Source organism: Paraburkholderia sp. J12, assembly GCF_905220215.1.
Taxonomy (GTDB): Bacteria; Pseudomonadota; Gammaproteobacteria; order Burkholderiales; family Burkholderiaceae; genus Paraburkholderia.
The window spans coordinates 1-56,953 of record NZ_CAJMZC010000023.1 but is presented as its reverse complement, the minus strand read 5'-3'; the positions used below and the strand labels follow the sequence as shown (position 1 = coordinate 56,953).

50 protein-coding genes (1 of these 50 cut by a window edge) are annotated in these 56,953 nt (G+C 66.4%); 21 read left to right on the top strand and 29 right to left on the bottom strand.

Annotation, left to right across the window (positions count from 1 at the left end):
• Positions 1–171, top strand: the end of a protein-coding gene (gene xseA, locus U5760_RS29890) for an exodeoxyribonuclease VII large subunit (protein ID WP_322015921.1). 1,227 nt of this gene lie to the left of the window's left edge; the window shows 171 of its 1,398 coding nt (coding positions 1,228–1,398); its start codon lies off the left edge, out of view; the stop codon is at positions 169–171.
• 353 nt (positions 172–524) lie between these two features.
• Positions 525–1,103 carry a superoxide dismutase [Fe] gene (gene sodB, locus U5760_RS29885; RefSeq protein WP_028225925.1) on the top strand — a complete coding sequence of 193 codons (579 nt, stop codon included), beginning with the start codon at positions 525–527 and terminating at the stop codon, positions 1,101–1,103.
• Positions 1,104–1,199: 96 nt separating this feature from the next.
• Here the strand turns inward: sodB and U5760_RS29880 are convergent, their stop codons facing one another.
• Entirely contained in the window at positions 1,200–1,775 is a 576-nt protein-coding gene (locus U5760_RS29880) for an isochorismatase family protein (protein ID WP_322015920.1), read from the bottom strand.
• A gap of 64 nt (positions 1,776–1,839) precedes the next feature.
• On the opposite strand from U5760_RS29880, the gene U5760_RS29875 reads away from it, so the two are divergent.
• On the top strand, positions 1,840–2,469 hold the full coding sequence (locus U5760_RS29875; RefSeq protein ID WP_322015919.1) for a TetR/AcrR family transcriptional regulator: 630 nt from the start codon (positions 1,840–1,842) through the stop codon (positions 2,467–2,469).
• Positions 2,470–2,518: 49 nt separating this feature from the next.
• Here the strand turns inward: U5760_RS29875 and clpP are convergent, their stop codons facing one another.
• The gene (gene clpP / locus U5760_RS29870) at positions 2,519–3,169 is read right to left on the bottom strand and encodes an ATP-dependent Clp endopeptidase proteolytic subunit ClpP (RefSeq protein ID WP_322015918.1); all 651 of its coding nucleotides are present in this window, start codon (positions 3,167–3,169) and stop codon (positions 2,519–2,521) included.
• A gap of 239 nt (positions 3,170–3,408) precedes the next feature.
• Here clpP and U5760_RS29865 point away from each other — a divergent pair, with 239 nt between their 5' ends.
• On the top strand, positions 3,409–4,407 hold the full coding sequence (locus tag U5760_RS29865) for a sigma-70 family RNA polymerase sigma factor (RefSeq protein ID WP_322015917.1): 999 nt from the start codon (positions 3,409–3,411) through the stop codon (positions 4,405–4,407).
• On the opposite strand, the gene U5760_RS29860 is transcribed toward U5760_RS29865, so the two are convergent.
• The 3 genes from U5760_RS29860 to U5760_RS29850 all read right to left on the bottom strand — a co-directional run bounded on the left by U5760_RS29860 (position 4,404) and on the right by U5760_RS29850 (position 8,926).
• Complete coding sequence (locus U5760_RS29860) at positions 4,404–5,678, bottom strand: EAL domain-containing protein (RefSeq protein WP_322015916.1); 1,275 nt, start codon at positions 5,676–5,678, stop codon at positions 4,404–4,406. The genes U5760_RS29865 and U5760_RS29860 overlap by 4 nt on opposite strands.
• A gap of 238 nt (positions 5,679–5,916) precedes the next feature.
• Entirely contained in the window at positions 5,917–7,365 is a 1,449-nt protein-coding gene (gene mdtD, locus U5760_RS29855; protein WP_322015915.1) for a multidrug transporter subunit MdtD, read from the bottom strand.
• 130 nt (positions 7,366–7,495) lie between these two features.
• Positions 7,496–8,926 (bottom strand): PLP-dependent aminotransferase family protein, encoded by a 1,431-nt coding sequence (locus U5760_RS29850; protein WP_322015914.1) that lies wholly within the window; start codon positions 8,924–8,926, stop codon positions 7,496–7,498.
• Between the two features lie 160 nt (positions 8,927–9,086).
• On the opposite strand from U5760_RS29850, the gene U5760_RS29845 reads away from it, so the two are divergent.
• Entirely contained in the window at positions 9,087–9,440 is a 354-nt protein-coding gene (locus U5760_RS29845; protein ID WP_322015913.1) for a DUF2917 domain-containing protein, read from the top strand.
• 40 nt (positions 9,441–9,480) lie between these two features.
• Here the strand turns inward: U5760_RS29845 and U5760_RS29840 are convergent, their stop codons facing one another.
• Entirely contained in the window at positions 9,481–10,707 is a 1,227-nt protein-coding gene (locus U5760_RS29840) for a citrate synthase family protein (RefSeq protein ID WP_322015912.1), read from the bottom strand.
• A gap of 124 nt (positions 10,708–10,831) precedes the next feature.
• Between U5760_RS29840 and U5760_RS29835 the strand changes: the two genes are divergently transcribed.
• Entirely contained in the window at positions 10,832–12,265 is a 1,434-nt protein-coding gene (locus U5760_RS29835; protein WP_322015911.1) for a CoA transferase, read from the top strand.
• Between the two features lie 20 nt (positions 12,266–12,285).
• Here the strand turns inward: U5760_RS29835 and U5760_RS29830 are convergent, their stop codons facing one another.
• On the bottom strand, positions 12,286–13,032 hold the full coding sequence (locus U5760_RS29830; protein ID WP_322015910.1) for a GntR family transcriptional regulator: 747 nt from the start codon (positions 13,030–13,032) through the stop codon (positions 12,286–12,288).
• 195 nt (positions 13,033–13,227) lie between these two features.
• Here U5760_RS29830 and U5760_RS29825 point away from each other — a divergent pair, with 195 nt between their 5' ends.
• Positions 13,228–14,073: an aldo/keto reductase gene (locus U5760_RS29825; protein WP_322015909.1), complete on the top strand. Its 846-nt coding sequence runs from the start codon at positions 13,228–13,230 to the stop codon at positions 14,071–14,073.
• Between the two features lie 245 nt (positions 14,074–14,318).
• Here the strand turns inward: U5760_RS29825 and U5760_RS29820 are convergent, their stop codons facing one another.
• The 10 genes from U5760_RS29820 to U5760_RS29775 form a co-directional block, all read right to left on the bottom strand.
• Positions 14,319–15,155, bottom strand: a complete 837-nt coding sequence (locus U5760_RS29820; RefSeq protein ID WP_322015908.1) for a hypothetical protein — start codon at positions 15,153–15,155, stop codon at positions 14,319–14,321.
• A 513-nt stretch (positions 15,156–15,668) separates the two neighbouring features.
• Entirely contained in the window at positions 15,669–17,717 is a 2,049-nt protein-coding gene (locus tag U5760_RS29815) for an ABC transporter ATP-binding protein (RefSeq protein WP_322015907.1), read from the bottom strand.
• The gene (locus tag U5760_RS29810; protein WP_322015926.1) at positions 17,714–18,568 is read right to left on the bottom strand and encodes an ABC transporter permease; all 855 of its coding nucleotides are present in this window, start codon (positions 18,566–18,568) and stop codon (positions 17,714–17,716) included. Before U5760_RS29810 ends, U5760_RS29815 begins: the two co-directional genes overlap by 4 nt.
• A 50-nt stretch (positions 18,569–18,618) precedes the next feature.
• The gene (locus U5760_RS29805) at positions 18,619–19,650 is read right to left on the bottom strand and encodes an ABC transporter permease (RefSeq protein WP_322015906.1); all 1,032 of its coding nucleotides are present in this window, start codon (positions 19,648–19,650) and stop codon (positions 18,619–18,621) included.
• Between the two features lie 69 nt (positions 19,651–19,719).
• Positions 19,720–21,405: an ABC transporter substrate-binding protein gene (locus U5760_RS29800; RefSeq protein ID WP_322015905.1), complete on the bottom strand. Its 1,686-nt coding sequence runs from the start codon at positions 21,403–21,405 to the stop codon at positions 19,720–19,722.
• A gap of 270 nt (positions 21,406–21,675) precedes the next feature.
• Positions 21,676–22,203: a cupin domain-containing protein gene (locus U5760_RS29795; RefSeq protein ID WP_322015904.1), complete on the bottom strand. Its 528-nt coding sequence runs from the start codon at positions 22,201–22,203 to the stop codon at positions 21,676–21,678.
• 115 nt (positions 22,204–22,318) lie between these two features.
• Positions 22,319–24,427, bottom strand: coding sequence for an elongation factor G (fusA, locus tag U5760_RS29790; protein ID WP_322015903.1), 2,109 nt, complete (start codon positions 24,425–24,427; stop codon positions 22,319–22,321).
• A 269-nt stretch (positions 24,428–24,696) separates the two neighbouring features.
• Positions 24,697–25,242, bottom strand: a complete 546-nt coding sequence (locus tag U5760_RS29785) for a DUF192 domain-containing protein (RefSeq protein ID WP_322015902.1) — start codon at positions 25,240–25,242, stop codon at positions 24,697–24,699.
• A 237-nt stretch (positions 25,243–25,479) separates the two neighbouring features.
• Positions 25,480–25,677: a hypothetical protein gene (locus U5760_RS29780; protein WP_322015901.1), complete on the bottom strand. Its 198-nt coding sequence runs from the start codon at positions 25,675–25,677 to the stop codon at positions 25,480–25,482.
• A gap of 345 nt (positions 25,678–26,022) precedes the next feature.
• A complete protein-coding gene (locus U5760_RS29775; RefSeq protein ID WP_322015900.1) occupies positions 26,023–26,610 on the bottom strand; it encodes a pseudouridine synthase in 588 nt (195 codons plus the stop codon).
• Positions 26,611–26,869: 259 nt separating this feature from the next.
• Between U5760_RS29775 and icd the strand changes: the two genes are divergently transcribed.
• Positions 26,870–28,126, top strand: a complete 1,257-nt coding sequence (gene icd, locus U5760_RS29770; RefSeq protein WP_322015899.1) for an NADP-dependent isocitrate dehydrogenase — start codon at positions 26,870–26,872, stop codon at positions 28,124–28,126.
• A gap of 165 nt (positions 28,127–28,291) precedes the next feature.
• Here icd and U5760_RS29765 read toward each other — a convergent pair whose 3' ends face one another.
• Positions 28,292–28,564: a hypothetical protein gene (locus tag U5760_RS29765; RefSeq protein WP_322015898.1), complete on the bottom strand. Its 273-nt coding sequence runs from the start codon at positions 28,562–28,564 to the stop codon at positions 28,292–28,294.
• A gap of 321 nt (positions 28,565–28,885) precedes the next feature.
• On the opposite strand from U5760_RS29765, the gene U5760_RS29760 reads away from it, so the two are divergent.
• Positions 28,886–30,553 carry a multicopper oxidase family protein gene (locus tag U5760_RS29760; protein WP_322015897.1) on the top strand — a complete coding sequence of 556 codons (1,668 nt, stop codon included), beginning with the start codon at positions 28,886–28,888 and terminating at the stop codon, positions 30,551–30,553.
• Between the two features lie 83 nt (positions 30,554–30,636).
• Here the strand turns inward: U5760_RS29760 and cspD are convergent, their stop codons facing one another.
• Positions 30,637–30,843 (bottom strand): cold shock domain-containing protein CspD, encoded by a 207-nt coding sequence (gene cspD / locus U5760_RS29755; RefSeq protein ID WP_017776809.1) that lies wholly within the window; start codon positions 30,841–30,843, stop codon positions 30,637–30,639.
• Positions 30,844–31,522: 679 nt separating this feature from the next.
• Between cspD and clpS the strand changes: the two genes are divergently transcribed.
• The 3 genes from clpS (at position 31,523) to U5760_RS29740 (ending at position 35,664) form a co-directional block, all read left to right on the top strand.
• Complete coding sequence (gene clpS, locus U5760_RS29750) at positions 31,523–31,837, top strand: ATP-dependent Clp protease adapter ClpS (RefSeq protein WP_028225950.1); 315 nt, start codon at positions 31,523–31,525, stop codon at positions 31,835–31,837.
• The gene (gene clpA / locus U5760_RS29745) at positions 31,834–34,131 is read left to right on the top strand and encodes an ATP-dependent Clp protease ATP-binding subunit ClpA (protein ID WP_322015896.1); all 2,298 of its coding nucleotides are present in this window, start codon (positions 31,834–31,836) and stop codon (positions 34,129–34,131) included. Before clpS ends, clpA begins: the two co-directional genes overlap by 4 nt.
• Before the next feature lie 123 nt (positions 34,132–34,254).
• Positions 34,255–35,664, top strand: coding sequence for an amino acid permease (locus tag U5760_RS29740; RefSeq protein ID WP_322015895.1), 1,410 nt, complete (start codon positions 34,255–34,257; stop codon positions 35,662–35,664).
• Positions 35,665–35,738: 74 nt separating this feature from the next.
• Here the strand turns inward: U5760_RS29740 and dut are convergent, their stop codons facing one another.
• The 6 genes from dut to U5760_RS29710 all read right to left on the bottom strand — a co-directional run bounded on the left by dut (position 35,739) and on the right by U5760_RS29710 (position 43,135).
• On the bottom strand, positions 35,739–36,185 hold the full coding sequence (gene dut, locus U5760_RS29735) for a dUTP diphosphatase (RefSeq protein ID WP_322015894.1): 447 nt from the start codon (positions 36,183–36,185) through the stop codon (positions 35,739–35,741).
• Between the two features lie 10 nt (positions 36,186–36,195).
• Positions 36,196–37,203, bottom strand: coding sequence for an LLM class flavin-dependent oxidoreductase (locus U5760_RS29730; protein WP_322015893.1), 1,008 nt, complete (start codon positions 37,201–37,203; stop codon positions 36,196–36,198).
• 100 nt (positions 37,204–37,303) lie between these two features.
• Complete coding sequence (coaBC, locus tag U5760_RS29725) at positions 37,304–38,551, bottom strand: bifunctional phosphopantothenoylcysteine decarboxylase/phosphopantothenate--cysteine ligase CoaBC (protein WP_415914203.1); 1,248 nt, start codon at positions 38,549–38,551, stop codon at positions 37,304–37,306.
• A gap of 63 nt (positions 38,552–38,614) precedes the next feature.
• The gene (gene lspA / locus U5760_RS29720) at positions 38,615–39,130 is read right to left on the bottom strand and encodes a signal peptidase II (protein ID WP_322015891.1); all 516 of its coding nucleotides are present in this window, start codon (positions 39,128–39,130) and stop codon (positions 38,615–38,617) included.
• Positions 39,130–41,982: an isoleucine--tRNA ligase gene (ileS, locus tag U5760_RS29715; protein WP_322015890.1), complete on the bottom strand. Its 2,853-nt coding sequence runs from the start codon at positions 41,980–41,982 to the stop codon at positions 39,130–39,132. Before ileS ends, lspA begins: the two co-directional genes overlap by 1 nt.
• A gap of 157 nt (positions 41,983–42,139) precedes the next feature.
• A complete protein-coding gene (locus tag U5760_RS29710; protein ID WP_322015889.1) occupies positions 42,140–43,135 on the bottom strand; it encodes a bifunctional riboflavin kinase/FAD synthetase in 996 nt (331 codons plus the stop codon).
• A 208-nt stretch (positions 43,136–43,343) separates the two neighbouring features.
• Here U5760_RS29710 and purN point away from each other — a divergent pair, with 208 nt between their 5' ends.
• The 6 genes from purN to nadC all read left to right on the top strand — a co-directional run bounded on the left by purN (position 43,344) and on the right by nadC (position 50,519).
• A complete protein-coding gene (purN, locus tag U5760_RS29705) occupies positions 43,344–44,021 on the top strand; it encodes a phosphoribosylglycinamide formyltransferase (RefSeq protein WP_322015888.1) in 678 nt (225 codons plus the stop codon).
• Positions 44,018–45,406: an RsmB/NOP family class I SAM-dependent RNA methyltransferase gene (locus U5760_RS29700; RefSeq protein WP_322015887.1), complete on the top strand. Its 1,389-nt coding sequence runs from the start codon at positions 44,018–44,020 to the stop codon at positions 45,404–45,406. Before purN ends, U5760_RS29700 begins: the two co-directional genes overlap by 4 nt.
• Positions 45,407–45,521: 115 nt before the next feature.
• The gene (locus tag U5760_RS29695) at positions 45,522–46,889 is read left to right on the top strand and encodes a mechanosensitive ion channel family protein (RefSeq protein WP_322015886.1); all 1,368 of its coding nucleotides are present in this window, start codon (positions 45,522–45,524) and stop codon (positions 46,887–46,889) included.
• A 233-nt stretch (positions 46,890–47,122) separates the two neighbouring features.
• Positions 47,123–48,319 (top strand): acyl-CoA desaturase, encoded by a 1,197-nt coding sequence (locus U5760_RS29690; protein WP_322015885.1) that lies wholly within the window; start codon positions 47,123–47,125, stop codon positions 48,317–48,319.
• A 169-nt stretch (positions 48,320–48,488) separates the two neighbouring features.
• Positions 48,489–49,619, top strand: coding sequence for a quinolinate synthase NadA (gene nadA, locus U5760_RS29685; protein ID WP_322015884.1), 1,131 nt, complete (start codon positions 48,489–48,491; stop codon positions 49,617–49,619).
• Positions 49,620–50,519 (top strand): carboxylating nicotinate-nucleotide diphosphorylase, encoded by a 900-nt coding sequence (nadC, locus tag U5760_RS29680; protein ID WP_322015883.1) that lies wholly within the window; start codon positions 49,620–49,622, stop codon positions 50,517–50,519. It abuts the gene before it with no gap.
• A 115-nt stretch (positions 50,520–50,634) separates the two neighbouring features.
• Here the strand turns inward: nadC and nadB are convergent, their stop codons facing one another.
• The 4 genes from nadB to radC form a co-directional block, all read right to left on the bottom strand.
• The gene (gene nadB, locus U5760_RS29675) at positions 50,635–52,236 is read right to left on the bottom strand and encodes an L-aspartate oxidase (RefSeq protein ID WP_322015882.1); all 1,602 of its coding nucleotides are present in this window, start codon (positions 52,234–52,236) and stop codon (positions 50,635–50,637) included.
• A 236-nt stretch (positions 52,237–52,472) separates the two neighbouring features.
• Entirely contained in the window at positions 52,473–52,640 is a 168-nt protein-coding gene (gene rpmG / locus U5760_RS29670) for a 50S ribosomal protein L33 (protein WP_027794136.1), read from the bottom strand.
• Between the two features lie 10 nt (positions 52,641–52,650).
• Positions 52,651–52,884, bottom strand: coding sequence for a 50S ribosomal protein L28 (rpmB, locus tag U5760_RS29665; RefSeq protein ID WP_027817503.1), 234 nt, complete (start codon positions 52,882–52,884; stop codon positions 52,651–52,653).
• A gap of 340 nt (positions 52,885–53,224) precedes the next feature.
• A complete protein-coding gene (gene radC / locus U5760_RS29660) occupies positions 53,225–54,031 on the bottom strand; it encodes a RadC family protein (protein ID WP_322015881.1) in 807 nt (268 codons plus the stop codon).
• A gap of 192 nt (positions 54,032–54,223) precedes the next feature.
• On the opposite strand from radC, the gene U5760_RS29655 reads away from it, so the two are divergent.
• From U5760_RS29655 to U5760_RS29645, 3 genes are all read left to right on the top strand, one after another.
• Entirely contained in the window at positions 54,224–54,679 is a 456-nt protein-coding gene (locus U5760_RS29655) for a peptidylprolyl isomerase (protein ID WP_322015880.1), read from the top strand.
• A gap of 4 nt (positions 54,680–54,683) precedes the next feature.
• Positions 54,684–55,646 (top strand): 4-hydroxy-3-methylbut-2-enyl diphosphate reductase, encoded by a 963-nt coding sequence (ispH, locus tag U5760_RS29650; RefSeq protein ID WP_322015879.1) that lies wholly within the window; start codon positions 54,684–54,686, stop codon positions 55,644–55,646.
• A gap of 1,158 nt (positions 55,647–56,804) precedes the next feature.
• Positions 56,805–56,953, top strand: a 149-nt coding sequence (locus tag U5760_RS29645) for an ABC transporter permease subunit (protein WP_415914204.1), incomplete at its 3' end; no start/stop codon positions are given.

Below are 56,953 nucleotides of genomic sequence, written 5' to 3'. Positions count from 1 at the left end.
CAGCGCACGTTCGAGCGCGGCTATGCGGCGCTCATCGACGCACAAAACGGTGCGGCCATCCGTTCGCCTGCGGCGCTCAAGCCCGGCAAGCGGCTTACCGTGCATCTCGCAGAAGGCGGCGCCGATGTCGCGTTGGCCGACGTGCAGCCGAGACTTGCCGACGGGTTCTGAGCCGTTTCGCTTCATGGCGCGACGTGCCGATGCGTCCGGCAGCACCGGGGCAAGCACCGGGGCACGCCCCATGCGCACCTCAACCGGCATGCGTCGCCATGCTGGCGTTCAGGCTGCTGAAACAGCGTTGCGCGAGTGTCGAACGGCGTATCCGCCCATGCAACATTCACCTCCTCGCGCCGGTGTCGAAGCGGTGCCGCCGCGAGGCCTGAAAGGCATGCGCAAACCCCTGTGCGAAGCATATCCGGCATAAAGTCCGCGCGTTTGCGGGGTTATTCCAACTCGCCTACAATCGAGTGCTCCATGCCGGTTATCACGCAGAACTCCCCATAACACGACGAAGGAACCGCATCATGTCATTTACGCTCCCGCCGCTGCCGTTCGCGAAGAACGCCCTCGTTCCGAACATGTCGGAAGAGACGCTCGATTACCACTACGGCAAGCACCATCAAGCCTACGTCACGAACCTGAACAACCTGATCCCGGGCACCGAGTTCGAAAAGCTCTCGCTCGAAGAGATCATCAAGAAGTCGTCGGGTGGCGTGTTCAACAACGCGGCCCAGGTCTGGAATCACACGTTCTTCTGGAACAGCCTCTCGCCGCAGGGCGGCGGTGCGCCCACGGGTGCGCTGGCCGACGCGATCAACGCGAAGTGGGGTTCGTTCGACGCGTTCAAGGAAGCCTTCTCGAAGGCGGCAGTCGGCAACTTCGGTTCGGGCTGGACGTGGCTCGTGAAGAAGGCAGACGGCTCGCTCGACATCGTTTCGACCAGCAACGCCGCCACGCCGATCACGACCGACGCAAAGCCGCTCGTCACGATCGACGTGTGGGAACACGCTTACTACATCGACTACCGCAATGCGCGTCCGAAGTTCGTCGAAGCGTACTGGAACATCGTGAACTGGGACTTCGCAGCGAAGAACTTCGCCTAAGGCGTCTTTCGCACGATCGTGCCGCTTTCGCGCGGCACCTGAAAAAAAGCCCTCGATTTCATGGTCGAGGGCTTTTTCATTTTCACTGCCGCCGTGTCACGCCAGCGCTTCGATCACCTGCTGCGTCGAGCGCACGTGACCCATGTGCGCGAACAGCTTTTCGAACGTGAACTGATGCATGTCGGCCGCGAGGCTCGACGTGGCATCTTCGACGAACACGAGGCGAAAGTTCCGGTCGTAAGCCGCGCGCGCCGTCGATTCGACGCCGAAGTTCGTGGCGATGCCGCCCAGCACGATCGTGTCGATGCCGCGGCGGTGCAGTTGCAGTTCGAGATCGGTGCCGTAGAAGGCGCCCCACTGACGCTTCGACACGACGATGTCGCCCGGCTGCACGCCGGCTTCGGGCGCGAGTTCCGACGCGATGGCCGGTGCGGGCGGCGCGTCCGGCGCGCGCGTGGGCGCGTCCGCCGACGGGAAATTCAGTTCGTTGAGCAGCACGCGCACCCAGATGATGGCGGCGCCTTTGGCGCGCATCGCGTCGGCGAGCTGCTTTGCGCGCGCCACGACTTCCGGGCCGCCGTAGGGCCCGAGCGAGCGGCCGACAATGCCGTGCTGGAGGTCGATCATCACGAGCGCCGTGCGGCGCGCTTCGATGGAAAGAGCTTGCGTCATGGGTCACCTATATGTGAGGATGGACTCAGATAATGATACACCAGATGTGAGGGAGGCTTCAGATATGGCGGCAGGCCCGGTGGACGATCCCACCGCTTCGCGGCGCGTGCCGCGCCAGGAGCGCGCCGCGCGCACGGTCGAGGCGCTGCTCGACGCGGCCGGCGACGCGTTTGCCGAACGCGGATTCGAAAGCGCGACCATGACCCAGATCGCACAGCAGGCGGGAGTGTCGATCGGCGCGGCGTATCAGTACTTTCCGAACAAGGAAGCGCTGGCGTTCGCGCTGCGCAAACGCTACGGCGACGAAATCGATGCGCGCTGGAGCGCGCTGATCGAGTCCGGCGAGGATAGCGATGAGCAACTGCCGCTCGCCGGGCTGGTCGAGCGGCTTTTCGACATGATGGTCGAGCTGATGGCCGACTATCCCGCGTACCTGCCGCTGCTTTCGGTGCCGCTCGGATTCCGGCGCGACGCCGCGGCGCGCAACCGCCTGCGCGAGCGCTTCTCGGCGCTTTTCCAGCGCTATAACAGTGCGCTCGCGCCCGACGAGGCCTACCGCATCGCCGAGGTCATGCTGGGGATCGTCAAGAGCCTCAATCCGCTGTATGCGGCGGCGAAGCCGAAAGAGCGCCGCCTGCTCGTGGCCGAGTACAAGGGCGTGCTTTCGACGTGGCTTGCGGCGCGGCTCGGCTGAGCAACCCTCCATTGAAGAACGGCGCCCGCCGGCGGGCACCTCGCGTGCGCTAGCGCGGCAACTGCTCGTCGCGCGAACCGATCACGCGATCGATCAGCCCATATTGCGCGGCCGCATCGGCCGACATGTAGTGGTCGCGGTCGGTGTCCTTCGCGATCTGCTCCACGCTTTTGCCCGTGCGTTCTGCCATGACGGCGTTCAGGCGCTCGCGCTGGTACAGCACTTCGCGCGCCTGGATCTCGATGTCGGCGGCCGTGCCCTGGCCGCCGCCCGAAGGCTGATGAATCATGATGCGCGCGTTCGGCAGCGCATAGCGCTTGCCTCGCGCCCCGGCCGTGAGCAGGAAGGTGCCCATGCTCGCCGCGAAGCCCGTGCACAGCGTCGAGACTTCGGGCTTGATGAACTGCATCGTGTCGTAGATGGCGAGGCCGTCGTACACCGATCCGCCCGGCGAATTGATATAGAGACTGATGTCCTTTTCCGGATTCTCGGATTCGAGGAAGAGCAGTTGCGCGACCACGAGGCTTGCCGTCTGCTCGTTGACCGGCCCGACGAGGAACACGATCCGCTCGCGCAAAAGACGCGAATAGATGTCGTAGGCGCGCTCGCCGCGCCCCGAGGTTTCGATGACGGTGGGCACGAGATTGAGCGCGCTCGGGCGCGTTGAAGCATGATGCTGATGCGTGTCGTAAGGGTGCATGGTGGTCCTCGCGGTGGAAGGGCGTGGCGCGCGAATGGGCGGCGTCCCGGTCAAGACGTCTGCGCGCCGCGCTTCGTGACGACGATATTTTTGCGAGCGGGTGTCACATCGGCACGATGCCGTTCGTCTCACGCGTGCGGGCGACCGGCAAGGCGGCCAGCAAGGCACCCAGCAGGCGAAAGGCGCTCCCGCATTTCCGCGCAAGACGAATCACGCATCGAGGCGAAGGAGCAAAGCGAATGACGCAAAGTGCAGACGAATCCCGCGAAGACGGCGCCGGTCGCGCCGCCGTCTTCGACGCGTTGCGCGCGAGGCTGCTCGCGCTGGCCGCGCGGGTGCTGGGCAGCCGCGCCGAAGCCGAGGACGTGGTGCAGGACGCGTGGCTGCGCTGGCGCGAGGCCGATACCTCGAGCGTGAACGTGCCGCAGGCGTGGCTCGCGACAGTGACGGTGCGTCTTGCGATCGACCGGCTGCGACGCCAGCGCCGCGAGCGCGAAGGCGATGCACTTGCGCGCCTGACACAGCCCTGGCTCGACGACGTGGCGCCCTCGGCCGAGGAGGCCGGCTTGCGCGCCGCGCGCCTCGCCGACGCCTGGCTCGTCGTGCTCGCGCGGCTTGGCCCTGTCGAGCAGGCCGTGTTCGTGCTGCGCGAGGCGTTCGAGTGCGATTACGCGGAGATTGCCGCGCTGGTGGGCTGCACGCCGGCCCATTGCCGGCAGATCGTGCACCGGGCGAAGGCGCGGCTCGCGCGCGAACAGGCGGCGCAGAAAGGGGCGCAGAAAGGGGAGCGAGTGCGGGAAGCGCCTGCGGATCCGGCACGGCATGCGCGTGCGGTCGAGCGGCTGCGCGAGGTACTGGAGGCGCAGGACCGGGCCGGGCTGATGGATTTACTCGGACTGGCGGTGCCGGAGGCGGGGACGCAGCGGGCAGACGAACTGGCCACGCTCGACGAGCCGATGGCGGCCGTGGAGCGGGGCGCGTTGCACGCCGAAGCCCTGACGCTCGACGGCGAGTCGGGTGTCGTGCTCGTTGCCGAAGACGGCGAGCTGGCGATGTGGCTCCAGGTGCGTTTCGCGGCCGATGGCGAGGGCGACGGCGATGGAGCGACCGCGATCCGCATCGAAATGCGCTCGGACACGCCCGCGCTGCGGGCGGCCAACCATGTCTTTGGCGGTACAGCGGTGCGCCGGTTGCTCACGAGCGTGGCCTCGTGTGCGGCCCTGCTGGCGGCGCACTAATCCCGCTGCGCGGTCACTTCCCAGTTGATGTCCACGCACAGCACCTGCATCCCTTGCGGGGTTTGCGCCGCGATCGAGGCGGTCACGCACAGGTGCGCTTCGTTGATCGACAGATAGGGCGGCGTGAGATGCACGCGGCCCGGCGTGCGGATTGCGCCGATGAAATAGGGCCGCCGCTCCCAGCTTGCCCCTTCCGAATGCAACAGCGGGCGAAAGCGCTTGGCGCGCTGCGACGTGCGGCCGTCGGGCACCACGTTGTCGCCGATCTGCCGTCCCGAGGCGTCCAGCAGGAAGCAGCGCGCCGTTTCGTCGAGGCCGAGCAGCGGCAGCGTCGCATCGCTCATCGTCGCACCGGCGGCGAGTTGCGCAGCCGCGGTCTCCATCGCGCTTGCATAGGGCGCGAGCCGCGCCGCCTGGGTCTGCTCGCGCCCGGACACGCGCTCGCGCAGCCGCGCCGAGAGCTCGTCCATCAGCCGCGCCGCCGTGGCGGGGGGCACCGGCTCGACCTCGGGCCGCGCGAAGTACGCGCCCTGCACGAAGTCGGCGTTGCTTTCCAGCGCGATCAGCGCGTCGCGCTCGGTCGAGAGTCCGCCCACCAGCACGAGCTGGCCGGACTCGTGCAGCATCGAAACGAGCCCCGGCAGCACACGTTCGATATGCGCATGGCGGCTCGCCTGGGTCAGCAGGCTGCGGTCGAGCGTGACGATGTCGGGACGCAGCTGCCACACGCGGTCGATGTTCGAATGCTTCGCGCCGAAGCCGTCCAGCGCGATCACGAAGCCGCTCTTGCGCAGACCGTCGATGATCTCGGCGAAGCGCGAATTCTCGCCGCCCGCCTGTTCCGACACTTCGAGCACCACGCGCTGCGGCTGCAGCCCGAGCGCCTTGATGCCGGCGAGCAGGGCGTCGCCGTAGCTCGTGTCCATGAGCGCGGCCGGGTGCAGGCTCAGGAAGAGCCATTCGTCATGCGAATCGAACGCGTTGAAGTTGCCGAGGTGCAGCGATTCGGCGAGGCGGCCGAGCTCGAGCAGATCGCCGCGGCGCGCGGCCTGCGTGAAGACCTCCTGCGACGGCACCTGCTGGCCGTGCTCGTCGTGCGCGCGCAGCGTGGCGTGATAGCCGATCGCGCGGCGGTGAGCCACCGAGAACACCGGCTGAAACACGCTGAAAACGGTGTAGCCGCCGTACAGCACAGTGCGGCGGGCGCCTTCGACGCCTGCGACGGGGCGCGACTGGAAGCCGGGAGGATCGAGGTCGATCATGCTGGTCATATCGATGAGGCGCGCACGTGGAGGGAGGGCGACGCCGAAGCGTCAAGTTTACAGTACAGGATAGGTCAGCAAAAAGTATGCGCGTTCGCCGACATGGGGCGCCGGTGCGGCGGGGCCGTGAGCGGACCGCATTGCGCGGCTGCGCGGTGCGCGCGGCGGCGAGGCGCGCACCGCGCGGTCGCTGTCTGCACCGCCGCGGTGCGTGTTCGCGCGTGCGGCGAATCTCGCCGGGCCCCCGCTACGTCCGCTCGGACGGATCGGTCTTTTTCGCGGTGCGTTTCAGATCGGAGGCGAGCTGCGCGAAGATCCAAGACGAGCCGGCCGTGATGATACCCACGCAGATGAAGGTCGCGTGGAAGGCCGGAATCACGTTCGAGGCCGTGAGATGGCGGCCGATGATCCCGGTGAAGGTGGTGAGGAGCGCTCCGGCCACGGTCACGCCGAGACTCATCGAAAGCATCTGCACGAGCGAGAAGAGGCTGTTGCCGCTGCTCGCGCCGCCGGTGCCGAGATCCTTGAGCGTGAGCGTGTTCATCGCCGTGAACTGCATGGAATTCACGCCGCCGAAAATCGCCAGCTGCACGATGCGCAGCCACAGCGGCTCGGCGGGCGTGGACAGCGCGAAGCTCGCCATCGCCGCGCCCACCAGCACGGTGTTCGTCACCAGCACGCGGCGGTAGCCGTAGCGCATGATGAGATGCGTGACGAGGCGCTTGGAGAACATGCCCGCGGCGGCGGTGGGCAGCATCATGAGGCCTGCTTCGAACGGCGTATAGCCGAGCGCGACCTGCAGGAGCAGCGGAATCAGATACGGCATCGCGCCGCTGCCGATGCGCGCGAACAGGTTGCCGAGCAGCCCCACGCTGAACGTGTGGATCTTGAAGAGATCGAGCGAGAAGATCGGGTGCGGCGCGCGCACGGCGTGCAGCCCGTAGGCGACGAACGCCGCGAGCGAGAGGATCAGCAGCACGAGCACGGTGGCCTGCTGGATGCCGAGTTCGGTGCGGCCGTCGAGCGCGAACGAGATCGTCACCATGCCGGTGACGAGCAGCAGGTAGCCGGGCAGGTCGAAGGGCGCGGTGTCGGGGTTGCGGCTGTCGGGCATGAAGATGAAGGTGGCAATGCAGCCCACCACGCCCACCGGCACGTTGATGAGAAAGATCCAGTGCCACGAGGCGATCTGCACGAGCCAGCCGCCCAGCGTCGGGCCGATCAGCGGGCCGATGAGACCGGGAATCGCGACGAACGAGAGCGCGGGCAGATAGCGTTCGGCGGGAAAGGTGCGCAGCACGGCGAGCCGCCCGACCGGCAGCAGCATCGCGCCGCCCACGCCCTGCACGATGCGCGCGAGCACGAGCTGCGTGAGCGTCGGCGCGCTCGCGCACAGCACCGAGCCGATCGTGAAAACCAGGATCGCGCCGAGAAACACGCGGCGCGTGCCGAGCTTGTCGGCAAGCCAGCCGGAGACCGGGATCATCACGGCCATCGTCAGCGAATACGCGATCACCACCGACTGCATGCTGAGCGGGCGCTCGCCGAGACTCGTCGCCATGGCGGGCAGCGCCGTGTTGACGATGGTGGAGTCGAGCGTCTGCATGAAGAAGCCGGTGGCGACGAGCCACAGCATCACGGACAGCGAGCGGGGAGACGGGGTGGTGGGAGTGGGCTGGCTGGCGGGGGCGGACATGGGGCGGCAGGGCGGTGGCTCGGCGCTCAAGCGGTGGGCTGGCAGCCGCCATTGTAGGGAAAACGACGGCGGGACGCAGTTGCGGCGGGCCGGGCGCCGCGCCGGTGCGCTAACGTCGCCGTGCGATGGATCAACCCTCGAGTCGGGCCGCTTCCGCGAAAAACGCCTGGGCGCGCGGATCGAGCGTGAGCGCCGCGTTGATGCGAATCCAGGGGCACGTCTCGCCATGCGGCCGGAAGTGGCTGCCCGGCGACACCGTGACGCCGAGGCGCTCGGCGCAGGCCGCGAGCCGCGCCGAATCTTCGACCTGCGGCACGCGCGCCCACACGAACTTGCCGCCGAACCGGCCGCCCGCTTCGCCGCCGGGCGCCCGCGCGAACACCTCCCAGCCGTGTTCCTCCAGGGTGCGCGTGGCGCCGCCGAGCGCCTCGGTCATGCGCCGCCGCAGCCGTTCGAGGTACTTGCGATAGGCGCCGCGTTCGAGCAGCGTCGCGGCCACGGCCTGAGTGAAGCGCGAACCGCTGATCGAGGTGAGGGCCTTGATGGCGGCGAGGTCGCGGATGACGGCGGCGCTGGCCGACACGTAGCCCACGCGCAGCGACGAGGAGAGCGTTTTCGAGAGCCCCGCCACGTACATCACGTGCTCGAACTGGTCGAGCGCGGCGAGGCGGTCGGACGGGTCGGTCTGGAAGTCGGCGTAGATGTCGTCCTCGACGATGGTGAAGCGGTGCTCGCGCGCGAGCTGCAAGAGCCGGAAGGCGACGGGCGGCGCGATCGTCGTGCCGGTGGGGTTGTGGAACACCGTGTTGACGAAGAACACGCGCGGCCGGTGTTCGGCGAGCATCGCGTGCAGATGGTCGAGGTCCGGGCCGTTCACGGTGCGCGGGATGCCGACGAGCTTCACGCCGTGCAGCTTCAGGAGGCCGTAGAGGTTGTAGTAGCCGGGATCTTCGACGAACACGGTATCGCCGGACTTGAGCAGGTAGCGCATGAGAAGGTCGAAGCCCTCGCTCGCGCCTTCGGTGATGAGGATCTGCTGCGCGTCGGCGACGATGCCGAGCGGCGCGAGCCGGTTGCGCAGATGCTCGCGCAGGGTTGCGTCGCCGAGCGGCGAGCCGTAATCGACGAGACTCGTCGGGTCGGTGCGCGAGACGTGGCGAATCGCCTGGCCGAGCGCGTCGAGATCGCGCCAGGCCTGCGGGATCGATCCGCTGTCGAGCTGCAGCGCCTCGCCGGGGCGGTTGAGCGCCGAGAGCAGGTGGCCGGATTCGTCGGCGGCGTTCGAGAGGTCGCAACTGCCCATGCCGGACATGCCCGCGCTCGCGTGCTCGCTCACGTAGAAGCCCGAGCCCTGGCGCGAGTCGAGATAGCCGAGCGAGACGAGGCGGTCGTAGGCCTCGATCACGGGAAAGCGGCTGATGCGGTAGTCGGCGGCGAACTGGCGGATCGAGGGCAGGCGCGCGCCCGGGTGCGCCGCGCGCGAGCGGATCCACGTCTGCACGCCGGAGACGATCTGGTCGGTGAGCGGAACGCTGCTCGCGCGGTCGAGTTCGAATTTCATGCCTGCCTCGCGGCCTGGGACGGTCGGCCCCGGCAAGGGGCTAACTGTCCGGTTTTTCGACTGCACAGTTCCGCACAAACTGTTCGGAACTGTGCATGGGTTTGCGTGACGCTGCCCGCAATAATGCGCTGACTGGCAAAGGCGTTCAAGGAGCACTGCGATGCGTGAAATCCGCATATTCGAACTGGAGCATCAGGAACCCGTGCAGACCTGGCGGCTCGCTCAGCCGCTGCAACTGCACGTGAGCGAGGGCGAGCTCTGGCTCACGATGGAGGGCGATTCCGGCGACTACTGGTTGCGCAAGGGCGAGTCGTTCGAGCTCGCGGGCGGCACGGCCGTCCATCTGAGCGCGGGGCAGGCGGGCGCGCGCTTCGTGCTGGCGCTCGGCGGGGTCACGGCGGCGGCGCGCCCGGTCGAGGCGCAGGGGTTCGCGGCGGCGCTCGCCGGCGTGGTGCGCGAGTGGGCAGGGCGCGCGGGCTGGCGCACGCGGGCGGCCGCCCAGATCCGCGCCTGAGCGGCGCGTTTCACCGCACTGCGCCGCACTTCGCCGCAGTTCACCCGGCGATCCCCAGTTCTCCCACATAGCGCGCGCGAGGCCGGATCAGACGCCCGTCGGCGGTCTGCTCCAGCGCGTGCGCGATCCAGCCTGTCACCCGTCCCACCGCAAACAGCGTGAACGCCGCGCCGCGCGGCAGATCGAGCACGCGCTCGATCGCCGTCAAGGCGAAGTCCACCGTGGGCCGCGCGCCCGTGGTTTCGGCCACGGCCTGGGCGAGTGCATCGATATCGTCCATCGGCGAGCGCGTGCCCGCGCGCTGCGCAAGCTGGTCGAGCAGCAGCCGGGCGCGCGGATCGCCCTCCGGATAAAGCGGATGCCCGAAGCCCGACAGCCTTGCGGCCACGCCGCGCTCGTCGGGCGCGAGGCGTTCGGCCAGATAGCGATGCAGGTCGCCCGCGCGCGCCGCCTCGTCGAAGAGGGCGGCCACGCGCACGATCTCGCCGCCGTGGCGCGGTCCCGCGAGCGCGGCGAGTCCGCCGGTCGCCGCGCCGAACAGATGCGTGCCGGTCGACGTGATGCAGCGCACCGTGAAGGTCGATGCGTTCAATTCGTGATCGGCGCAGAGCACGAGCGCCGCGCGCAGCAGTTCGGCCTGCGCGCGCGATTTCACCCCCCAGGCCTGGGCCAGCTGGCGGTGCAGCGGCTCGTTCGAAGGCGCCGCGGAAATCATGGCGGCGGCGAGGAGCCGCATGAGCAGCGCGCCCGTGTCGATCTGGGCATCGCGGCCTTGCGCCCAGACGCGCGGCATCTGTGCGGCCGCGGATGGCAGCAGCACGAGCGCGCGTTCGAGCGGCGTATGCGCGCTCCACAGCTTGAGCCAGGCCGCCCATTGCGCCGTCGCGATGGGCGCAGCAGGCGCTTGCGCGATACGCCGCGGCGCGCATTCCCATAGCAGCGCGGCCACGTCTTCCAGGGTGGCGTGGCGGGCGAGTTCGACCGCATCTTGGCCGCGATAGTGCAGCTTGCCCCCGGCAATCAGCGTGATCGACGATTCGAGCACCGGCACGCCCCAGTCCAGCACCTTCTGCGCGACCTTGCCTGCGCGCTTGCCGTCGGCCTTGCGGCGCGCGAGGCGGCGCACCTCGGCGGCGGAGTAGCGGTTTTGCCGCCCCTCGGCCGCGGGCACCGAAGAGAGGAGCCCGCGGCTCACGTAGGCATAGAGCGTGGCGCGGCTGATGCCGAGGGCGTCGGCGGCTTCGGCCGCGGTCATATAGCTGGACATGGTGGCTCGCGTCGGGAAAGCGGAGAAATCAATCTATATTGATTATTTTAATCAAGATTGATTGGCGGCGGGCAGCGAATCTAGACTCGATAGCGTTTTCCCTGACAGAAAAGGACTGGCCGCCATGACGCCACGCGATGCGCTCGAACACCTCTGGATGCTGGCCGACTGCGATCCGGCCGCCCTCGACCTGTTGCAGGTCGAGGGCGACGACCCGGCCTTGCCGTCGATCTTTCGCGTGGGCGCGCTGGCCGCGGCCACGACCGGCGCGGCCGGGCTCGCCGCGGCACAGCTTCATCGCCTGCGCACCGGGTGCGCGCAACGCGTGACAGTCGACGTGCGCCGCGCGCTCGCCGCGTTTCGCAGCGAGCGCTATCTGGAGGTGGAGGGCGGCCCGCCCATCGAGCTGCGTCATCCGGTGACGGGCTACTTCAGGACGCGCGACGGCCGCTGGATCCAGCTGCATGCGAACTTCGCGCACCACCTCGAAGGCATCCTGCGCGTGCTCGGCTGTTCGGGCGAACGCGAAGCCGTTGCCCGCGCCATACTCGGATGGGATGGCGCCGAGCTGGACAGCGCGCTGGCGCAGGCGGGGCTGTGCGCCGCGCTCATCCGCTCGCCGCGCGAGTGGTCGGCGCTCGAACAGGCGAAAGCCATCGCGAGCCTGCCGCTCTTCGAAATCGAGCGCATCGGCGACGCGCCGCCCGAGCAACCGGGCACGCGCGCGGGCAGGCTCGACGCCGCGCGTCCCTCAGTGCGTCCCCTCGAAGGCGTGCGCGTGCTCGACCTCACACGCATCATCGCGGGGCCCGTAGCGGGCCGCACGCTGGCCTCGCACGGCGCCGACGTGCTGCTCGTGAACGGTCCGCATCTGCCCAATATCGCGCCGCTCGTGATCGACAACGGGCGCGGCAAGCGCTCCACCACGCTCGACCTGCGCGAGCGCGATGCCCGCGAAACGCTGCGCGGACTCGCGCGCGGCGCCGATGTGTTTCTGCAGTCGTACCGCCCCGGCGCGCTCGCTGCGCGCGGCTTTGCGCCCGAAGAACTGGCGCGTCTTGCGCCTGGCATCGTGTGCGTTTCGGTCAGCGCATATGGCCATCAAGGGCCGTGGCGGGAGCGTCGCGGCTTCGACAGTCTCGTGCAGTCGGCGAGCGGCATCGTCTGGGCCGAGAGTGTCGAGGCCTCGCGCGGCCGCGGCGTCGAGCCGTTCGCGCAGCCACAGCCGCTGCCTTGCCAGGCGCTCGATCATGCGACGGGTTATCTCGCCGCGTTCGGTGCGATGGTGGCGCTCGCGCGCCGCGCGACCGAGGGCGGCAGCTGGCACGTACGGGTGTCGCTCGCGCAGACGGGCCGCTGGCTGCAGACGATGGGGCAGGTGGAGAACGGGCAGCGCGTGGCCGACCCGCAGGCGGCCGACGTGGCCGACTGCCTCGAATCGATGGACTCGCCCTTCGGGCGGCTGCGCGTGGCGGCGAGCGCCGAGGCGCTGGAACTCACGCCGCCGTATTTCGCGCGCCCGCCCGTGCCGGTCGGCACCGATGCGCCCGCATGGTGATCGTGCAGTGAGCGCGCCGCCTACTTGCGCAGTTCCGCGACGAAATCGTAGTAGTCGTTGCGGCAGTAGGTGTCGGTGAGTTCGATGGCGCGCTGGTCGGCGGTATAGCCCACGCGCGTGATGAGCAGGAGCGCCTCGTTGGGCGCGATGCTCATTTGCCGGGCGATTTCCTCGCTCGCGTTGACCGCGCGAAAGTGCTGCAGCGCGCGCACGATCGCCAGACCGCGCTGTTCGAGAAAGCTGTAGAGCGAGTCGCCGATCGCGCCGGGATCGGGAATCAACGCCGCCGGGAAGGTGGAGTTTTCGACCGCCATCACGATGCCGTCCGCGAGGCGCAGACGTTTCAGCCGTGTCACGGCGGCCGCGGGCGAGAGGCCCAGCTGGATCACCTCGTCGCGGCTCGCGGGCTGGATTTCGCGCGAGAGCCAGCGCGAGCTGGGCGTGAAGCCGCGCTGGCGCAGCATCTCGCTGAAACTCGTGAGGCGCGAGAGCGGATCTTCGTAGCGCGGCGTGATGAAGCTGCCGGCGCCCTGCGTGCGGCGGATGAGCCCTTGCTCGACGAGCAGCGCGATCGCCTTGCGCGCCGTGATGCGCGAGACGCCCAGCGCGTCGGCCAGCACGCGCTCGGAGGGCAGCGCCTCGCCGGCGTTCCAGCGGTTTTCGTGAATGGCGCCGCTCAGCTTGCGGGCGAGCTGGAGATAGAGCGGCGTATCGTTGTCCGGGTCCGGGCGCAGGTCGCGCCAGCGGTCTTCCGTGGGAGCGTTCATGGGAAGCGGGCAGGGGAGGCGAACGGCAATTTTATGACATAGGCGCGCCAGCGCGCTAATGGGCGAGTTACGGATGGGCGCATGATGTTACGCGATGCGAGGCGATACACTGATCCTCCCGCGTTTTTTTGCGACGACTGTTGCCGCTGCCGGGCGCGTTTTGCGCGCGGGGCGCGGTGCAAGGAGCCTGCCATCATGACGATCGAACTTCCCCATGTCGCGCTGCCCGACGGCGAGCGCATTCCGAAGCTGGGCCAGGGCACCTGGGAGATGGGGGAGCGCAGCGCACGCCGGGCCGAAGAGATCGCCGCGCTGCGCGAGGGCATCGCGCTCGGCATGACGCTGGTCGATACCGCCGAAATGTACGGCGACGGCGCGACCGAACGGCTGGTCGGCGAGGCCTTGCAGGGCTTGCGCGACGACGTATTTCTCGTGAGCAAGGTGTATCCGCACAATGCGAGCCGTCGCGGCGTGCAGACGGCCTGCGAGGCGAGCCTCAAGCGTCTCGGCACGGACCGGCTCGATCTCTATCTGCTGCACTGGCGCGGCGGCGTGCCGCTCGAAGAGACCGTCGAAGGGTTCGAGGCGCTCGTGCGTGCGGGCAAGATCCGCCACTGGGGCGTGAGCAACTTCGATACCGACGACATGGAAGAACTCTTCGCCGTGCCGGACGGCGATGGATGCGCCACCAACCAGATTCTCTACAACGTCGCCCGCCGTGGCCCGGAGTTCGATCTGCTGCCCTGGAGCGCGGAACATCGCATGCCGGTGATGGCTTATAGCCCCGTCGATCATGCGCGGCTTCCGAAGCGCTCGCCGCTCGACGACATCGCGCAGGCGCGCGGCGTCTCGGTGTATCAGGTGGCGATGGCGTGGGTGCTGCGCCAGCCGGGCGTGTGCGCGATCCCGAAGGCGGCGCGCATCGAGCATGTGCGCGACAACCGCGCCGCGCTCGATCTCGTGCTGGGCGAGGCAGAACTCGCGGCGCTCGACGCGTACTTCAAACCGCCGCGCGGCAAGCGTCCGCTTGAAATGCTGTGAGAGGGGAAGGCGGTGGCGCATGGGGATCGGCTGGCGCCGGATGCGGGTCTGCGGGGGAGCTCGGGGGAGCGTTTCACAGACGATAGCGCGTGGCGAGCAGGCACGCGGGGAACCCGGTGTCCGGCCCACGGCGGCGGCAGCCGGCCGGGGGACCGGGATGCCGCCGCCGCTGCCTTGACTGGCGCGACCGGTTATCGCGCCAATTCGGAGTGACCGAGGCTGCGCGCGCGCACCGCCGTGCGAGGTCAGTGACCCTTGCCGCCGCCATTGCCGCCACCGTGACCGCCGCTGCCGAACCCGCCGCCCGGGCCGCCAGAGGGACCACCTTTGCCGAATCCGCCTCCAAAGCCTCCGCCGAACCCGCCGCCGAAGCCTCCACCGAATCCACCGCCCGAAGGGCCGCCGGGGCCGCCGGCTCCGGCACCGCCGCAGCCGCAGCCGCCGCTGGAGCCGCCGCCGCCACTAGAGCCCCCGCCGCCGTTCGAACCGCCACCTCCGTTAGAGCCACCGCCGCCGTTGGAACCGCCGCCGCCGCTGGAACCGCCACCGCCATTAGAGCCGCCGCCGTTAGAACCACCACCGCCCGAGCTGCCACTACCGCCATTCGACCCGCCGGGGCCGGAGCCACCTGCGCCAGAGCTGCTGCCGCCCGCCGCCCCGCGGCCCGTACCGGAAGTGCCGGCCGTGCCGCTCGTGCCCACGCCGCCGCCGTTGTTGGCGCTGGCTGTGCTCATGCCGCCACCGCCGGGGCGGCCGGCGCAACCGCCGTTGCGTCCGCTGCAGTCGTTGTTGAACTGGAATACGGTGGCGACATCGTCGGCGAGACTGGGCGAGCCCGAAGCCTGGCCGGAAGCCGAGCCGGCACCCGTGGAGTCTGCCTGCGCGACCTGTGCTGTGGGAGGGGTTCCCGCTGCACTGCTGGCGGGCAGGGCAGCCGTGGCATCGATGACCCCTGCCGCGATGGCGTCGCTGTCGCCGGCGTGGGCTGCGAGCGCCGGCAGCAGAATGCCCGCGCCGATCGCACTCACCGCGAGTCCCCGGGCAATCCAATAGCAGTACTGATGAATCGTCGTATTTTTCATAGCCTTCTCCCGGGAGGCAGCGACGTGATGCCGCCGTTGCCTCTCGTGCGCCTTATGTCTGGCAGCGTGCGGTAGCGCACACACGCCAACCCCCCTACAGGTCCCCGCCGCGTAAGGCCGGCGTGCGCATGCGTGTCGGCCTGGGCGGTATGCAGGACATCCGGCCGACGAATCGGCGAGCGAGCCGGAATAGGCAGGACTACTTGCTGGTTGTCGTAGCCCGCGGGGGCGGGACGGCAGAAAACAAGCGCATCATGCGACCGGGCTCCCGCTGGCTGGGCGTGACGACCCGCGATATCACGCCGGCGCAGCGGCCGGATGCCTGAGTCTGATAGAGCGAGTTCCATGCCATCGCCCGCCAGGCCCCGTCAGCGCGGCGCTCGACAATGTTTGTAGCGGTTGCGTGGGGGGAAAACGGCTGAAAACGTTTCGGCAATGAAACGCCTGTGTACCAGGGACGCGTTTTCGTTGCACAAGCGGTTGCACAAGCGCACGCAGACGCGCGTTCTGCCGTCACTCGTGGGCGGCGTTCGCGGTTTCCTGCAGCACGCGCAGTTCGGCAACGGGGATGTGGCAGCGGATGCGGTGGCCGTCGCCGGCCTGCGCGAACGGCGGGGCTTCGGTGTCGCAGATCGCGCCGATATGGCGAGGACATTGTCCGCTGAACACGCAGCCCGAAGCGCGTGCGCGCGCACCGTTCTCCGCACGTTCGGGCAAGGCCTGCGCAGCGAGCAGGGTTTCTGTATACGGATGGCTCGGCCGCTCGAACAGCGCGTGCGTGGGGCCGGCTTCGACCACCTGGCCCGCGTAGAGCACCATCACGCGATCGGCGAGATAGCGCACTACGTCGAGGTCGTGCGAGATGAAGAGGTAGCTCACGCGGCGCTCGCGTTGCAGTCCCGCGAGCAGGTTCAGGATCGCGGCCTGCACCGAGACGTCGAGCGCGGAAGTCGGTTCGTCGCAGATCACCACGCGCGGCTCGCCCGCAAACGCCTGGGCGATCGCCACGCGCTGCTTGAGGCCACCCGAAAGCTGGCGCGCGCGCGCCGCAAGATAGCGTGCGGGCACGCGCACGGCGTCGAGCAGCGTGGCGAGCCTCGCTTCATCGCGGGCCGCCGCCCGGGTGGTGCGTGCGAGCGCGCGGCCGATGAGGCGTTTGACCGGCAGCGCCCGGTTGAGCGACGCGTCGGGATGCTGGAAGACGAGCCGCAATGCTTCGAGCTGCCTGGCGCTGCGTCGCCCGACGCGATCGGGGAGCGCTTCGCCGTCGAGTTCGATGCGGCCGCCCGAGTCGGGTGGGTAGAGGCCTAGCAGCAGCTTCGCGAGCGTGGTCTTGCCGCTGCCCGATTCGCCGACGAGGCCGAGCGTTTCCCCGGCGCGCAGTTCGATCGAAACGCCGTCGAGGGCGCGCACGGCCTGCGCGCCGTGCCCGAACGTGCGCGAGACGTCGATCGCGCGCAGCACCACCTCGGGCTCCACGGGGGCAGCGCTTGCGTGCGTCGCGGTCGTTTCGGCGGCCGGCAGATCGATGGCGCGCTCGTGATAGTGACAGCGCGACATCTGCTCGCCGTGCGGCGCTTCCAGGCGATGCGGCGGCGGTGTCTGCTCGACGCAGCGCGCGTCGGCGAGGCGGCAGCGCGGCGCGTACACGCAGCCGCGCCCGAGCGTGCCGGGCGCGGGCAGTTCGCCGGGAATCGTGTCGAGCGGTCCTTCGTCCTTGTTGCGTCCGCGCGTGGGCAGGCAGCGCAGCAGCCCCACCGTGTAGGGGTGGCGTGCGTGCGCGAACACGTCTTCGGTCGCGCCTTCTTCGACGAGGCGCCCCGCATACAGCACGCCGACGCGCTCGCACATCTTCCCGATCACGGCAAGATCGTGACTGATGAGCAGCACGGCCGTGCCCAGTTCCTCGCGTAGCTGCGCCACCAGTGCGAGCACTTCGGCTTCGACGGTGGCGTCGAGCCCCGTAGTCGGTTCGTCGAGGATCAGGAGCGCCGGGTTGGAAGCGAGCGCCATGGCGATCACCACGCGCTGCTGCATGCCGCCCGAGAGTTGATGGGGATAGCTCGCCATCACCCGCACCGGATCCGCAATGCGCACGCGCCGCAGCATCTCGGGCGTGCGCGCGAGCGCCTCGGCGGCGCCGAGGCCCGCGGCCTCGAAGGCTTCGCTCAACTGGCGGCCGATCGTGAGCGAGGGATTGAGCGCGCTCGCGGGATCCTGATAGACCATCGAGACGGCGTTCGCGCGCAGGCTGCGCAGTCCGTCGGCATCGAGGCCGAGCACGTCCTCGCCCGCAATCGCGATGCGCCCGGCCTTCACGCGCCCGTTGCGCGGCAGATAGCGCAATGCGGCAAGCGCCACCGTCGATTTGCCGCAACCCGATTCGCCGACGAGTCCATAAGCCTCGCCGCGCCGGATGCGCAGCGAAACGTCGGTCAGCACATCGCGCTCGCGGCCTTTCACGCGATACGCCACGGTGAGGCCGACGAGCGAGAGGGCGTCGTCCGCCGCGCCGCGTCCGGCGTCGAAGGTGGCGTGCTGGGTGGCGTGTCGCGGGCTCATGATTCGAGCGCCTCGCGCAGGCTGTCGGCGATCAGGTTCACGGCCACCACGAGCGAGGCGATGGCGAGCGCATCGAAGGCTACGGTCCACCAGGCGCCACCCGCAAGGAGTGCATACGATTCGGCGAGCGCCAGACCCCAGTCGGCCGAGGGCGGCTGGATGCCGAAGCCGAGGAACGAAAGGGTCGCGACCGCGAAGATCGCGTAGCCGAGACGCACGGTCGCCTCCACGACGATGGGCGGCCAGACGTTCGGCAGGATTTCCGCGAACATCACGTAAGGCGCCCGCTCGCCGCGCAACTGCGCCGCGGCCACGTAGTCGAGGTGCCGCTCCGCGAGCACGGCGGCGCGCACGGTGCGTGCGATCAGCGGCGCGAAGGTGATGGCGATCACGAGCACGACCGCGAGGTTCGACGCGCCGACGGCGGCCAGCACGAGCAGCGCGACGATCACGAGCGGCAGCGCGAGCACGGCATCGAGCGTGCGCGCGGCGAGGTGGCCCGCAAAGCCTTCGAAGTAGCCCGTGACGAGGCCGAGCGCCGCGCCGGCCAGCGTGCCGGCCAGTGTGGCGAGCGGCGCGATGGTGAGGATGTCGCGCGCGCCCGCGATCACGCGCGAGCACACGTCGCGGCCCAACTGATCGGTGCCGCACCAGTGCGTGTGGTCGGGCGGCATGAGCGAGTTGAGCGGGTCGGAGGCATAGGGATCGAACGGCGCGAACCACGTGCCCGCAATGGCGCAGGCGATCCACCACAGCACGATCAGCGCGCCGACGATGAACGCGGGAGAGCGCAGCAGTTCGTGCAGGAGGCCGAAGTGTCCCGCCTCGCCGGCGTCGCTGGAGGGGGGCATGTCGGGTGTATTGGGCGCGTTGGGTATATCGGGCGTGGCCGTGACGTCGTTCATGCGCCTCCCGGAGTGCGCAGCCGTGGATCGAGCAGCGCGTGCAGCAGATCCGCGCCGAGATTCGCGAGCGTGTAGATCGCGCCGATCGCCAGCACACCGGCTTCGAGCAGCGGAAAGTCCTTCGCCTTGGCCGCGTTGTAGATCAGCGAGCCGATGCCGGGATAGCGGAACAGCGTCTCCACCACGACGAGCCCGCCGATCAGGTAGCCGAGCTGTGTCGCGGCCACCGTGACGGTGGGCAGCAGCGCATTGCGCAGCACGTGCCGCACGATCACCACGCGGCGCGGCAGGCCCTTGAGAATCGCGGTGCGCGTGTAGTCGGCGTCGAGCGCGCCGAGCATGCCCGCGCGCGCCATCCGGGCGAGATAGCCGAAAAACACGAAGACGAGCGGCAACACCGGCAGCAGCAGATGCCGCAGCGTCTCCAGCACGCCGGCGCCGGGCGGTGCGACGGCCTCGATGGGCAGCCACCGCAGCTCCACGCCGAACACGAGAATCAGCGCGATGGCCGAGACGAACTCCGGCACGGCGCTCGCGCACAGGCCGCCTGTGCTGATCGCGCGGTCGAGCCAGCGGCCCGCATGGAGCGCCGCCCACACGCCGCCGCCGATGCCGAGCGGCACGACCACGGCGAACGCGAAGAGACCGAGTTTCGCCGATTGCAGCAGCGCCTCGCCGACGAAAGGGGCCACCGGCTGGCGATAGCTCCACGACACGCCGAAGTCGCCCGTGAGCGCGTGCGTGATCCACGCGACGTATTGCTGGAGGGCCGGGCGGTCCGCGCCCAGCTGATGGTTCAGTGCGGCGACTGCGCGTGCGTCCGCGAGCGGGCCGAGGATGGTGCGGCCGATGTCGCCGGGCAGCACCTGGCCGCCCCAGAACACGAGCACGGAAAGCAGCCAGAGCGTGAAGAACGCCCACGCGGCGCGGCGTGCGAGAAAGCGCAGCGCGCCTGACGTGCGCGCGGAGCGCACTGCGCTCGCGGCGGGCGAGGGCGGGGCGGGTCGAGTCGTGAGCGGTGTAGCCATCGGGCTCCTTCGTGCGGCGCGTGGCGTCGGTCCGTCGGTCTCGACCTGAACCGCCTCGCGAGGCGCGGCTTACGCCGCGAGCGTGGCGCGGTCGAAGTAGAGCTGCGCGAGCGCGGTGAAATGCACGCCTTGCAGCGCGGTGCGCTGCGCGATCAACTGATCGTAGAAGTACGGAATGATCACCGGCGTTTCGTCGAGCAGCAGCGTTTCGATCTGCGCCGCCACCTGCTTTTGTGCGGCGACGTCGAGCGTCGCGACGAACTGGGCGACCAGCTTGTCGTACTGCGGATTGCGAAAATGCGCAGCATTCCACGTGCCGGCGCTCGTGAGCGGCGCGTTGAGGAACACGTTCGGCACGCCGCGATGACCGTAGTCGGTGATGCCGAGCGGCGAGTCGAGCCAGTCCGATTTGCCGTAGGTGCCCGCGCCGTAATACTGGCCCTGGCTTTCGACCTTCAGCGTGATGCGCACGCCAATCGCCTTGGCCGCGTTCTGCACGACCACGGCCAGATCGGGGATTTCCATGTACTTCTCGGTGGTGAGCGTCACGTCGAAGCCGTTCGGCACGCCGGCTTGCGCGAGCAACTGGCGTGCCTTCGCCACGTCGAGCCTGCGCTGCGGCACGTTCGTCGCCGTCGAGGGAAACACCGGCGCGAACGGGCTGTCGTTGCCCACCACGGCGCGGCCCTTGAAGAGCCCGCGCACCATCACGTCGCGATCGAGCGCGAGGGCGAGCGCCTGGCGCACGCGTTTGTCCTGGAACGTGGGCACGTCGTTGCGCATATGGATCTGGCGATGCGCACTCGAGCGCACGCCGATCACCTTGAAATCCGGATTGTTCAGGATGCCGATGCCGCCCTGCACGGTGAACGTGCCCATCACGTCCGCCTGGCGACCCTGGAGCGCGAGAATCTGCGCCTGTTCGTCGGCGTAGAACGCGAACTGCACGCGCGCGGGCAGCGCCTTTTCGCCCCAGTAGTCGGGATTACGTACGAAACTCGCGCCCTGCCGCGGCTGGTAGTTCTCCAGCTTGAAGGGCCCCGTGCCGATGAAGCTCTTTTCGTAATTGCCCGCATAGTTGGCGGGGAGCAGCACGGCGTTGTAGTTGTCCGAGGAAACGTAGTACGGGAAATTGCCGTTCGGCGCGTCGAGATGGAAGGCGACCGTGTGTTCGTCGACGGCTTTCGTGCCGCCTTTCGAGAGCACGCCCTTGAGCACCGAAAGCGCGGCCGAGCCGCTCGCCGGATCGGCGAGGCGGTCGAACGTCGCGACGACGTCCTTGGCGCCGAACGGCTGGCCGTCGTGGAATTTCACGCCCGGGCGCAGCTTGAAGGTCCAGACGTCGGCACGGTCGTTGGGCTGCCAGGAGAGGGCGAGCGCGGGTTGCAGGCGGTCGTTCGCGTCGTCGTTGAGCAGGAATTCGCCGGTCTGGTTCAAGAGGCACAGGCCGCCCGCATCGGTGACGGTGAGCGGGTCGACTGCGCCCGCGGGCATCAGGTGCGCCACGCGTATCGTCTGGTCGGTCGGCTGCTGGGCCGCCCGTGCGGTGCTCGGGGCCAGCGAGGCGTACAGACCGCCGCCGAGTGCGATGCCCTGCAGGCCCAATAGTCCCGTTGCGCCGGCATAACGCAGCAGTTCGCGGCGGGTGAGGCGGCCGGCGAGATATTCGTCGATGGCGTGGTTGCCGTATTCGCCGGCGTCGCGGCGCAGCAGGTCGAAAGCCCTGGCCAGGGCGGCGGACAGCGGTCGTTTCATCGATGCGGGTTTCCGTGCGGTTCCGTGAGTGGGCGCGCCTCGCCTTCACAGGCACTTCGGGCGGGGCGCGACGACGGCATGCAGTGCTGCAGACGACGAATGCGGGTCCAGTTTAAGCGATTCGGCGGCAGGGACGGAAGGCGGGGCGGGTCGAAGGCGCTTCCACGCCGGGGCGCTTGCCCGCCATGTTGCGTGTTTGGCCAACGCATGGCGCGCAATCGACGCCCGGGCACGGTTTGCGACGCGAGAATGGATCGCGCGCCACGCGGCTCAGTCTTCGTGCGGATGGCGATGAATGGGGTCGACCCAGTACACCGACTCCGGCGCCTCGACGGCGTCGATGTTCAGATTGACCACCACGGCTTCGTTGTCGCTGCGCACGAGCACGCATTCGAGCGGATCGTCTGTGCTCGCGTTGATCTCCTGGTGCGGCACCCAGGGCGGCACGAAGATGAAGTCGCCGGGGCCGGCTTCGGCCGTGAATTCGAGGTGCTCGCCCCAGCGCATGCGCGCGTGTCCGCGCACGACGTAGATCACGCTTTCCAGCGCGCCGTGGTGATGCGCGCCGGTCTTCGCGTTGGGGTGGATCGTCACGGTGCCGGCCCAGATCTTCTGCGCGCCCACACGCGCCGCGTTGATGGCCGCCGCGCGATTCATGCCGGGCGTCTGCGCCGTGTTGGTGTCGAGCTGGTCGCCGCGGATGACCTTGACGCCCTGTTCGCGCCAGTCCACCGGGCCGGTGGGGGCGGCGTTGCTGTCGTGGTCGTGATCGTGTGTGTGCTCGTGGTCGTGGCTCATCGTCTTGTCTCCTGTCCCGGGGGGAATCCGTTTCCCGTGTTGCCAGGCGCCGCACACCTGTGAAAAAGCCCGCCCCGAGAGGGACGGGCTTCGGCTTGCGTCAGGCTCGTGGCGCTCAGGTCTTCTTTGCGTTGATCACCGATTCGGCGACGTTCTGCGGCGTTTCGGCGTAGTGCTTGAACTCCATCGTATAGGTCGCGCGCCCCTGCGTGAGCGAACGCAGCGACGTGGAGTAGCCGAACATTTCCGAGAGTGGCACCTCGGCACGCACGATCTTGCCGCCGCCGCCCGCGATGTCTTCCATGCCCTGCACGATGCCGCGGCGGCTGGAGAGGTCGCCCATCACGTTGCCCATGAACTCCTCGGGCGTCTCGACTTCCACGGCCATCATCGGTTCAAGCAGGACCGGTTTGGCGCGCCGCATGGCTTCCTTGAACGCGATCGAGCCCGCCATACGGAAGGCGTTTTCGTTCGAATCGACGTCGTGGTACGAGCCGAACGTGAGCGTGACCTTCGTATCGACTACCGGGTAGCCCGCGAGCACGCCGGATTTCAGCGTTTCCTGGATGCCCTTGTCCACGGCCGGGATGAACTCGCGCGGAATCACGCCGCCCTTGATGGCGTCGACAAACTCGTAGCCCTTGCCCTGCGGCTGCGGTTCGAGCGAAATGACCGCGTGACCGTACTGGCCGCGCCCGCCCGACTGCTTGACGAACTTGCCTTCCACGTCCTCGACCTTGTTGCGCACCGTCTCGCGGTAGGCCACCTGCGGCTTGCCGACGGTCGCCTCCACGCCGAACTCGCGCTTCATGCGATCGACGAGAATTTCGAGGTGCAGCTCGCCCATGCCCGAGATGATGGTCTGGCCGGATTCCTCGTCGGTCTGTACGCGGAACGACGGGTCTTCCTGGGCAAGGCGATTGAGCGCGATGCCCATTTTTTCCTGGTCGGCCTTGGTCTTGGGCTCGACGGCCTGCGAGATCACGGGCTCGGGGAAGATCATCTTTTCGAGCACGATGGCATGCGCCGGGTCGCAGAGCGTGTCGCCCGTGGTCGCTTCCTTCAGACCGACGGCCGCCGCGATGTCGCCCGCGCGCACTTCCTTGATTTCCTTGCGCTCGTTCGCGTGCATCTGCAGGATGCGGCCGAGGCGCTCCTTCTTGTCCTTGGTCGCGTTGAGCACGGTGTCGCCCGACTCGACCACGCCCGAATAGACGCGGAAGAAGATCAACTGGCCGACGAACGGGTCGGTCATGATCTTGAACGCGAGCGAGGAGAACGGCTCGTCGTCGCTCGGGTGGCGCTCGATTTCCTTGTCGTGGAGGTCGTGGCCGAGGATCGCGGGCACGTCGACGGGCGAGGGCAGGTAGTCGATCACCGCGTCGAGCATCGCCTGCACGCCCTTGTTCTTGAACGCGCTGCCGCACAGCATCGGCACGATCTCATTGGCGATCGTGCGCTTGCGCAGAGCGCCCTTGATTTCCTCTTCGGTCAGGCTCTCGTGATCTTCGAGGTATTTTTCGAGCAGCGTTTCGTCGGCTTCGGCGGCGGCTTCGACCATCTTCTCGCGCCACTCGTGCGCGAGCTCGACGAGATTCGCGGGAATCTCCTCGTACTCGAATTTCACGCCCTGGCTCTCGTCGTCCCAGACGATCGCTTTCATCTTGACGAGATCGACCACACCCTGGAAATGATCCTCGGCGCCCACGGGAATCTGGATCGGCACGGCCACGCCCTTCAGGCGCTCGCCGATCTGCCGCTGCACGCGAAAGAAGTCCGCGCCCACGCGGTCCATCTTGTTGACGAACGCGATGCGCGGCACCTTGTACTTGTTCGCCTGGCGCCACACCGTTTCCGACTGCGGCTGCACGCCGCCCACGGAGTCGTACACCATGCACGCGCCGTCGAGCACGCGCATGGAGCGCTCGACTTCGATCGTGAAGTCCACGTGCCCCGGGGTGTCGATGATGTTGATGCGGTGTTCGGGGTAGTTGCCGGCCATGCCCTTCCAGAACGCGGTGGTCGCGGCCGAGGTGATCGTGATGCCGCGCTCCTGCTCCTGCTCCATCCAGTCCATGGTGGCTGCGCCGTCGTGAACCTCGCCGAGCTTGTGATTCACACCGGTGTAGAAAAGGATGCGTTCGGTCGTGGTGGTTTTGCCGGCATCGATGTGAGCGCTGATCCCGATGTTGCGATAGCGCTCGATGGGAGTCTTGCGAGGCACGGTGATCTCCTTGGAATACGCGCCGTGGAAGGTGCCGGACGCCGCGCGGCGCGGGCTGCGCGCGCACCCGGCGTGACGCGCGGCGCTTTGTGCGCTGCGCGTGCTGGATTACTAGCATAGCGCTTGCACTGCGCTTTTGCATAAAGCGCGCCGGCGCGTGCAAAAAGGCCGGCGCCGCGCAAAGCGGGGCCGGCCTCGGCGGAGCGCGCGGGCGGGCGCGCGGCGAACGGGGTGGCGTGCGGCGCGGCGCGCCGGGCGTCAGCCGGGCGTCACTGCATCGGCGGCAGCCCTTCGAGCTTCATGCCGGGCTTGATGCCCTTCGACGAGAACCATCCCTGGCTCATTTCGAGCGCATAGACGCCGTTATTGCGCGGGCAGTGGTTGTTGGTCGTTTCGGCCTGCATCTCGTCGATGTCGGTGATCGTGCCGTCGGCGCGCACGAATGCGATCGACAGCGGGATCAGCGTGTTCTTCATCCAGAAGCAGTGCACGGCGTTCTCGCCGAACACGAACAGCATGCCTTCGTTCGGTGCGAGCTGCGTGCGATACATGAGGCCCTGCTCGCGGTCCGCGTCGTTGGCGGCCACGGCGGCATCGATCACGAACATGCCGGCAGTCAGCTTCAGGCGCGGGAAATCGCCGGGCTGTTTCGCGCCGGGCGGCATCTGCTGGGCGTGGGCGACGCCGGGCGTAGCCAGTAGTGTCGCGGACGTCAGGGCCGCAGTCGCGGCCAGCGGCAATGCAACGGCGAGCGCATAACGTGCAAAAAGCGGCGCAAGACGCGACGCGAGAAGCGAGCGCAGGGGAAATCGCACGACAGGACTCCTTGCTTGAGATTAACCCGCGCATGTTACGCGACCAGGTCGAAGCGGGTCAAAGCGTCTCGAATACCAACGGTGACTAACGGTGACATGCGATGCGCGACGGGAGCAAGCGCGAGGCAAGAACGCGCGCGCAAAAAACAAAAAGGCAGAACGCCTTGCAGCGGTCTGCCTTTTAACGCGATGAAGAGCGGCCGCGAGTGCCGATCGTCGATGCGTCTTACAACAAGCTTACTCCGAAGCTGCCGAAGCGGCTTCAGCCTTAGCTGCCTTCTTGTGCGACGACTTCTTGTGCGTCGACTTCTTGTGTGCCTTAGCCGACGAAGCAGCAGCAGCCGGAGCGGCCGAAGCAGCTTCCGGAGCCGAAGCTTGTGCGAATGCAGCCGTTGCGAAGAGGCCAGCGATCAGGGCAGCGATCAGTTTGTTCATTTTGTGAATCCTCAGCTTGAGTTAATTAACCAAGTGACCCGGTTATTGGAGTCAGGTCGGTAAACGTGCCATCCACCTTTCGGTTGACAGTCGTGATCGACAAATTGAAAACAAATTCGCGAACGCGTCTGCCAGCGGTCGGGACCTCGTCGTGACGGGCTTGCGCACGCAAGGCGGGTACCGGAAGGCTGAATGCCGGATAGCTTCGGCGGCATCTGCGTCGAATAACGCATCGTGTCGCAAGGCGGTTGACGCGAAGTTTTCATTTCCTTCACACGCCGCTCGCATTGAAAGCGTGCCAATGTCACGCAATTTGACGTCGATCAAAAAGTGCTTGCGCAACAGTCACCTGGAAGCGGGCGTGCGGGTGGTGCGCTGCCAGGGCGCATCGGCGGGTACGTCCACACTTGCGCCGGGTGCCAGGTTCAGAGAAAAAATATCGAGTGCGCCGATCGCAACGCGCACGAGTCGCAGCGTGGGAAAACCGACCGCCGCGGTCATGCGCCGCACCTGGCGATTCTTGCCTTCGCTGATCGCGATTTCGAGCCACGTGGCGGGAATCGCCGCGCGGTATCGAATGGGCGGGTTGCGCGGCCAGAGATGGGCCGGCTCGGCAATCGTTTTCGCGCGGCAGGGCTGCGTGATGAAATCGCCGAGATCCACGCCGGCTTCGAGCGCGGCCAGCGCGGCGGTGTCGGGCACGCCTTCGACCTGCGCCCAGTAGCGCTTCACGAGCTTGCGCCGCGGCTCGGCAATGCGGGCCTGCAGGGCGCCGTCGTCGGTGAGGAGCAGGAGCCCTTCGCTGTCCGCGTCGAGCCGGCCCGCGGGATACACGCCCGGCGTCTTCACCCAGTCCGCCAGCGTGGAGCGGGTTTCGTGCGGCGAGAACTGGCAAATTGTGCCGAACGGTTTGTTGAGGGCGATCAGACGCATGGAAGGAGCCGGGTAGTTTCTTGAGGGCGCGGCCGGATCTTAATGCATAATGCGCCCGAACATATCATCTATCTTATATAAGACATAAGACGTGCGTAAGACGTGCATAAGAGGTGTTGCGACGCGTCATTCCCATGGCCGGGCGGCCTCACGCGCCGTCACAGGGCGTGGGCTAGAATAGCGGCCAGACCGTCACGCGGAAGGCGTATGCGCAGCGTAGAACTCGCTACCACCGCCAAGCCCCTAACTGGAGTCGATCATGCCGTATCAGCACATCAACGTCCCGATGGAGGGTGACAAGATCACCGTCAACGCGGATTTCTCGCTCAACGTCTCCGATCAGCCGATCATCCCGTACATCGAGGGCGACGGCACGGGCATCGATATCACGCCCGTGATGATCAAGGTGGTCGACGCGGCAGTCGAGAAGGCATACGGCGGCAAGCGCAAGCTTCACTGGATGGAGATCTACGCGGGCGAGAAAGCCACGCGCGTGTACGGCCCCGATGTCTGGCTGCCCGAGGAAACGCTCGAAGCCGTGAAGGAGTACGTCGTTTCGATCAAGGGGCCGCTCACGACGCCGGTGGGCGGCGGGATTCGCTCGCTCAACGTGGCGCTGCGCCAGCAGCTCGACCTCTACGTGTGCCTGCGCCCGGTGCAGTACTTCAAGGGCGTGCCTTCGCCCGTGCGTGCGCCGGAGAAGGTCAACATGGTGATCTTCCGCGAAAACTCCGAAGATATTTACGCGGGCATCGAGTGGCCCGCCGAATCGGAAGGCGCGAAGAAGATCATCAAGTTCCTGCGCGACGAAATGGGCGTGGCGAAGATCCGTTTTCCGGAATCGTCGGGTATCGGCATCAAGCCGGTGTCGCGCGAAGGCACTGACCGCCTCGTGCGCAAGGCGATCCAGTACGCGATCGACAACGATCGCCGCTCGGTGACGCTCGTGCACAAGGGCAACATCATGAAGTTCACCGAAGGCGCGTTCCGCGACTACGGTTATGCGCTCGCGCAGCGCGAGTTCGGTGCGCAACTGATCGACGACGGTCCGTGGATGAAGTTCAAGAATCCGAAGACCGGTAACGATATCGTCATCAAGGACGTGATCGCCGACGCATTCCTCCAGCAGATCCTGCTGCGCCCCGCCGAATACGACGTGATCGCCACGCTGAACCTGAACGGCGACTACATCTCGGACGCGCTCGCGGCTCAGGTGGGCGGCATCGGCATCGCGCCGGGCGCGAATCTGTCAGACTCCGTGGCGATGTTCGAGGCGACCCACGGCACGGCGCCGAAGTACGCGGGCAAGGACTATGTCAATCCTGGCTCCGAAATTCTCTCGGCTGAGATGATGCTGCGCCACCTGGGCTGGACCGAGGTGGCGGATCTCATCATCGCGTCGATGGAGAAGTCGATTCTGCAGAAGCGCGTGACGTACGACTTCGCTCGCCTGATGGAAGGCGCGACCCAGGTGTCGTGCTCGGCGTTCGGGCAGGTGATGATCGAAAATATGTAAGCGCGATATGTCAGCGCGATATGTCAGCGCGTTTTGTCGGCGCATGTCGGGCCGTTGCGGCCTGACGCATCCACCCCGGCCGGTCGTTGAGACCCGCCGGGGTTTTCTTTTGCCGTTTTGCGAGTGAATCAATGATTCGTACTACGATGAAACAGGCGAAATGAGTCAGCGCTGTCTCCTGATTTTTCGTGTGCGTCGGTTACGACGGCAGATGCCTTGCGCTATGATGACTTTGTGTCTCCATCGCGCATCCGGCCACTCGCTTCCCGAATGATCGCCGTCCTTCGTCTGCTGATAATGCTTGCCGTTGCGCTCCTCGCCATGCGCGGAGCCGCTGCATGCGAACCCGTTGCGCAGGCGCCGCATGGCGTACACGTTACCGCTCGAGCCGGCACGATCGCTCTCGCCACGCGCGCCGGGCATCAGTGCGATTGCCACGCGGACTGCTGTGCTGCGGGCTGCGCCATTCACTGCGGGTTGCCGCTTGCTGCATCGGGTTTCGTTGCCGGCTCGCCGGGCAATGCCGAACCTGCCGGGTCGCCTCAACGTTTGCTCGCGGGTATCACGCACGCACCGCCGTTGCCTCCACCGATCGTCTGACGTCCCAGTGGCCGCGCTTGTTGCGCGGCCCGTGTCATTCACCACCGGTTCGCACTGGGTACGATCCAGCGGAACCGTCGATCGTGCGCGCGGCAGGCAGCCCCAGGCTGGCCTCGCCGTGCCATGCTGCGCAACAGAGTCTGATTCGGGATATCGACGATGCAAAGAAGAGCCTTCCTGTCCGGCGCCCTCGGCGCCGCCCTGGCTTCGCTATACGCGCGCGCTTCGTTCGCGCAGAGCGACAGCCACATGATGCACATGGCCCCCGGTTCGGCCGGCATGTCCGACGCACACGCGATGCCGGGCACCATGATGCCGGCACCCGCGCCGCTCGCCGCCGCCGACGCGTTATCGACCGGCGCGCCGCTTCCCGCGCTGCGCACCCTGGCCAACGAGTCCCGCGAGCCGGGCCATTTCCGCGCGACACTCGTTGCGCAGCCCGTGTCGCGGCCCTTGCTGCCGGGCCAGTCCGACACGCTGTTCTGGCAATACGACGCCGGAGCGGGCACCCCCGATCTCGGCGCGCCGGTGATCGGTCCGCTGATCGATGTGCGCGAAGGCGACACGGTCGAGATCCGCTTCGTGAACCGCCTCGCGCAGCCTTCCACGATCCACTGGCATGGCCTGCCCGTGCCGCCCGATCAGGACGGCAATCCCGCCGATCCCGTCGCACCGGGCGCCGAGCGCCTCTATCGCTTCACCTTGCCGCCGGGCAGCGCGGGCACCTACTGGTATCACCCGCATCCGCACATGTTGACGGCGGAGCAGGTGTTTCGCGGGCTGGCGGGCCCGATCGTCGTGCGTGCGGCCAACGATCCGCTTGCCGCCTGGCCCGAGCGCCATCTCTTCGTCACGGACCTGAAGCTGGCCGCAGACGGCACGATTGCGCCGAACAGCATGATGGACTGGATGAACGGCCGCGAAGGCCAGTTCGTGCTGGTGAACGGCGCGTTGCGCCCCGATATCGACGTGACGCGCGACGAACGCTGGCGCGTCTGGAATGCGTGCAGCGCACGTTATCTGCTGCTCGCGTTCGACGACGGGCGTCCGTTCGTCCAGGTCGGCAGCGACGGCGGTTTGCTCGCCGCGCCGCGCGGCAATCTCACGTCGCTGCTGCTCGCGCCCGGCGAGCGCGCCGAACTGATCGTGGCCGCCGGCGCGCTGCCTTCGCGCGCCCGGCTCGTTGCCGCGCAGTACGACCGCCGGAAGATGGCGATGATGGGCGGCGGTCTGCCGGCCGAGCCCACGCGGGCGCTTGCCGACGTGCGGTTTGCGCCGGGCGTCGGTACGTCGGGCGTCGCTACGCCAGGCGTCGTTACATCAGGAGCCGTTGCATCGGATGCCGCCGGAGCGTCGCCTGCGCTGCCCGCGCAGCTGCGCAAGATCGCACCCCTCTCGCCGTTCCGGGCACGGCAAACGGTCGTCTTCAGCGAAGCCATGGACATGAAGGCGATGCACCAACCGGGTGCGTCTGCACTATCGATGCCCCGCGGAATGCAGTTCATGGTGAATGGCGCGACCTACGATCCGGCCCGCGTGACGCTTACGAGTCGCCGCGGCGAAGTCGAGCAGTGGTCGATCGAAAACCGCACGGACATGGATCATCCGTTTCATCTGCACGGTACCCAGTTTCAGGTGCTGGCGCGGGAGCGGGGCGGCAAGCGCGTGGCCGAATCGTATCTGGCCTGGCGCGACACCGTGAACGTGGAGCCGGACGAGACGGTGCATATCGCCACGATCCAGCACGACGCGGGGGAGCGCATGTTCCATTGCCATATCCTCGAGCACGAGGACCTCGGCATGATGGGGACATTACGCGTGGTCTGATTTTGCGCAGGATCGCAAAACAGTGTCACAAAAAAAAGAAACCCGGCAAAAGCCGGGTTTCCAAGGTACGGGTACCGAACAGATCAGGCTGCTGCCTGAATGTTCGATGCCTGTTTGCCCTTCGGGCCTTGCACGACCTCGAAGCTCACCTTCTGACCTTCTTTGAGGGTCTTGAAGCCATTCATCTGGATGGCCGAGAAGTGAGCGAACAGATCTTCACCGCCTTCGTCCGGCGTAATGAATCCGAAACCCTTCGCGTCGTTGAACCACTTGACCGTACCGGTTGCCATACCTACTTCCCCTGTAACTCATGTCACTACCACGAGCAGTTCGAAAAGCTTAACGATCGCTTACCGCGACCGCCCCCTCCTCACAAGCTCACCAACGGCATTTTTTCGAAGTTTAAGTCGGTTGAAAAAAGTGCCAGCTTGATTGTTGGGGCTCTTTATTCTGTTGTCAAGAGCAATTTGAGACGCACTGCGACGCGTTGTAAAGAGCGCATTTCCAGGGTTTTTCCTGCTTTTCTTGTGCGCCGCACGGAGGCGAGCGACGCATCTTGAAAAGTCGCATAATCGACGCACATGGGAAGCACAGCGTTGCCGCACTTTCATCGATTTCGTACTTTGCGTGCGGACTCCGACAGTAGCGAACAACCGCACGGCGCATGTTGTGCGATACTGATTTCAACGCTGGCGTGAAAGCTGCTGGAAGCAACCAAATCCTGATCGTCGTCATTCACTGGCAACTAATCGGGCAGCGATCCAGGCAGTCGTTCGCGCAGCAGCAACAATAGTAGTAACGAGCAGTAGTCACGAGCAGTAGTCACGAGCAGATTCAGGCCGGCCCCGCACAGCCGGTAGTGGCTGGACGGGGCGCGGCATGCACGGCGATTGCGAGAGCGGGTTCACCGTCCGTCCGGTCGGGTTTCGGCAGGATTGCGGGCCTGTCCGAGTTGTTTAGAATGGGTGTATGGCGATTATCCCGGACAAGCAGGACTCAACCATACTGGAGCGGCAGGAACAGAAGGTAAAACCGCCCTCCATGTACAAGGTCGTGCTGATGAATGACGACTACACGCCGATGGAATTCGTCGTGATGGTCGTGCAGGAATATTTCAACAAGGACCGCGAGACCGCAACACAGATCATGTTGAAGGTTCATCGCGAGGGCAGGGGTGTTTGTGGGGTCTATACGCGGGACATCGCGTCGACCAAAGTTGAGCAAGTCGTTACCCACGCACGGCAGGCCGGGCATCCGCTGCAGTGTGTGATGGAGGAAGCATGATTGCCCAGGAACTGGAAGTCAGCCTGCACATGGCGTTCATGGAAGCACGTCAGGCACGGCACGAGTTCATCACAGTCGAGCATTTGCTGCTGGCGTTGTTGGACAATCCGACAGCGGCAGAAGTCTTGCGCGCGTGTGCCGCGAATATCGAAGACCTGCGTCAGAACCTGCGCAACTTCATTCACGACAATACCCCTACGGTCCCCGGTACGGACGACGTCGACACGCAGCCCACGCTGGGATTCCAGCGTGTGATCCAGCGCGCGATCATGCACGTCCAGTCCACCTCGAACGGCAAGAAGGAAGTCACGGGCGCGAACGTGCTCGTGGCGATCTTCGGCGAGAAGGACTCGCACGCGGTGTACTACCTGCAGCAGCAGGGCGTCACGCGTCTGGACGTGGTGAATTTCATTTCGCACGGCATAGCGAAGACGAGCAGCGGCGAAGCCGCCAAGGCGAGCGACGCGAATGCCGAAGCCGAAGACGCCGCCGGCCAGAAGGAAACGCCACTCGCCCAGTTCACGCAGAACCTGAACCAGATGGCGAAGGACGGCCGCATCGATCCGTTGATCGGGCGCGAGCTGGAAGTCGAGCGCGTGGTGCAGGTGTTGTGCCGCCGCCGCAAGAACAATCCGCTGCTCGTGGGCGAAGCCGGCGTGGGCAAGACCGCCATCGCGGAAGGCCTCGCCTGGCGCATCACGCGCGGCGAAGTGCCGGACATCCTGGCCGACGCGCAGGTGTATTCGCTCGACATGGGCGCATTGCTCGCCGGCACCAAGTATCGCGGCGACTTCGAGCAGCGTCTAAAGACCGTGCTCAAGGAGCTCAAGGAGCGTCCGCATGCGATTCTCTTCATCGACGAGATTCATACGCTGATCGGCGCAGGCGCTGCGTCGGGCGGCACGCTCGACGCGTCGAACCTGCTCAAGCCCGCGCTTTCGTCGGGCACGCTCAAGTGCATCGGCGCGACGACCTTTACCGAATATCGCGGCATCTTCGAAAAGGACGCGGCGCTCTCGCGGCGCTTCCAGAAGGTCGATGTGGTCGAGCCGACGGTCGAGCAGACCGTCGCGATCCTGCGCGGCCTGAAGTCGCGTTTCGAAGAGCACCACGGCGTGAAGTATTCGTCGGGCGCGCTGAATGCGGCGGCTGAACTCTCGGCGCGCTTCATCACCGACCGTCATCTGCCCGACAAGGCGATCGACGTGATCGACGAAGCGGGCGCGGCGCAACGCATCCTGCCGAAGTCGAAGCAGAAGAAGACCATCGGCAAGAGCGAGATCGAAGAGATCATCTCGAAGATCGCGCGCGTGCCGGCGCAGAGCGTCTCGCAGGACGACCGCAGCAAGCTTCAGACGCTCGACCGCGATCTGAAATCAGTGGTGTTCGGCCAGGATCCGGCCATCGACGCGCTGTCGGCTTCGATCAAGATGGCGCGCGCGGGCCTCGGCAAGACCGACAAGCCTATCGGCTCGTTCCTGTTCTCGGGTCCGACCGGCGTCGGCAAGACCGAAGTGGCGCGCCAGCTCGCGTTCACGCTCGGCATCGAGCTGATTCGCTTCGATATGTCCGAATACATGGAGCGCCATGCGGTGAGCCGTCTGATCGGCGCGCCGCCGGGTTATGTCGGGTTCGACCAGGGCGGTCTGCTGACCGAAGCCGTCACGAAGAAGCCGCACTGCGTGCTGCTGCTCGACGAAATCGAGAAGGCGCACCCGGACATCTTCAACGTGCTGCTGCAGGTGATGGACCACGGCACGCTGACCGACAACAACGGCCGTAAGGCGGACTTCCGCAACGTCATCATCATCATGACGACGAACGCGGGTGCCGAGGCGATGAACAAGTCGACGATCGGTTTCACGAGCCGCCGCGAGCAGGGCGACGAAATGGCCGACATCAAGCGCATGTTCACGCCCGAGTTCCGCAACCGGCTCGATGCGACGATCAGCTTCCGCGCGCTCGACGAGGAAATCATCATGCGCGTGGTCGACAAGTTCCTCATGCAGCTCGAAGACCAGCTGCACGAGAAGAAGGTCGATGCGCTCTTCACCGACGCGTTGCGCAAGCATCTGGCCAAGCACGGTTTCGATCCGCTCATGGGCGCGCGCCCGATGCAGCGCCTGATCCAGGACACGATCCGCCGCGCGCTCGCCGACGAACTGCTGTTCGGCAAGCTCATGAACGGCGGCCGCGTGACCGTGGACGTGGATGCGGAAGACAAGGTGCTGCTCACGTTCGACGAGCAGCCTGCGCCGCGCAATCCGAACCCGGAAGCGGTCGAAGTAGAATAAGCGGCTCGTTTCCGCTTCATTTGAAGAGAAACGGCGCGGACGTCACAGTCCGCGCCGTTTTGTTTTTTGCGCGCCTCGCTGGCCGGTGGGGGCGCGCCGCTGGGGTTTGTGCAGAGGTTCGTTGTGGCAACAGATAAAAAAGATGCGTTCGAGGCGATCGTCGAGCGCGAGCGCGGTCTGCGACACGGTCTTTCGGCCGGGCAGATGACGATGATCGCCATTGGCGGCGCGGTCGGCACCGGGCTCTTTCTCGGCAGCGGTTTTGCGATCGGCTTCGCGGGTCCCGGCGTGCTGATTTCGTATGCGATCGGTGCGGTGATCGCGCTGCTGCTGATGGGGGCGCTCGCCGAAATGACCGTCGCGCATCCCACTTCCGGTTCGTTCGGCGCCTACGCCGAGCACTACATCGGGCCGCTCGCGGGTTTCGTGGTGCGCTATGCCTACTGGTCGGCCTATGTGCTGGCGGTGGGAACCGAGGTGGCCGCCATCGCGGTGTATATGAAGTTCTGGTTTCCCGACGTGCCGGGACTCTACTGGATCGTCGGTTTCTCGGCGGCGCTGATTCTTGTGAACGCCATGAGCGTGCGCGCCTATGGTTCGATCGAGTATCTCTTCTCCAGCCTGAAAATCGCGGCCATCGTCGCCTTCATCGTGCTGGGCGCCGGGTTTGTCTGGCGCGCACCGGCCGGCTCCGGTGTCGGCTTCGCCAACTACACGTCGCATGGCGGGCTGTTGCCCAGAGGCTGGTGGGGCGTCTGGGTAGGCACGATCGTCTCGCTCTTTAGCTATCTGGGCGTGGAGACGATCGCGGTCGCGGCGGCCGAGGCTCACGATCCCGCGCGCGCCGTGACGCGTGCGTTCCGTGCGACCGTGCTGCGTCTCGTGCTCTTCTACCTGCTCACGCTCGCACTGATGCTCGCCATCGTGCCGTGGACCGAGGCGGGCGGCAACGAAAGCCCGTTCGTGAAGGTGATGGCCGAAACGGGCGTGCCGTATGCTGCGGGCGCGATCAACTTCATCGTGCTGGTGGCCGCGCTTTCCGCGATGAACAGTCAGCTCTACATCACCACGCGCATGATGTTCAGCCTCTCGCGGGCCGGTTACGCGCCGGCGGTGTTCGGGCGTCTCACGCGCCAGGGCGTGCCCACGGCGGCGCTCTCGCTCTCGACCATCGGCATCGGCGTGGCGGCCGTGCTCAACGCACTCTGGCCACAGACGGCATTCACGCTGATGATGTCCATTGCCATGTTCGGCGCGATGTTTACCTGGCTCATGATCTTCGTCACGCAGATTTTCTTCCGTGTACGCAACCGCGGCGCGTCGCTCGCGTTTCGCATGTGGGGCTTTCCGTTCACGAGCGTGCTGGGTGCGTTGCTCATGATCGGCGTGCTCGTCGGCACGACGTTCACGCGCGAATTCCGGATGACGCTTGCGTACGGCTTCGCGTTTCTCGCGGTGCTCGTGATCGTCTATGCGCTGTGGTACCGGCATCGCGCGCTGCCTGCGGGAGCAGCGCACGATGCGCCGGTCTGAGAGCGCAGTCTCCAGGAAAGAAAAAAGCGCGCCGCGGCGCGCTTTTTCTTTGGGGCAGTCTCGAGACGCGAGGCTCAGTGCTTGCCCGTGCTGCCGAAACCGCCTGCACCGCGCTCGCTTGCTTCGAAGTCCTCGACGATATTGAACTGCGCCTGCACGACCGGCACGATCACGAGTTGCGCGAGGCGCTCGAGCGGGTTCAGCGTGAACGTGGCGTGGCCACGATTCCAGGTGGAGATCATCAGTTCTCCCTGGTAATCCGAATCGATGAGACCGACCAGGTTGCCGAGCACGACACCGTGCTTGTGGCCGAGGCCCGAGCGCGGCAGGATCAGCGCAGCATAGCCGGGATCGGCCACATGGATGGCGAGGCCCGTGGGCACGAGCTTCGTTTCGCCCGGTTCGAGTACGAGCGGCGCTTCGATGCAGGCGCGCAGGTCTAGGCCCGCGCTGCCCGGCGTCGCATAGTGGGGCAACTGGTCGCGCATGCGCTCGTTCAGGATCTTGATGTCGATTTTCATTGGCGAAAGATCAGGGTTGGGAAGAGAGCTGGAACGCTTGCGCCAGCAATTCATAGGAGCGCAGCCGCGCGGCATAGCTGCCGGCCACGGTGAGTACGATCAGTTCGTCGGCGGCGAAGCGTTCCTGCAGCGCGTAGAGGCGCTCCGTCACGCTTTCGGGTGTGCCGATGATGCTGCGCGGCTTCTCGCGGTCGATCACGAGTTGCTCGCGCTCGCCGTATTCCTGGGCGAGCCCTTGCTCGACGCTCGGAATGGGCGCGTTCAGGCCGAGCGCCATCTGCACGCGGCGCAGATCGACGGCTTTTTCGAGGTCGGCGGCTTCCTGCTCGGTGTCCGCGCAAATCACGAACACGGCGCACGCCAGATACGACTTCGCTTCGTGGCCTGGCTGGAAGCGCTCGCGATAGGCGTTCGCCACCAGATGCCCGAAGTGCGCATTGATGAAATGCGCGAACGAAAAGCGCAGGCCCAGTTGCGCGGCCAGCATGCCGCCGAAGTCGCTCGATCCGAGCACCCAGAGCTGCGGCCGCGTTGCGATGTGCGGCTGCAAAACGACGCCGCTCGCGACATTGTCCTTGGGCAGCGTGCCGTCCATCAGCCCCACGAGGTCCTGCACCTGTTGCGCGAAGTGCTCGCCGCGGTCGTACTCCCCGGCGGCGACGGCCTGGGCCGTGCGCAGGTCGCCGCCCGGCGCGCGGCCGACACCCAGGTCCACGCGGTTCGGAAAGAGCGCCTCTAGCATGAGGAACTGCTCGGCGATCTTGAACGGGCTGTAGTAGGGCAGCATGATGCCGCCCGAGCCGATGCGGATGCGCCTCGTCACGCTGCCGAGGCGCGCGAGCATGACTTCGGGGCAGGGATTGCAGACGCCGAGCAGGCCGTGATGCTCGGCGCACCAGTAGCGCGTGTAGCCGAGGTCGTCGGCGAGCTGCGCGAGTTCGATAGTGGCGGCGATGGCATCGGCCGCCGTGTGCCCGGCAATCACGGGCGACTGATCGAGTACGGAAAGTAGCGTCATGACAGCTCACCTTGCTTTCGTTTGCGACGCGTGGCTCGAATCGTCGTGCCGGCCGATGGCGCGCCTGCGCGTCACTAAACCGCGCGTCACGAACCGTGCGTCACGAAATAATGCTCTCGTCCGGCAAACGTCGGGCGATTTCGGCGATCAGCGTCTGCGCGAGCGCCTGTTTGGCCGCGCGCGGCAGCTTCGTGCTGCCCGACGGCTCGAAGAGGACGACTTCGTTGTCGTCGAGACCGAAGGTCAGCGGACCGAGATTGCCGATCAGGAGCGGCACTTTCTTGCGCTGGCGCTTTTCTTCGCCGTGCACGTCGAGGTCGCCACTTTCGGCTGCAAAACCCACGCAATACGGCGCGTGCGGCAGGGCGGCCACCGAGGCGAGAATATCCGGGTTTTCGACGAAGTTGAAGGTCGGCATGCGGTGCCCGGCCGTCTTCTTGATCTTCTGCGTCGCGACGTGATCCACGCGCCAGTCGGCCACCGCCGCCACGCCGATGAACACGTCGTAGTCGGGTACGGCGCGCATCACCGCGTCGTACATTTGCTGTGCAGTCTGCACGTCCTCGCGATAGACGCCCCACGGCGTTTCCAGCGCAACCGGGCCCGCTACCAGGTGCACGTCGGCGCCGGCCTGCTGCGCGGCGCGCGCGAGCGCGAAACCCATCTTGCCGCTGGATCGGTTGGTGATGCCGCGCACGGGGTCGAGCGGCTCGAAAGTCGGGCCGGCCGTGATCAGCACGCGGCGGTGCGCAAGCACCTTCGGCGCGAAGAACGACACGATCGCTTCATACACTGCTTCCGGCTCCAGCATGCGGCCGTCGCCGATCTCGCCGCACGCCTGCGAGCCCGAGTCCGGGCCGAGCGTGGTCACGCCGTCGGCACGCAGTTGCGCGACGTTGCGCTGCGTGGCCGGGTTGCCCCACATCTGCCGGTTCATCGCGGGCACGACGAGCAACGGACAGTCGCGCGCGACGCACAGCGTGGAGAGGAGATCGTCGGCAAAGCCGTGCGCGAGTTTCGCCAGGAAGTCGGTGGAGGCGGGCGCGATCACGATCGCATCCGCTTCGCGCGAGAGGTCGATGTGCGCCATGTTGTTCGGCACGCGCGCATCCCACTGGCTCGTGTAGACCGGGCGTCCCGAGAGCGCCTGCATGGTGACGGGCGTGATGAACTGCGTAGCGGCTTCGGTCATCACGACCTGCACCGTCGCACCGGCCTTGGTGAGAAGCCGCGTGAGCTCGGCGATCTTGTAGCAGGCAATACCGCCCGTCATGCCGATCACGAGGTGCTTGCCGGCCAGTTCTCCGGGGTTCGCTGCGGACGTGTTCAAATCAGGTCTCCGGTCCATGCAAGATCGTTGCGCTCGGGCGGTGGCGGACGCGGCCACCGCCGTCGAACCTCAGGCGCGGGTTCAGCGGGCTCCGCGCACGCGGCGCAGCTCGTCGAACACGAGCAGCACGGCGCCCACGCAGATCGCGCTGTCCGCGACGTTGAACGCCGGCCAGTGCCACGTGCCCACGTGGAAGTCGAGGAAGTCGATCACGTGGCCATACATCAGCCGGTCCAGCACGTTGCCGAGCGCGCCGCCGAGGATCAGCGAGAGTGCGGTGCAGAACAGGCGCTGCGTGCCGTGACGCTTGAGCAGGTAGCAGATCACGAGCGCCGCGACCACGCCGAGCGCCGTGAACGCCCAGCGCTGCCAGCCGCCCGCCGCGGCGAGGAAGCTGAATGCGGCGCCCTTGTTGTACACGAGCACGAGGTTGAAGAACGGCGTGATCGCGCGGCCTTCGCCGTAGCTGAACACCTTGGCGATGGCGATCTTCGTGAGCTGGTCGGCGAGGATCACGATCACCGCGACGCCCAGCCACGGCGCGAGCGTGCCGCCGCTGCCACCGGTACGCGATTGTTTCGGCAGGGTCTTGGCCATTATGCCGCGCTCCGCGTTTCGCCGTTGCCGAACAGATTCGCCACGCACCGGCCGCACAGGCCCGGATGCTCCGCGTGGGCGCCCACGTCTTCGCGGTAGTGCCAGCAGCGCTCGCACTTGAGGTACTTCGACGTGATGACCTCGACGGCTTCATCGGCTTCGTTGTCCACCTTGACGACGTTCGCCGCCGAGGTGATCAGCACGAACTTCAGGTCGTCGCCGAGCGCGGCGAGGGCCTCGTAGCGCGCGCCGCTCGCGAGAATGCGCACTTCGGCCTGCAGCGACGAGCCGATCTGGTTCGCCACGCGGGCCTCTTCCAGCGCCTTCGTCACGTTGCTGCGCACGTCGCGCAGGAGCGTCCATTTGGCGATCAGGTCGTCGGCCTGGGCGATGTCCGGGAACGCATGGAACGTTTCGGTAAAGATCGTTTCGTTATTCGGCTGGAACACCTTCCACGCTTCTTCGGCCGTGAACGAGAGGAACGGCGCGAGGATGCGCAGCAGGCTGTGCGTGATGTGATGGAGCGCGGTCTGCGCGGCGCGGCGGGCCTTCGAATCCGGCGCGCTCGTGTAGAGGCGGTCCTTCAGTACGTCGAGGTAGAAGCCGCCCAGGTCTTCCGAGCAGAACGTCTGCAGCTTCGCGACGACCGGGTGGAACTCGTAGCGGTCGTAGTGCGAGAGCACGTCGTTTTGCAGCGTGTGCGTGAGCGCCACGGCGTAACGGTCGATTTCGAGCCACTCGTCGGCGGGCAGCGCGTTTTTGTCGAACTCGAAGTCCGAGAGATTCGCGAGCAAAAAGCGCAGCGTGTTGCGGATCCGGCGATAGCTTTCCGTCACGCGCTTGAGGATTTCCTCCGAGATCGCGAGCTCGCCCGAATAGTCGGTCGAGGCGATCCACAGGCGGATGATTTCCGCGCCCAGACGGTTCGCCACTTCATGCGGATCGACGCCGTTGCCGAGCGACTTCGACATCTTGCGGCCTTCACCGTCCACGGTGAAGCCGTGCGTGAGGAGGGCGTCGTAGGGCGGGCGGCCGTCGAGCATCGAAGCCGTGAGCAGCGACGAGTGGAACCAGCCGCGGTGCTGGTCCGAGCCTTCGAGGTAGAGGTCGGCCGGGAACTGCAGTTCGTCCTTGTGCGAGCCGCGCAGCACGTGCCAGTGCGTCGTGCCCGAGTCGAACCACACGTCGAGCGTGTCGCGATTCTTCTCGTACAGGTTGGCGTCGTCGCCGATCAGCTCGCGCGGATCGAGCGTCTGCCATGCTTCGATGCCTTCCTTTTCCACGCGCTTCGCGACTTCCTCGAGCAGCTCCGGCGTGCGCGGATGCAGCTCGCCGGTTTCCTTGTGCACGAAGAACGCCATCGGCACGCCCCATTGGCGCTGGCGCGAGAGCGTCCAGTCCGGGCGGTTCGCGATCATCGCGTAGAGGCGCTGCTTGCCCCACGAGGGATAAAACGCGGTCGCCTCGATGCCTTCGAGCGCCGTTTCGCGCAGCGTCTTGCCGCCGCCCTTCGGGGTCACGTCCATGCCCGCGAACCACTGCGAAGTGGCGCGGTAGATGATGGGCGTCTTGTGGCGCCAGCAGTGCATGTAGCTGTGCTGGTACTTTTCGCTGCGCAGGAGCGTGCCGGCCGCGTCGAGCGCTTCGACGACCTTCGGGTTCGCGCTCCAGATCGAGAGGCCGCCGAAGAGCGGCAGCGATTCGATATAGCGGCCGTCGCCCATCACCGGGCTGATGATGTCCGAATCGGCCATGCCGTGCGCCTTGCACGAGACGAAGTCTTCCACGCCGTAGGCGGGCGCCGAGTGGACGATGCCGGTGCCGGTGTCGGTCGTCACGTAGTCGCCGAGGTAGATCGGCGAGGTGCGCTTGTAGCCCGGATGCGCGGCGGCGAGCGGGTGATGAAAGCGCAGGTTCGCGAGCTTTTCGCCCGGCGCCGTGGCGAGCACGCGGCCTTCGAGGCCGAAGTCCTTCATGCAGGCTTCCACGCGCTCTTCGGCGAGGATCAGCAGGCCGCGCTGCGTGTCGACGAGCGCGTACACCACCTCCGGATGGACGTTGAGCGCCTGGTTGGCGGGAATGGTCCAGGGCGTGGTGGTCCAGATCACGATGCCGCCTTCCTGGCGCGGCAGGGCCGCGAGGCCGAAGGCAGCGGCCGTTTCCGCGGGCTGCGCGAACGGGAACAGCACGTCGATGGTCGGGTCGGTCTTGTCCTTGTACTCGACTTCCGCTTCGGCGAGCGCCGAGCCGCAGTCGAAGCACCAGTTCACGGGCTTCAGGCCACGGAACACATAACCCTTCTCCATGATCTTCGCGAGCGCGCGGATCTCGCCGGCCTCGTTGGCGAAGTTCATGGTCTTGTACGGGTTGTCCCAGTCGCCCAGCACGCCGAGGCGCCGGAAGCCGGCCTTCTGCGTCTCGATCTGGCCGGCCGCGTACTCGCGCGCCTTCTTCATGACTTCCTGGGCCGGCAGCGACTTGCCGAACTGCTTTTCGATCTGGATTTCGATCGGCATGCCGTGGCAGTCCCAGCCCGGCACGTATACCGCGTCATAGCCCGCCAGGTTGCGCGCCTTGACGATCATGTCCTTGAGGATCTTGTTCACCGCATGGCCGAGGTGGATGTCGCCGTTCGCATACGGCGGGCCGTCGTGCAGGATGAACTTCTTGCGGCCCTTCGAGGCGGCGCGGATCTTCTCGTAGATCTTGCCGTCCTGCCATTCCTTGACCCATTGCGGCTCGCGCTTCGGCAGATCGCCGCGCATGGGGAACGGCGTGTCCAGCAGATTGACGGGGTATTTCGATTCGGACTTCTGCCCGGCCTTGCCGGAGGATGCTTTTTTGTCGCTCATGGTGAGATCACGGTGAATTCGGGGGATGCACGGCGTCGGACAGAGCGGCGTAGCCGCGCAACCGTCGCCTCGCGCGCTGCCTGCATGGAAGCGGGCGGGCAGCGCAGGGGGCGGGCGATCCATGCACGCGCCCGATGGCGCGCGCACGGGCCGCGGGTCACCTAATTCGGTCGGTGGCCGAGGTGGCGAATCCGGTGGAACGGGAGCCGGACGCATCGGCGCCGGCGGCGGCGAACCAGGCGCGCGCGTTGACCACGTCGCGCGCGATGGCGGCGCCGAGCGTTTCGAGGTCCACGAACTTCTCTTCGTCGCGCAGCTTCTTCAGGAATTCGACGCGCACGAGCTTGCCGTACGCGCTGCCGTGCCAGTCGAGCAGATGCACTTCGAGCAGCACGCGGCCCGAATCGTCCACGGTCGGGCGCACGCCGAGGCTCGCCACGCCGGGCAGCGGATGATCGGCGAGACCGTGCACCTGCACGACGAAAATGCCGTTCAGCGCCGGGCGCTTGTGGCCGATCGGCAGGTTCAGCGTGGGAAAGCCGAGGTCGCGGCCGAGCTTCTGGCCATGCACCACGTGGCCGCTGATCGCATAGCCGCGGCCCAGCGCGGCGCGCGCCGCATCGAGGTCGCCCGCCTGCAGCTGGGCGCGCACGGCCGAGCTGGAGATGCGCGCGCCCGACGGGTCGGCCACGGTCGCCATCTGCTCGACTTCGAAGCCGTACTGCTCGCCGGCCGCCTTGAGCGAATCGAAGTCGCCCGCGCGCTTCGCGCCATAGCGGAAGTCGTCGCCGATCATCATCCAGCGCGCGTGCAGGCCGCCCACGATGATGCGCTCGACGAACGCATCGGGCGACTGGCTCGCGAAGGTGTGGTTGAAGTGCTCGACCACCACGCGGTCCACGCCGTTATCGCGCAGGGCCTCCAGCTTGTCGCGCAGCATCGCGATGCGCGGCGGCGCGCCCGCCGGGTTGAAGAACTCGCGCGGGTGCGGCTCGAAGGTCATCACGCAGACGGGCAGGCCGCGCGCGTCCGCCGCCGCGCGCACGCGCGCGAGCAGCGCCTGATGCCCGCGGTGGACACCGTCGAAGTTGCCGATGGTGAGCGCGCAGGGCGCCCGGCTCTCGGCGTTGGGAAGACCGCGGAAGACTCTCACGATAGCGGTTCGGACCGGTTAGGGGGCTAATGTGACCTGATGCGGCCTCGGTTGGCCGGATTTCGCCTGGGGCCTTGCCCGACGTTGCGAGGCATTGCGCCAGCCGCCGCGCCCGCAGGCCGCGACGAAACAGAAGATTATAAACGCTCAGGGCGCGGGCCGCCGCCGTCCGGGCGTCGGGCCTTGTCCGCAATGATAAAATCCGCGGATGAAAAATCTCGTCATCCTGATCTCGGGACGGGGCAGCAACATGGAAGCCATCGTGCGCGCCTGTGCGCACGAAGCCTGGCCGGCGAAGATCGCCGCCGTGATTGCAAACCGTTCCGACGCCGCAGGCCTCGCATTCGCGGCGTCGCACGGTATTGCCACGGCGGTCGTCGATCACCGCCCGTATCCCGATCGCGCTGCATTCGACGCGGCGCTCGCCCAGACCATCGACGGCTATGCGCCGGACCTCGTCGTTCTCGCGGGCTTCATGCGCGTGCTGACCGAAGGCTTCGTCGACCATTATGCGGGTCGGATGCTCAATATCCATCCCTCGCTCCTGCCAAGCTTTCCGGGGCTCAAGACGCACCAGCAGGCGCTCGACGCCGGCTGCCGCGTGCATGGCGCCACGGTGCATTTCGTCACGTCGAAGCTCGATCATGGCCCTATCGTCGCGCAGGCGGCCGTGCCGGTGCGCGCGGGCGACGACGCCGCGGCGCTGGCCGCGCGCGTGCTGGCGACCGAGCACGTGATCTATCCGCGCGCGGTGCGCTGGTTCGTCGAAGGGCGCGTGGCGCTCGACGGCGCGCACGTGACGCTCACGCCGCCCGAGCCGCAGTGGCTTTTCCTTGACAATACCAACGCAAACGCAACGACACAGGCCGCCGGGGAGGGCGTATGAGGCTACATGGATTCCTGATTGGACAAACCGAGACGTTGCTGGCCGACGTCCTCAAGTTCACGGGCCCCGCCGACGCGGTGACGAGCCGCTTCTTCCGCGAGCATCCGAAGCTCGGTCACGGCGAGCGCGGCGTGATTGCCGAAGCCGTGTTCGCGGTCCTGCGCCGCCGCATGGAGTTCGCGCATCTGGCCGAGAGCGGCACCGGCAGCCCGGCGCGGCGCCTGGCGCTGCTCGGCCTGATGGCGACGGCGGGCCGCACGGCCATTCGCCCGTTCGTCTCGGACGCTGAAGCGAACTGGCTCGAGCACGTCGCGAAGGTCGACCCGGCGAGCCTGCCGCAGCGCGTGCAGCTGAACCTGCCCGACTGGATCGTGCGCGCGCTCGAACCGCGCTTCGAGCCGGCCGAGCTCGCGCAACTGGCCGCGGCGCTGAACTACCCGGCGCCGCTGGACCTGCGCGCGAATCCCATCAAGGCGAGCCGCGACGAGTTGCTGCGTGCGCTGGGCGAAGCGGGCATCGAAGCCGGCGAAACGCCGTTCGCGCCGTTCGGCGTGCGGGTGGTCGGCAAGCCGGCGCTCTCGAAGCTCGACGCGTTCAAGAACGGCTGGTTCGAAGTACAGGACGAGGGCAGCCAGCTGCTCTGCTCGCTCGTGGCGCCGCGCCGCGGCGAGATGATCGTCGACTTCTGCGCGGGCGCGGGCGGCAAGACCCTCGCACTCGGCGCGATGATGCGCTCGACGGGCCGTCTCTACGCATTCGACGTGTCGGACCGGCGCCTCGCCAAGCTCAAGCCGCGCCTTGCGCGTAGCGGGCTGTCGAACGTCAATCCGGTGCTGATCGACAGCGAGCACGACGCGAAGATCAAGCGCCTCGTCGGCAAGATCGACCGCGTGCTGGTGGATGCGCCGTGCTCGGGCCTCGGCACGCTGCGCCGCAACCCCGACCTCAAGTGGCGCCAGACGCCCGAGTCGGTGGCGGAGCTCGCGCCGAAGCAACTGTCGATTCTCACGAGCGCCGCGCGCCTGCTCAAGCGCGGCGGCCGGCTCGTGTACGCGACCTGCAGCATCCTCGAAGCCGAGAACGAGGGCGTGGTGAAGCAGTTCCTCGAAGCGCATCCGGAGTTCGAGCTGGTGAGCGCGCGCGACGTGCTCGCAGAGCAGCGCGTTGACCTCGAGACGGGCGACTACCTGTCGCTCTGGCCGCATCGCCACGCCACGGACGGCTTTTTCGCGGCGGTGCTGGAGCGCCGCGGCGACGCCCGGCCGAAGACCCAGCAGGCAAAGGCGGCCGCCACGCCGGACGAATCGGCGGCGCAGCAGGAAACGGCCGATGCGATCGCGAAGGCGAGCGACACCGCCGACGAGCCGGATGCCGCGCTCGAGTAATCCGCGCGACTGGCGCCAGCGGCTCTACGGGCTGGCTGCCCAGCCTTAGCAAGACAGTACAGCGCACGTTCCCCGGCAGGTGCCGGGCGAACGCGCGCTGCGCACTTCACGCATCATGTTCGAAAACCGACTGCTCTCTCACATGCTGGGCGGGGTGCTCCGCGACTACGGCCAGCCCGTTATCCTCTGGCAGGCCGGCGTGCTGATCGGCGCGCTGCTGGTCGCCTGGGTGCTCGCGCGCCTGCTGCGCCGCGCGCTCGAAGCGCGCCGGCGGACGCCCGACGAGGCGCGGCAGTTCGGCGCCGAAAGCTTCGCCAAGGCGCTCTTTCCGCTGATCGGCGCGGGCTGCGTCTGGGTCGCGCGCGCGATCGCCGGCAATTTCATCCACACTTCGCTCCTCAACCTCGCGCTCGTGCCGCTCATCGGCATCGGGCTCATCTACTTCGCGTTCTTTTTCGCGCGCCGGGTGTTCGGCAGCAAGGGCGAGACGCACGCGTGGCTTTCGATCGTCGAGAAGCTCGTCTCGCTGATCGTCTGGGTGGGCATGGTGCTGACCGTGCTCGGCATCCAGGACGACGTGCTCGACTGGATGGGGAGCGTGCGCTTTCGCATCGGCTCGGCGCATGTGAGCCTGCTGTCGCTCTCCAGTGGCGTGCTGTGGGTGTGCGTGACGATGGTGGTGGCCATCTGGGCGGGCTCGGTGCTCGAAGAGCGCCTCATGCGCGCCACCACCCTCGACGCGAACCTGCGCGTCGTGCTCGCGCGCGTGGGCCGGGCGCTGCTGGTGTTCGCGGCGGTGCTGTTCAGCCTCTCGATCGTCGGCATCGACATCACCGTGCTCGGGGTGTTCGGCGGCGCGCTGGGCGTCGGCCTCGGCTTCGGGCTGCAGAAGATCGCCAGCAACTATGTCTCAGGTTTCATCATTCTGATCGACCGGTCGCTGCGCCTCGGCGATACGATCAATGTGAGCGGTCTCGCGGGCAAGGTCACGCAGATCCGCACGCGCTACACGGTCGTGCGCGGCCTCGACGGCGTGGAAACGCTGATCCCGAACGAAAAGCTGATTACCGACGTGGTGCAGAACCAGTCGTCGTATTTGACGCGCGGCTACGCCAAGGCGCCGGTGCAGGTGGCTTACGACACGGATCTCGATTTCGCGCTTGGCTTGCTCGCCCGCGCGGCCGAGGGCGTGAGCCGTGTGCTGACCGATCCGGCCCCGACAGCGTACCTGGTGGGGTTCGGCGCGGACGGCATCAACCTCGAGCTGGGTTTCTGGATCGACGATGCGGCCGCCGGTACCTCGGGCGTGCGCTCGGCCGTGAACCTGAACATCTGGCGCCTTTTTGGCGAGCATGGCATTTCGATTCCGTTCGCCCAGCGCGAGGTGCGGATCGTCGGCGCGGACGGCGCGGCGCTGGCCGCCGCAACCGTGGCGGTCCGACAACACGGGCAGGATGCCGATGGGGCGGCGGCGCGGGATTAGAGGGACGGATGGGAGGCACGCGGCCGGCGTCCTGAACGGTGCGCGGTGCGGCAAACCGCCTCCTCGGTGCATTCAGCCATTGACGCGGGCTCCGATAGAGAAAAAAATCTCTATTTGTTACAAACACTTGGAACGGTTCGAGTAGAATGCCGTCGAACCCTATCGCAGTGCTTTCACTTTCCTGACTCCGGCCACCCGTAAGTCCGTAGTCATTCGCTACACGGGTATAGACCTTGTTGAACTCCCTGTTAGATTTCCTCGCCCACGGGCTGCTGCATTTCTCGTGGTGGCAGATCCTGCTGTTCGCGGCGATCGCAACGCACATCACGATCGTCGGCGTCACCGTCTACCTGCATCGCTGCCAGGCGCACCGTGCGCTCGACCTGCATCCGGCCGTGAGCCACTTCTTCCGCTTCTGGCTGTGGATGACCACGGGCATGCTCACCGGCCAGTGGGCCGCGATCCACCGCAAGCACCACGCCAAGTGCGAGACCGAAGAAGATCCGCACAGCCCGCAAACGCGCGGCATCTGGAAGGTGCTGCTCGAAGGCGCGGAACTCTATCGCACCGAAGCGAAGAACGAAGAAACGCTGCGCCGCTTCAGCCACGGCACGCCCAACGACTGGATGGAGCGCAACGTGTACACGCGCTATCCGATCCTCGGCGTGAGCATCATGATGGTCATGGACGTGGCGCTCTTCGGCGCGGTCGGCCTGACCGTGTGGGCCGTGCAGATGGCGTGGATCCCGTTCTGGGCGGCCGGCGTCGTCAACGGGCTCGGCCACTTCTGGGGCTACCGCAACTTCAACTCGGCGGACGCCAGCACGAACCTGTTCCCGATCGGCATCATCATCGGCGGCGAGGAACTGCACAACAACCACCACACCTTCGCGACCTCGGCGAAGCTCTCGAACAAGTGGTACGAGTTCGACATCGGCTGGATGTATATCCGCCTGATGTCGATGTGCGGTCTCGCGAAGGTCAAGAAGGTCGCGCCCACGCCGCGTCTCATCGCGGGCAAGCTCGTGCCCGATCACGAAACGCTGCAGGCCGTACTGTCGAACCGCTATGAAGTGATGGCGCGTTATGCGAAGGCCGTGAAGCAGGCGTATCGCCAGGAGCTCGCGCACCTCAAGGAAGTGGGCGCGCGCGAGAAGTACCTGCTGATGCGCGGTGCGCGCAAGTGGTTCGACAAGGAAGAAGGCAGCCTGAACGAGCCGCAAAAGCGCCAGTTGCCGCAGATCTTCGCGGACAGCCAGAAGCTGCGCACGTTCATCGAACTGCGTAACGAACTCGCGGCGATCTGGGACCGTTCGAGCGCGTCGCGCGAACAACTGCTGACGCAGCTCCAGGATTGGTGCCATCGTGCCGAACAAAGCGGCATCAAGGCGCTCCAGGAATTCGCTTCGCGTCTTCGCCGCTATGCATGAGACGTAAAAAAATCCATTAGAATTCGGATACGTCACAAAACCCCGCGTTGGCGGGGTTTTTCTTTTTGGGGCCGCGAAAACCTCTGCCGTTTGCAGGGGCATTTTCCGCAGCCATCGGCATGGGACCGCAGCCGGCGCTGAAGCGCCCACTTCGGTCGAAGGGGAGATCATGAGCCAGGCGATCATGAAGGTCGAGTACGACCGGCCGCAAGGCGCCGTCTGCAGGGTGGGCGAGGCTTGGGCACGCGTGCCTGATGCACCGTCCGCAGCGGAGCGCATTGCATTGAAGGAGCGTATTCGTGCGCTGCTCAAGCGCGAGAAGGCAGTGCTCGTCGCGCACTATTATGTCGATCCCGAGTTGCAGGAACTGGCGGACGAAACCGGCGGTTGTGTGGCCGATTCGCTCGAGATGGCGCGCTTCGGCCGCGATCACGAGGCGCAGACGCTCGTGGTCGCAGGCGTGCGTTTCATGGGCGAGACCGCGAAGATCCTGGGGCCGAACAAGCGCATTCTGATGCCGGATCTCGACGCAACCTGCTCGCTCGATCTGGGTTGCCCCGTCGACGAATTTTCCGCGTTCTGCGACCAGCACCCGGACCGCACTGTGGTGGTGTACGCGAACACGAGCGCGGCCGTGAAGGCGCGTGCGGACTGGATGGTGACGTCCTCGATCGGGCTCGAGATCGTCGCGCATCTGCATGCGCAGGGCGAGAAGATCATCTGGGCACCGGACCGCCATCTGGGCGGCTACATCCAGAAGAAGACCGGCGCGGACATGCTCTTGTGGCAAGGTTCGTGCCTCGTGCACGATGAATTCAAGGGCATCGAGCTCGACCTGCTGCGCGCCGAGTATCCGGATGCGAAGGTGCTGGTCCACCCGGAATCGCCCGAAGGCGTGGTCGCGCAGGCCGACGTGGTCGGCTCCACCACGCAGCTCATCGACGCGGCCGTGAAGCTCGACGCAAAGCGCTTCATCGTCGCGACCGACCTCGGCATCCTGCACAAGATGCGGCTCGCCGCACCCGGCAAGACCTTCATCGAAGCGCCCACGGCCGGCAACAGCGCCACCTGCAAGAGCTGCGCGCATTGCCCGTGGATGGCGATGAACGGCCTCGAGAATCTCGCCGACGTGCTCGAACGCGGCCACAACGAGATCTTCGTCGATTCCGCACTGGGCGAGCGCGCCCGCTTGCCGATCGACCGCATGCTCGCCTTTGCGGCGGAACACAAGCGCCGCGTGCAGGCAAGCGGCGACCTCGCGCGCGACGGTGCGCTGTTCGCGAACGTGGGGGCGGCGTAAATGGGTGCGATGGAACTGATGGGCGTGGAGGCGGCCTCGCCGCTCCTCGCCGAAGTGCGTGAGCAATACGGCGCGGCATTCGACGCGGCGATCGCGCGCAACATTGCCGACGCGCTTGCCGAAGACGTGGGCGCGGGCGACCAGACGGGCCGTCTCGTGCCGGCCGACGAAATGCGCGACGCGCGCATCATCGTGCGCGAAGAGGCGGTGCTGTGCGGCGTGTTGTGGTTCGACGGCGTGATGCGAAGTGTCGATCCACGCATCGAGGTGCGCTGGCACTATCGCGAAGGCGATCGCATGAGCGCCGGGTCGACGGTGTGCTCGCTGCGCGGTCCGGCGCGCGCGCTGCTCACGGCCGAGCGCAACGCGATGAATTTCCTGCAGCTCTTCTCGGGCGTGGCGACGGCCACGCGTCGCTACGTGGATGCGATTGCGCACACGAAGACGCGTATCGTCGATACGCGCAAGACCCTGCCTGGCCTGCGCCTCGCGCAGAAGTACGCGGTGCGCGTGGGCGGCGGGGCGAACCAGCGGCTGGCGCTTTACGACGGCATCCTCATCAAGGAAAACCACATCGCCGCGGCGGGTGGCGTGGGTGCGGCGATGGATGCCGCGCTGGCATTGAATGCGGGCGTGCCGATCCAGATCGAAGTGGAAACGCTCGCGCAGCTCGACGAAGCCCTGGCGCACGGCGCGACGTCGATCCTGCTCGACAACTTCTCGTTCGACGCAATGCGCGACGCCGTGCGTCTCACGGCGGGCCGCGCGGTGCTCGAGGGTTCAGGCGGGGTGAACTTCGAGACGGTGCGCACGATTGCCGAGACGGGCGTCGATCGCATTTCGATCGGAGCCCTGACGAAGGACGTGCGCGCGACCGACTATTCGATGCGGATCGTCTGAAGCCACGCGCGGCATGACTGCCTGAATGGCCGAAGGGCCGTCTCTTGCGAGGCGGCCCTTCGTTTTTGGGGCGGCGCGCAGGCTGTGCGTACAGGTAGACGCCAAGCCTGAGCGTTTATCGGATCGTGCGGTTGCGTACTCGCTCGGGCGAGAGAACGGTAGGCAGCGCCTTCGGCAGAGCGTTCGGCCAGTCGCGGCTGTAGTGCAGGCCGCGGCTTTCGCGCCGCTGGCGGGCGCTATCGACGATCAATGATGCCACCTCGACCAGATTGCGCAGTTCGAGCAGATCGCGCGTGACCCGGAAATTCGCGTAGTACTCGAGGATTTCGTCGCGCAGCAGGGCGATGCGATGCTGCGCGCGTTCGAGCCGCTTGTCCGTGCGCACGATGCCCACGTAATTCCACATCAGCCGGCGCAGCTCGTCCCAGTTGTGGGCGACCACCACTTCTTCGTCGGAGTCTGAAACGCGGCTTTCGTCCCAGTCGGGCAGGGGCGCATGCGCTGCTGCGCCGAAGCCTTCGGCCTCGATCGCCTCGGCAGCCGAGCGGCCGATCACGAGGCACTCGAGCAGCGAATTGCTCGCCAGCCGGTTCGCGCCGTGCAGCCCCGTGCAGGACGTCTCGCCGACCGCGTAGAGGCCCGCGAGATCGGTGCGGCCGGCGAGGTCGGTGACGACGCCGCCGCAGGTGTAGTGCGCCGCCGGCACGACCGGAATGGGCTCTTTCGTGATGTCGATGCCGAACTCGCGGCAGCGCGCGAGGACGGTGGGGAAGTGCTCTTCGAGAAACGCCGCCGGCTGGTGGCTGATATCCAGATGCACGCAGTCGATGCCGTGCTTCTTGATCTCGAAGTCGATTGCGCGGGCCACGATGTCGCGCGGCGCCAGCTCGGCGCGCGCATCGTGCGCGGGCATGAAGCGCGTGCCGTCCGGCAGGCGCAGCACGCCGCCTTCGCCGCGCACGGCCTCGGTGATCAGAAACGACTTGGCGTGCGGGTGGAAGAGACAGGTGGGGTGGAACTGGATGAACTCCATGTTCGCCACGCGGCAGCCCGCGCGCCAGGCCATCGCGATACCGTCGCCGGTGGCCGTGTCGGGATTCGTCGTGTAGAGATAGACCTTGCCTGCACCGCCCGTCGCGAGGACCGTATGCGGCGCCTGGATGGTCACGGTGCGGTCGTTTTTCAGGTCGAGCGCGTAGAGGCCGTGGCAGCGGCGCCCGGGCAGGCCGAGGCGATCGGACGTGATGACGTCGATGGCCTGATGGTCTTCGAGGATCGTGATGTTCGGATGCTGGCGCGCGCGTTCGAGCAGCGTCTGCACGACTGCGTGGCCCGTGGCGTCGGCGGCATGGATGATGCGACGGTGGCTGTGGCCGCCCTCGCGCGTGAGGTGAAAGCCCAGTTCGGCGGCCGCGTCTTTCGTGAACGGCACGTCCTGCGCGATCAGCCACTCGATGGCCGCACGGCCATGCTCGACGATGAAGCGCGTCGCACCCTCGTCGCACAGGCCGCCGCCGGCCACGAGGGTATCGTCCACGTGGTTCTCGACGCTGTCGGCCGAGTCGAGCACCGCAGCGATGCCGCCTTGCGCGCGATCGCTCGCACCTTCGGTCATCTCGCGCTTGGCGATCACCACCACGCGCCGCGTGTCGGCGAGATTCAGCGCGACGCTCAGTCCGGCCAGTCCGCTGCCGACGATCGCTACATCGAAATTCATGGTCCTGCTTCTCCGTCTCTTGTTCTACTGCGGCGCACGGGCGGTGTGTGCCGCACGTGTGCCGATGAAGCGGGAAGCATACTCTTTTCGGCGCCAGGACGAAAAGCCGCACACAGGGCAGGGCCGCTGAAAGTGCTGTGCGTTCGGCGGATCGTGGGGAACGCGAGATCCAAAAGAAAAACCCCGCTGCGAGAGCGGGGTTTTTCTTGTCTTCGTCAGGCTTGAAACCCGATCAATTACTTGATCTTGGTTTCCTTGTACTCGACGTGCTTGCGAACAACCGGGTCGAACTTCTTGATCGACATTTTTTCCGGCATGTTGCGCTTGTTCTTCGTGGTCGTGTAGAAGTGACCCGTACCTGCGGTCGATTCCAGCTTGATCTTGTCGCGGACGCCCTTGGCCATGATTTACTCCTTAGATTTCGCCGCGCGCACGCAGATCTGCGAGCACGGAGTCGATGCCGTTCTTGTCGATCAGGCGCAGGCCTGCGTTCGAGATGCGCAGACGCACCCAACGGTTTTCGCTTTCAACCCAGAACCGGCGGTTTTGCAGATTCGGGAGGAAACGACGCTTGGTCTTGTTGTTCGCGTGGGAAACGTTGTTGCCGCTCATCGGCGCTTTCCCAGTGACTTGGCATACGCGTGCCATGAGAGCACTCCTACAATAATTCTGAGTTCGAGAGCCGCTGAAATTTCCCAGGCGAAATATGGCCGGAAAAGGAGCGCTCACGTATGGATGAGAGACAACCTCGAACCCAGCGCATATTTCCCCCCGGAATGCCTTGACGGGCTTCGGAACAGGGTTGGAAATAGGCAAACCACGATTCTAGCAGAAAAATCGCAGGAAAATCAAACCCGATTTGCAGATATCGCTGACTGCGCCGTGTGGAGAGTGTCTGCACGATATGGACCTTTTGGGCCTTTTTCTGCGCAACAGGGTAGGGTGGCCGGGCGCTGCATGCAACCTTACCGCCGGTCACTTCCGATCCTCAGTTCCAGCCATTGCGCGCGAATGAATAGGTTTCGCGTGCACCGATCACCAGATGGTCGATCAACTGAACCTCCACGAGCGCGAGTGTTTCGCGCAGCACCCGCGTCAGGCGCCGGTCGGCTGCGCTCGGCTGCACCGCCCCCGAAGGATGGTTGTGGGCGACGATCAGGCTGGCGGCGTTGAGTGTCAGCGTGCGCCGGACGATTTCCCTCGGGTACACCACGAGGCGCGAGAGCGAACCCCGCGAGCTTTCCTCAGGGGGACGGATGAGCCGGTGGCGCACGTCGAGGTACAGGCACACGAAAACCTCGTACGGCCGGCCGCCGATCAGAAGGCGCAGGTAGTCTTCCACGGCGCCCGGGGTGTCAATGACGGGGCGGTCGTTCAACTCTTCTACGAGCGCGCGGCGCGCCAGTTCCAGCACGGCCTGGAGCTTCGCCGCTTTGGCGGGGCCGATGCCGCGCAGGCCGTCGAGTTCTTCGCGCTGCGCGTCGAGCATCGCGCGCAAGCTGCCGAAGCGCTCGATCAACGAGCGGGCGACTTCGAAGACCCCGTGGCCGGGCAAGCCCGAACCCAGCAGCAGCGCGAGCAGTTCGATATCGGACAGGGCGCCGGGCCCGGCCGTGCGCAGCCGTTCGCGCGGCATGTCCTGAGCGCGTGCCGGCACGACTGCGTCGGCGCCCGGCAGGGCCAGCCGGGCTGCGTGCGAGCGCACCTCGTCATTCGCGGCTGGCAGCGGCATGGCTGCGTCCTTCCCTCCATCGTCGCCGTCCCAGACGGGCTTCGCGCAAGCGGCTTCCAGCATCCTGATCTCCCTGAGTGATCTCTCTGAGGCGGCGGGGCACGCGGCGTTTCATACGCCCGAGCCCAACCGCCGTGGATATGTGGCTTACAATAGAACCTTTCCGGTCGCCCCCGCGCGGCCGGGCCGGCGCCTCGCGGCGCGCACGCGCTTCTCCTTATAGGAAGCGCGCGTCCAGACGAAAATGAGTACCGCATGAGCATCATCGACATCTCCGAGGTGAAACCCGGTTCCCACGTGACGCTTCACTACCGGCTTTCGCTCGCCGATGGCACCGAAATCGTCAATACGTTCGTTGACCGGCCCGCCACGCTGCTGCTGGGCGCCGGGCAACTCGCGCCGCCGCTGGAAGACATTTTGCTGGGCTTGAAGGTGGGGCACCACTCGACCTTTCAGCTAGCGCCCGGTGTCGCGTTCGGCCAGCGCAATCCCGACCTGATCCAGCGCGTTTCGCTCGCCACGCTGCGCGAGAACGGTATGGTGGGCGAGGATTTCACGCCCGGCGACCTGATCGAATTCAACGCACCCGACGGCGGCCGCTACGCAGGCGTGCTCAAGGAGGTGAACGAGACCTCCGCGCTGTTCGATTTCAACCACCCGCTTGCAGGCCAGGCGGTTGCGTTCGAAGTGAAAATCATCGGAATCCTCTGAACCCATGAGCTCCACGGACACGTCCTTGACCGCCGACGCCGAAATCCTGCTCGCGCAACCGCGCGGCTTTTGCGCGGGTGTCGACCGCGCCATCGAAATCGTCGAACGTGCGATCCAGCAGCACGGCGCGCCTATCTACGTGCGTCACGAGATCGTCCACAACGCCTATGTGGTCGAAGACCTGCGCAAGAAGGGCGCCATCTTCATCGAGCAGCTCGACGAAGTGCCGGCAGGCAACACGGTGATCTTCAGCGCGCACGGCGTTTCGAAGGCGGTGCGCTCGGACGCCGCGGCGCGCGGCCTGCGCGTCTACGACGCCACCTGTCCGCTCGTCACCAAGGTCCACGTCGAGGTGGCCAAGATGCGCGACGAGGGCCTCGACATCGTGATGATCGGCCACAAGGGGCATCCGGAGGTCGAGGGCACGATGGGGCAGGCGGGCGAAGGCATGTTCCTCGTCGAGGACATCGCCGACGTGGAAGCGCTGCGCCTGCGCGACCCCGCGCGCGTGGCGTTCGTGACGCAAACCACGCTTTCCGTGGATGACGCCGCCGAGATCATCGCTGCGCTCAAGACGCGCTTTCCCGCGATTCGCGAGCCGAAGAAGCAGGACATCTGCTATGCGACGCAGAATCGCCAGGACGCGGTGAAGTTCATGGCGCCGCAGTGCGATCTCGTGATCGTGGTGGGCAGTCCCAACAGTTCGAACTCGAACCGCCTGCGCGAAGTGGCCGAGAAGCGCGGCGTGACGGCCTATATGGTCGATGCACCCGACCAGATCGATCCGGCGTGGCTCGTGGGCAAGCGCCGCATCGGCCTGACGGCCGGCGCCTCGGCGCCGGAGGCGCTCGCGCAGCAGATCATCGCCCGGCTGAACGAACTGGGCGTGCGCAGTGTGCGCGCGCTCGACGGCATCGAGGAAAACATCGCGTTTCCGTTGCCGCGAGGCCTGGGCATCCCGGCCTGATATCGGTTTCAGTCGTTCCCAAAGAAAGCGCGCCCCGGGCGCGCTTTTCTTTTTAGCCCTGTTTGGGCGAGGGGCTGATTAAATTGGGGCCATATAAAAATAAAAACCCCGAAAACCCGGTTGCATCGCCATTGTCCCGGGCGTCGCTCGTGGGGATTTCCGGCGTGATTTTTAAATCCGTCCCCAATTAAAACGTGTGTTTGGGCTCGTTACGAGGTCGTTGCACCAAAATGATGCAACCGGGATGCGCGTGTGCCCGTGCACGACTTCGGCACTGAACGCCCACCCGTCAAGGTATTCCGGCCGCCTGTCGCAACAGTTGATGCCATTCTTCTCGCATTTGGTGCAACTGATGCACGAAAAAATGGCGCAACCCTTGGTGCAACCGTATTTAACGTCTTGTCTCAAAAAGTGGTTGCAATGCAGGAAAACCCTGCCGGTTCAACATATTGCCCGTCGCATAATTGGAGTTACAATGCGCGCGTCCTGAGGGCTTGACAGCCTTCCGGCGAGGAATTCGGAAGGTGCAGGAGACCTGATTAATGCAAGACAAGTTTGCTTATGCCGCGTCTCTGGCGGCTGCGGTTGCGCCGCGCGATGCGCGGTTCGGCAGCGGGGCCAGGGCAGGCAGGGGTGCAGTGCCGACTACGGCTGTGCACCACGCAGGGGCTGTTGTGCATTCCGGACATGACGACGAATGCGGCAAGCCGCGCTCCTTCGGGACGCGTGCCGCGAAAAGGACCGGAATGACCGCTGTCCCCGCCGTCGTGACCCATGTCATGAGAATTGGCATGCAACTTGCTCGCGTACGCACCGGCGCGAGCGCTGTTTTCACCGCCGGCGCCGGAAACGGCCCGAAAAAGGGAGTCATGACGTACGACGCATGCAAGGGCGGCCACCGTGCCGCTCGTGCGAACGTCGCCGCGCTCGTGGCAGGTAGTTGAACCCGACGGCACCGAACCATCCGACGGTGCCGTTTTTGCATCCGCATCCGGTGCGTGATGCCGCTGCTACCGCTGCGGCAAGACAAACCGGCTGCGGCCAACCGTTAGCGGTCTTTTACTTCAGTACCCGAGAGTGTCGTTGCGGTTCCGTAAAAACATCGCCCACCGGCCGATGACGAGCGCGAATCCGGTCGCACGGGCTAAGGAGCATTAAATGGATATCTTCATCCAGCAGATCCTGAATGGGCTGGTGCTGGGCAGCATCTACGCCATCATCGCACTGGGCTACACCATGGTGTACGGGATTCTGGGCATCATCAACTTCGCGCACGGCGACGTGCTGATGGTCGGCGCCATGGTCGC

What these genes read in the sequence shown, in the direction of transcription:
- sodB (WP_028225925.1), top strand. Translation starts at nt 525, where the DNA reads ATGTCATTTACGCTCCCGCCGCTGCCGTTCGCGAAGAACGCCCTCGTT.
- U5760_RS29880 (WP_322015920.1), bottom strand. Translation starts at nt 1,775, where the DNA reads ATGACGCAAGCTCTTTCCATCGAAGCGCGCCGCACGGCGCTCGTGATG.
- U5760_RS29875 (WP_322015919.1), top strand. Translation starts at nt 1,840, where the DNA reads ATGGCGGCAGGCCCGGTGGACGATCCCACCGCTTCGCGGCGCGTGCCG.
- clpP (WP_322015918.1), bottom strand. Translation starts at nt 3,169, where the DNA reads ATGCACCCTTACGACACGCATCAGCATCATGCTTCAACGCGCCCGAGC.
- U5760_RS29865 (WP_322015917.1), top strand. Translation starts at nt 3,409, where the DNA reads ATGACGCAAAGTGCAGACGAATCCCGCGAAGACGGCGCCGGTCGCGCC.
- U5760_RS29860 (WP_322015916.1), bottom strand. Translation starts at nt 5,678, where the DNA reads ATGACCAGCATGATCGACCTCGATCCTCCCGGCTTCCAGTCGCGCCCC.
- mdtD (WP_322015915.1), bottom strand. Translation starts at nt 7,365, where the DNA reads ATGTCCGCCCCCGCCAGCCAGCCCACTCCCACCACCCCGTCTCCCCGC.
- U5760_RS29850 (WP_322015914.1), bottom strand. Translation starts at nt 8,926, where the DNA reads ATGAAATTCGAACTCGACCGCGCGAGCAGCGTTCCGCTCACCGACCAG.
- U5760_RS29845 (WP_322015913.1), top strand. Translation starts at nt 9,087, where the DNA reads ATGCGTGAAATCCGCATATTCGAACTGGAGCATCAGGAACCCGTGCAG.
- U5760_RS29840 (WP_322015912.1), bottom strand. Translation starts at nt 10,707, where the DNA reads ATGTCCAGCTATATGACCGCGGCCGAAGCCGCCGACGCCCTCGGCATC.
- U5760_RS29835 (WP_322015911.1), top strand. Translation starts at nt 10,832, where the DNA reads ATGACGCCACGCGATGCGCTCGAACACCTCTGGATGCTGGCCGACTGC.
- U5760_RS29830 (WP_322015910.1), bottom strand. Translation starts at nt 13,032, where the DNA reads ATGAACGCTCCCACGGAAGACCGCTGGCGCGACCTGCGCCCGGACCCG.
- U5760_RS29825 (WP_322015909.1), top strand. Translation starts at nt 13,228, where the DNA reads ATGACGATCGAACTTCCCCATGTCGCGCTGCCCGACGGCGAGCGCATT.
- U5760_RS29820 (WP_322015908.1), bottom strand. Translation starts at nt 15,155, where the DNA reads ATGAAAAATACGACGATTCATCAGTACTGCTATTGGATTGCCCGGGGA.
- U5760_RS29815 (WP_322015907.1), bottom strand. Translation starts at nt 17,717, where the DNA reads ATGAGCCCGCGACACGCCACCCAGCACGCCACCTTCGACGCCGGACGC.
- U5760_RS29810 (WP_322015926.1), bottom strand. Translation starts at nt 18,568, where the DNA reads ATGCCCCCCTCCAGCGACGCCGGCGAGGCGGGACACTTCGGCCTCCTG.
- U5760_RS29805 (WP_322015906.1), bottom strand. Translation starts at nt 19,650, where the DNA reads ATGGCTACACCGCTCACGACTCGACCCGCCCCGCCCTCGCCCGCCGCG.
- U5760_RS29800 (WP_322015905.1), bottom strand. Translation starts at nt 21,405, where the DNA reads ATGAAACGACCGCTGTCCGCCGCCCTGGCCAGGGCTTTCGACCTGCTG.
- U5760_RS29795 (WP_322015904.1), bottom strand. Translation starts at nt 22,203, where the DNA reads ATGAGCCACGACCACGAGCACACACACGATCACGACCACGACAGCAAC.
- U5760_RS29780 (WP_322015901.1), bottom strand. Translation starts at nt 25,677, where the DNA reads ATGAACAAACTGATCGCTGCCCTGATCGCTGGCCTCTTCGCAACGGCT.
- U5760_RS29775 (WP_322015900.1), bottom strand. Translation starts at nt 26,610, where the DNA reads ATGCGTCTGATCGCCCTCAACAAACCGTTCGGCACAATTTGCCAGTTC.
- icd (WP_322015899.1), top strand. Translation starts at nt 26,870, where the DNA reads ATGCCGTATCAGCACATCAACGTCCCGATGGAGGGTGACAAGATCACC.
- U5760_RS29760 (WP_322015897.1), top strand. Translation starts at nt 28,886, where the DNA reads ATGCAAAGAAGAGCCTTCCTGTCCGGCGCCCTCGGCGCCGCCCTGGCT.
- cspD (WP_017776809.1), bottom strand. Translation starts at nt 30,843, where the DNA reads ATGGCAACCGGTACGGTCAAGTGGTTCAACGACGCGAAGGGTTTCGGA.
- clpS (WP_028225950.1), top strand. Translation starts at nt 31,523, where the DNA reads ATGGCGATTATCCCGGACAAGCAGGACTCAACCATACTGGAGCGGCAG.
- clpA (WP_322015896.1), top strand. Translation starts at nt 31,834, where the DNA reads ATGATTGCCCAGGAACTGGAAGTCAGCCTGCACATGGCGTTCATGGAA.
- dut (WP_322015894.1), bottom strand. Translation starts at nt 36,185, where the DNA reads ATGAAAATCGACATCAAGATCCTGAACGAGCGCATGCGCGACCAGTTG.
- U5760_RS29730 (WP_322015893.1), bottom strand. Translation starts at nt 37,203, where the DNA reads ATGACGCTACTTTCCGTACTCGATCAGTCGCCCGTGATTGCCGGGCAC.
- coaBC (WP_415914203.1), bottom strand. Translation starts at nt 38,551, where the DNA reads ATGGACCGGAGACCTGATTTGAACACGTCCGCAGCGAACCCCGGAGAA.
- lspA (WP_322015891.1), bottom strand. Translation starts at nt 39,130, where the DNA reads ATGGCCAAGACCCTGCCGAAACAATCGCGTACCGGTGGCAGCGGCGGC.
- ileS (WP_322015890.1), bottom strand. Translation starts at nt 41,982, where the DNA reads ATGAGCGACAAAAAAGCATCCTCCGGCAAGGCCGGGCAGAAGTCCGAA.
- purN (WP_322015888.1), top strand. Translation starts at nt 43,344, where the DNA reads ATGAAAAATCTCGTCATCCTGATCTCGGGACGGGGCAGCAACATGGAA.
- U5760_RS29700 (WP_322015887.1), top strand. Translation starts at nt 44,018, where the DNA reads ATGAGGCTACATGGATTCCTGATTGGACAAACCGAGACGTTGCTGGCC.
- U5760_RS29695 (WP_322015886.1), top strand. Translation starts at nt 45,522, where the DNA reads ATGTTCGAAAACCGACTGCTCTCTCACATGCTGGGCGGGGTGCTCCGC.
- nadA (WP_322015884.1), top strand. Translation starts at nt 48,489, where the DNA reads ATGAGCCAGGCGATCATGAAGGTCGAGTACGACCGGCCGCAAGGCGCC.
- nadC (WP_322015883.1), top strand. Translation starts at nt 49,620, where the DNA reads ATGGGTGCGATGGAACTGATGGGCGTGGAGGCGGCCTCGCCGCTCCTC.
- nadB (WP_322015882.1), bottom strand. Translation starts at nt 52,236, where the DNA reads ATGAATTTCGATGTAGCGATCGTCGGCAGCGGACTGGCCGGACTGAGC.
- rpmG (WP_027794136.1), bottom strand. Translation starts at nt 52,640, where the DNA reads ATGGCCAAGGGCGTCCGCGACAAGATCAAGCTGGAATCGACCGCAGGT.
- rpmB (WP_027817503.1), bottom strand. Translation starts at nt 52,884, where the DNA reads ATGGCACGCGTATGCCAAGTCACTGGGAAAGCGCCGATGAGCGGCAAC.
- radC (WP_322015881.1), bottom strand. Translation starts at nt 54,031, where the DNA reads ATGCTGGAAGCCGCTTGCGCGAAGCCCGTCTGGGACGGCGACGATGGA.
- U5760_RS29655 (WP_322015880.1), top strand. Translation starts at nt 54,224, where the DNA reads ATGAGCATCATCGACATCTCCGAGGTGAAACCCGGTTCCCACGTGACG.
- ispH (WP_322015879.1), top strand. Translation starts at nt 54,684, where the DNA reads ATGAGCTCCACGGACACGTCCTTGACCGCCGACGCCGAAATCCTGCTC.